The 56,014-nt window shown below is 70.4% G+C and carries 54 protein-coding genes and 1 tRNA gene (2 of these 55 running past the window's edge); 17 read left to right on the top strand and 38 right to left on the bottom strand.

Features of this window, described 5'->3' with window-relative positions; all coding sequences use genetic code 11:
- From BLT25_RS03790 to BLT25_RS03830, 9 genes are all read right to left on the bottom strand, one after another.
- On the bottom strand, positions 1–97 hold the start of the coding sequence (locus BLT25_RS03790) for a transcriptional regulator FtsR (protein ID WP_091042035.1). Its footprint begins 656 nt before the window's first position; the window shows 97 of its 753 coding nt (coding positions 1–97); its start codon is at positions 95–97; its stop codon lies beyond the left edge, outside the window.
- A gap of 3 nt (positions 98–100) precedes the next feature.
- Positions 101–583 carry an FHA domain-containing protein gene (locus BLT25_RS03795; RefSeq protein ID WP_091042036.1) on the bottom strand — a complete coding sequence of 161 codons (483 nt, stop codon included), beginning with the start codon at positions 581–583 and terminating at the stop codon, positions 101–103.
- Positions 584–684: 101 nt separating this feature from the next.
- The gene (gene gcvH, locus BLT25_RS03800; protein WP_091042490.1) at positions 685–1,071 is read right to left on the bottom strand and encodes a glycine cleavage system protein GcvH; all 387 of its coding nucleotides are present in this window, start codon (positions 1,069–1,071) and stop codon (positions 685–687) included.
- 93 nt (positions 1,072–1,164) lie between these two features.
- Complete coding sequence (locus tag BLT25_RS03805) at positions 1,165–2,484, bottom strand: DUF881 domain-containing protein (RefSeq protein ID WP_143033622.1); 1,320 nt, start codon at positions 2,482–2,484, stop codon at positions 1,165–1,167.
- Positions 2,485–2,503: 19 nt separating this feature from the next.
- Positions 2,504–2,836, bottom strand: coding sequence for a small basic family protein (locus tag BLT25_RS03810; RefSeq protein WP_008359542.1), 333 nt, complete (start codon positions 2,834–2,836; stop codon positions 2,504–2,506).
- A complete protein-coding gene (locus tag BLT25_RS03815; RefSeq protein ID WP_143033623.1) occupies positions 2,833–3,762 on the bottom strand; it encodes a DUF881 domain-containing protein in 930 nt (309 codons plus the stop codon). Before BLT25_RS03815 ends, BLT25_RS03810 begins: the two co-directional genes overlap by 4 nt.
- The gene (locus BLT25_RS03820) at positions 3,755–4,447 is read right to left on the bottom strand and encodes a CDP-alcohol phosphatidyltransferase family protein (protein WP_091042044.1); all 693 of its coding nucleotides are present in this window, start codon (positions 4,445–4,447) and stop codon (positions 3,755–3,757) included. Before BLT25_RS03820 ends, BLT25_RS03815 begins: the two co-directional genes overlap by 8 nt.
- Before the next feature lie 42 nt (positions 4,448–4,489).
- Positions 4,490–5,548: a hemolysin family protein gene (locus tag BLT25_RS03825; RefSeq protein ID WP_091042048.1), complete on the bottom strand. Its 1,059-nt coding sequence runs from the start codon at positions 5,546–5,548 to the stop codon at positions 4,490–4,492.
- The gene (locus BLT25_RS03830) at positions 5,548–6,891 is read right to left on the bottom strand and encodes a hemolysin family protein (protein ID WP_091042050.1); all 1,344 of its coding nucleotides are present in this window, start codon (positions 6,889–6,891) and stop codon (positions 5,548–5,550) included. Before BLT25_RS03830 ends, BLT25_RS03825 begins: the two co-directional genes overlap by 1 nt.
- Positions 6,892–7,180: 289 nt before the next feature.
- On the opposite strand from BLT25_RS03830, the gene BLT25_RS03835 reads away from it, so the two are divergent.
- Positions 7,181–8,794: a GMC oxidoreductase gene (locus BLT25_RS03835; protein ID WP_091042053.1), complete on the top strand. Its 1,614-nt coding sequence runs from the start codon at positions 7,181–7,183 to the stop codon at positions 8,792–8,794.
- A gap of 163 nt (positions 8,795–8,957) precedes the next feature.
- Here BLT25_RS03835 and BLT25_RS03840 read toward each other — a convergent pair whose 3' ends face one another.
- From BLT25_RS03840 to BLT25_RS03870, 7 genes are all read right to left on the bottom strand, one after another.
- A complete protein-coding gene (locus BLT25_RS03840; protein WP_091042055.1) occupies positions 8,958–9,290 on the bottom strand; it encodes a DUF1048 domain-containing protein in 333 nt (110 codons plus the stop codon).
- 137 nt (positions 9,291–9,427) lie between these two features.
- Positions 9,428–10,177, bottom strand: coding sequence for a GntR family transcriptional regulator (locus BLT25_RS03845; RefSeq protein ID WP_256328437.1), 750 nt, complete (start codon positions 10,175–10,177; stop codon positions 9,428–9,430).
- Positions 10,158–11,756 (bottom strand): dipeptide ABC transporter ATP-binding protein, encoded by a 1,599-nt coding sequence (locus BLT25_RS03850; RefSeq protein WP_091042058.1) that lies wholly within the window; start codon positions 11,754–11,756, stop codon positions 10,158–10,160. The genes BLT25_RS03845 and BLT25_RS03850 overlap by 20 nt, the downstream gene beginning before the upstream one ends.
- Positions 11,740–13,524: a gamma-glutamyltransferase family protein gene (locus tag BLT25_RS03855; RefSeq protein ID WP_091042061.1), complete on the bottom strand. Its 1,785-nt coding sequence runs from the start codon at positions 13,522–13,524 to the stop codon at positions 11,740–11,742. Before BLT25_RS03855 ends, BLT25_RS03850 begins: the two co-directional genes overlap by 17 nt.
- A complete protein-coding gene (locus tag BLT25_RS03860) occupies positions 13,521–14,402 on the bottom strand; it encodes an ABC transporter permease (RefSeq protein WP_091042063.1) in 882 nt (293 codons plus the stop codon). Before BLT25_RS03860 ends, BLT25_RS03855 begins: the two co-directional genes overlap by 4 nt.
- Positions 14,399–15,352 (bottom strand): ABC transporter permease, encoded by a 954-nt coding sequence (locus BLT25_RS03865; RefSeq protein ID WP_091042066.1) that lies wholly within the window; start codon positions 15,350–15,352, stop codon positions 14,399–14,401. Before BLT25_RS03865 ends, BLT25_RS03860 begins: the two co-directional genes overlap by 4 nt.
- Complete coding sequence (locus BLT25_RS03870) at positions 15,352–16,992, bottom strand: ABC transporter substrate-binding protein (protein ID WP_091042069.1); 1,641 nt, start codon at positions 16,990–16,992, stop codon at positions 15,352–15,354. Before BLT25_RS03870 ends, BLT25_RS03865 begins: the two co-directional genes overlap by 1 nt.
- A gap of 166 nt (positions 16,993–17,158) precedes the next feature.
- Between BLT25_RS03870 and BLT25_RS03875 the strand changes: the two genes are divergently transcribed.
- Positions 17,159–18,280 carry a calcium:cation antiporter gene (locus tag BLT25_RS03875; RefSeq protein WP_176883578.1) on the top strand — a complete coding sequence of 374 codons (1,122 nt, stop codon included), beginning with the start codon at positions 17,159–17,161 and terminating at the stop codon, positions 18,278–18,280.
- A 4-nt stretch (positions 18,281–18,284) separates the two neighbouring features.
- Here BLT25_RS03875 and BLT25_RS03880 read toward each other — a convergent pair whose 3' ends face one another.
- Genes BLT25_RS03880 through BLT25_RS03890 form a run of 3 tightly spaced genes read right to left on the bottom strand, consistent with a single transcriptional unit; the run spans position 18,285 to position 23,933 of the window.
- Complete coding sequence (locus BLT25_RS03880; protein ID WP_256328449.1) at positions 18,285–21,644, bottom strand: ATP-binding protein; 3,360 nt, start codon at positions 21,642–21,644, stop codon at positions 18,285–18,287.
- A 2-nt stretch (positions 21,645–21,646) separates the two neighbouring features.
- Positions 21,647–22,441, bottom strand: coding sequence for a DUF4194 domain-containing protein (locus BLT25_RS03885; RefSeq protein WP_256328438.1), 795 nt, complete (start codon positions 22,439–22,441; stop codon positions 21,647–21,649).
- Entirely contained in the window at positions 22,434–23,933 is a 1,500-nt protein-coding gene (locus BLT25_RS03890; RefSeq protein ID WP_091042075.1) for a DUF3375 domain-containing protein, read from the bottom strand. The genes BLT25_RS03885 and BLT25_RS03890 overlap by 8 nt, the downstream gene beginning before the upstream one ends.
- Positions 23,934–24,032: 99 nt before the next feature.
- Between BLT25_RS03890 and BLT25_RS03895 the strand changes: the two genes are divergently transcribed.
- A complete protein-coding gene (locus tag BLT25_RS03895) occupies positions 24,033–25,211 on the top strand; it encodes a L,D-transpeptidase (protein WP_091042078.1) in 1,179 nt (392 codons plus the stop codon).
- Here the strand turns inward: BLT25_RS03895 and BLT25_RS03900 are convergent.
- A complete protein-coding gene (locus BLT25_RS03900; RefSeq protein ID WP_091042081.1) occupies positions 25,208–25,642 on the bottom strand; it encodes an SRPBCC family protein in 435 nt (144 codons plus the stop codon). The genes BLT25_RS03895 and BLT25_RS03900 overlap by 4 nt on opposite strands.
- 24 nt (positions 25,643–25,666) lie before the next feature.
- Positions 25,667–27,343 carry a phosphoenolpyruvate--protein phosphotransferase gene (gene ptsP, locus BLT25_RS03905; protein ID WP_091042495.1) on the bottom strand — a complete coding sequence of 559 codons (1,677 nt, stop codon included), beginning with the start codon at positions 27,341–27,343 and terminating at the stop codon, positions 25,667–25,669.
- Between the two features lie 106 nt (positions 27,344–27,449).
- On the opposite strand from ptsP, the gene BLT25_RS03910 reads away from it, so the two are divergent.
- From BLT25_RS03910 to BLT25_RS03930, 5 genes are all read left to right on the top strand, one after another.
- On the top strand, positions 27,450–28,232 hold the full coding sequence (locus tag BLT25_RS03910) for a DeoR/GlpR family DNA-binding transcription regulator (protein ID WP_256328439.1): 783 nt from the start codon (positions 27,450–27,452) through the stop codon (positions 28,230–28,232).
- Positions 28,229–29,182, top strand: a complete 954-nt coding sequence (locus BLT25_RS03915; RefSeq protein ID WP_091042087.1) for a 1-phosphofructokinase family hexose kinase — start codon at positions 28,229–28,231, stop codon at positions 29,180–29,182. The genes BLT25_RS03910 and BLT25_RS03915 overlap by 4 nt, the downstream gene beginning before the upstream one ends.
- Positions 29,179–31,233: a PTS fructose transporter subunit IIABC gene (locus BLT25_RS03920; protein ID WP_218131240.1), complete on the top strand. Its 2,055-nt coding sequence runs from the start codon at positions 29,179–29,181 to the stop codon at positions 31,231–31,233. The genes BLT25_RS03915 and BLT25_RS03920 overlap by 4 nt, the downstream gene beginning before the upstream one ends.
- Positions 31,234–31,265: 32 nt before the next feature.
- Complete coding sequence (locus BLT25_RS03925; RefSeq protein ID WP_091042092.1) at positions 31,266–31,523, top strand: HPr family phosphocarrier protein; 258 nt, start codon at positions 31,266–31,268, stop codon at positions 31,521–31,523.
- A 79-nt stretch (positions 31,524–31,602) separates the two neighbouring features.
- A complete protein-coding gene (locus BLT25_RS03930; protein WP_091042094.1) occupies positions 31,603–32,193 on the top strand; it encodes a DUF5134 domain-containing protein in 591 nt (196 codons plus the stop codon).
- A gap of 6 nt (positions 32,194–32,199) precedes the next feature.
- Here BLT25_RS03930 and BLT25_RS03935 read toward each other — a convergent pair whose 3' ends face one another.
- The 9 genes from BLT25_RS03935 to BLT25_RS29700 form a co-directional block, all read right to left on the bottom strand.
- Entirely contained in the window at positions 32,200–33,477 is a 1,278-nt protein-coding gene (locus tag BLT25_RS03935) for a pyridoxal-phosphate dependent enzyme (RefSeq protein WP_091042097.1), read from the bottom strand.
- 2 nt (positions 33,478–33,479) lie between these two features.
- Positions 33,480–34,829, bottom strand: coding sequence for an alanine racemase (locus BLT25_RS03940; protein ID WP_176883580.1), 1,350 nt, complete (start codon positions 34,827–34,829; stop codon positions 33,480–33,482).
- Positions 34,826–36,043, bottom strand: coding sequence for a heavy-metal-associated domain-containing protein (locus BLT25_RS29380; RefSeq protein ID WP_143033625.1), 1,218 nt, complete (start codon positions 36,041–36,043; stop codon positions 34,826–34,828). Before BLT25_RS29380 ends, BLT25_RS03940 begins: the two co-directional genes overlap by 4 nt.
- A gap of 3 nt (positions 36,044–36,046) precedes the next feature.
- Positions 36,047–37,231: an aminotransferase class V-fold PLP-dependent enzyme gene (locus tag BLT25_RS03945; RefSeq protein WP_091042102.1), complete on the bottom strand. Its 1,185-nt coding sequence runs from the start codon at positions 37,229–37,231 to the stop codon at positions 36,047–36,049.
- Between the two features lie 18 nt (positions 37,232–37,249).
- A complete protein-coding gene (locus BLT25_RS03950) occupies positions 37,250–37,474 on the bottom strand; it encodes a heavy-metal-associated domain-containing protein (RefSeq protein ID WP_091042103.1) in 225 nt (74 codons plus the stop codon).
- An 86-nt stretch (positions 37,475–37,560) separates the two neighbouring features.
- Complete coding sequence (locus BLT25_RS03955; RefSeq protein WP_091042105.1) at positions 37,561–38,271, bottom strand: GAP family protein; 711 nt, start codon at positions 38,269–38,271, stop codon at positions 37,561–37,563.
- Between the two features lie 58 nt (positions 38,272–38,329).
- A complete protein-coding gene (locus BLT25_RS03960; protein WP_091042107.1) occupies positions 38,330–39,328 on the bottom strand; it encodes a formylglycine-generating enzyme family protein in 999 nt (332 codons plus the stop codon).
- A gap of 138 nt (positions 39,329–39,466) precedes the next feature.
- Entirely contained in the window at positions 39,467–40,576 is a 1,110-nt protein-coding gene (locus BLT25_RS03965) for a threonine aldolase family protein (protein WP_091042110.1), read from the bottom strand.
- Positions 40,545–40,691, bottom strand: a complete 147-nt coding sequence (locus BLT25_RS29700; protein WP_176883582.1) for a hypothetical protein — start codon at positions 40,689–40,691, stop codon at positions 40,545–40,547. The genes BLT25_RS03965 and BLT25_RS29700 overlap by 32 nt, the downstream gene beginning before the upstream one ends.
- 144 nt (positions 40,692–40,835) lie before the next feature.
- Here BLT25_RS29700 and BLT25_RS03970 point away from each other — a divergent pair, with 144 nt between their 5' ends.
- The 5 genes from BLT25_RS03970 to BLT25_RS03990 all read left to right on the top strand — a co-directional run bounded on the left by BLT25_RS03970 (position 40,836) and on the right by BLT25_RS03990 (position 47,851).
- Positions 40,836–41,927 carry a flavin-containing monooxygenase gene (locus BLT25_RS03970; RefSeq protein WP_091042111.1) on the top strand — a complete coding sequence of 364 codons (1,092 nt, stop codon included), beginning with the start codon at positions 40,836–40,838 and terminating at the stop codon, positions 41,925–41,927.
- Positions 41,928–41,959: 32 nt separating this feature from the next.
- Positions 41,960–43,582: a helix-turn-helix transcriptional regulator gene (locus BLT25_RS03975; protein WP_256328440.1), complete on the top strand. Its 1,623-nt coding sequence runs from the start codon at positions 41,960–41,962 to the stop codon at positions 43,580–43,582.
- Between the two features lie 89 nt (positions 43,583–43,671).
- Positions 43,672–44,379 (top strand): hypothetical protein, encoded by a 708-nt coding sequence (locus tag BLT25_RS03980; protein ID WP_143033626.1) that lies wholly within the window; start codon positions 43,672–43,674, stop codon positions 44,377–44,379.
- Positions 44,376–45,752, top strand: a complete 1,377-nt coding sequence (locus BLT25_RS03985) for a glutamate decarboxylase (RefSeq protein WP_091042116.1) — start codon at positions 44,376–44,378, stop codon at positions 45,750–45,752. Before BLT25_RS03980 ends, BLT25_RS03985 begins: the two co-directional genes overlap by 4 nt.
- Before the next feature lie 98 nt (positions 45,753–45,850).
- The gene (locus BLT25_RS03990; protein ID WP_091042119.1) at positions 45,851–47,851 is read left to right on the top strand and encodes a HelD family protein; all 2,001 of its coding nucleotides are present in this window, start codon (positions 45,851–45,853) and stop codon (positions 47,849–47,851) included.
- Here the strand turns inward: BLT25_RS03990 and BLT25_RS03995 are convergent.
- From BLT25_RS03995 to BLT25_RS04015, 6 genes are all read right to left on the bottom strand, one after another.
- A complete protein-coding gene (locus BLT25_RS03995; protein ID WP_091042121.1) occupies positions 47,834–48,859 on the bottom strand; it encodes an RDD family protein in 1,026 nt (341 codons plus the stop codon). The two genes, BLT25_RS03990 and BLT25_RS03995, sit on opposite strands and share 18 nt — an antisense overlap.
- A gap of 219 nt (positions 48,860–49,078) precedes the next feature.
- Entirely contained in the window at positions 49,079–49,240 is a 162-nt protein-coding gene (locus tag BLT25_RS29705; RefSeq protein ID WP_176883584.1) for a hypothetical protein, read from the bottom strand.
- A 1-nt stretch (position 49,241) separates the two neighbouring features.
- Positions 49,242–49,712, bottom strand: a complete 471-nt coding sequence (locus BLT25_RS04000; protein ID WP_091042124.1) for a DUF6325 family protein — start codon at positions 49,710–49,712, stop codon at positions 49,242–49,244.
- A 117-nt stretch (positions 49,713–49,829) separates the two neighbouring features.
- Positions 49,830–50,639 carry a class II glutamine amidotransferase gene (locus BLT25_RS04005; RefSeq protein WP_218131224.1) on the bottom strand — a complete coding sequence of 270 codons (810 nt, stop codon included), beginning with the start codon at positions 50,637–50,639 and terminating at the stop codon, positions 49,830–49,832.
- A 286-nt stretch (positions 50,640–50,925) separates the two neighbouring features.
- Positions 50,926–50,999: transfer RNA gene (locus BLT25_RS04010), tRNA-Pro, on the bottom strand.
- A 61-nt stretch (positions 51,000–51,060) separates the two neighbouring features.
- Positions 51,061–51,798: a FadR/GntR family transcriptional regulator gene (locus tag BLT25_RS04015; RefSeq protein ID WP_256328441.1), complete on the bottom strand. Its 738-nt coding sequence runs from the start codon at positions 51,796–51,798 to the stop codon at positions 51,061–51,063.
- A 123-nt stretch (positions 51,799–51,921) separates the two neighbouring features.
- Between BLT25_RS04015 and BLT25_RS04020 the strand changes: the two genes are divergently transcribed.
- The 3 genes from BLT25_RS04020 to BLT25_RS04030 all read left to right on the top strand — a co-directional run bounded on the left by BLT25_RS04020 (position 51,922) and on the right by BLT25_RS04030 (position 54,494).
- Positions 51,922–52,425 carry a gluconokinase gene (locus BLT25_RS04020; RefSeq protein WP_091042500.1) on the top strand — a complete coding sequence of 168 codons (504 nt, stop codon included), beginning with the start codon at positions 51,922–51,924 and terminating at the stop codon, positions 52,423–52,425.
- Complete coding sequence (locus tag BLT25_RS04025; protein WP_091042131.1) at positions 52,422–53,819, top strand: GntP family permease; 1,398 nt, start codon at positions 52,422–52,424, stop codon at positions 53,817–53,819. The genes BLT25_RS04020 and BLT25_RS04025 overlap by 4 nt, the downstream gene beginning before the upstream one ends.
- A gap of 81 nt (positions 53,820–53,900) precedes the next feature.
- Positions 53,901–54,494, top strand: a complete 594-nt coding sequence (locus tag BLT25_RS04030) for a hypothetical protein (protein ID WP_143033627.1) — start codon at positions 53,901–53,903, stop codon at positions 54,492–54,494.
- A 47-nt stretch (positions 54,495–54,541) separates the two neighbouring features.
- Here the strand turns inward: BLT25_RS04030 and BLT25_RS04035 are convergent, their stop codons facing one another.
- A complete protein-coding gene (locus BLT25_RS04035; RefSeq protein ID WP_091042136.1) occupies positions 54,542–55,036 on the bottom strand; it encodes a VOC family protein in 495 nt (164 codons plus the stop codon).
- Between the two features lie 25 nt (positions 55,037–55,061).
- Complete coding sequence (locus BLT25_RS04040) at positions 55,062–55,880, bottom strand: maleylpyruvate isomerase family mycothiol-dependent enzyme (protein WP_091042138.1); 819 nt, start codon at positions 55,878–55,880, stop codon at positions 55,062–55,064.
- 115 nt (positions 55,881–55,995) lie between these two features.
- Between BLT25_RS04040 and BLT25_RS04045 the strand changes: the two genes are divergently transcribed.
- Positions 55,996–56,014 carry the beginning of a MarR family winged helix-turn-helix transcriptional regulator gene (locus tag BLT25_RS04045; RefSeq protein WP_091042141.1) on the top strand. 473 nt of this gene lie beyond the right edge of the window, so the window shows 19 of its 492 coding nt (coding positions 1–19); it begins with the start codon at positions 55,996–55,998; its stop codon lies off the right edge, out of view.

A 56,014-nucleotide genomic window follows, 5' to 3' on the forward strand; every position in this document is an offset into this window, starting at 1 on the left:
AGTCCGGACGCAACTGGTCCAGGACCTGCCCGATGTTGAGCCGCTCCCCCGAGTCGCTAGCCGGCCGTTGAGGGTCAGGCATCGCGGCGGCGGCCATCGGTTACGCCCCTTCGTGCCCGGCGTAGAAGACGAGCCGGAACTTCCCGACCTGGACCTCGTCGCCGTCCTTGAGGACGACCTTCTCGATCCGGTCTCGGTTGACGTAGGTGCCGTTGAGGCTGCCTACGTCGGAGACCTCGAAGGTGTCACCGGTGCGCGCGAACTCGGCGTGGCGGCGCGAGACGGTGACGTCGTCGAGGAAGATGTCGCTGTCCGGGTGGCGACCCGCGACGACGGTGTCCTGGTCGAGCAGAAAGCGGCTTCCGGCACCGGGACCACGCTGCACGACGAGCATGCCGTTGCCCCTCGGCAGGGCCTCGACGGTGGCCGCCTCGATCGGGCTGAGCACCCGGTCAGAGGTGTCGGCATCAGCGCCGAGCTGAATCGTCGAGGTCTGGTCGGTCCCGGTCAGGCTTACGCCACACTGCGAGCAGAACCGCGCTTCGTCGGGGTTCTGGCTGCCGCAAGCGGGGCACACGGACATTTTTGAGCTCCAGGTTCATCGAGGGCCGGACACCTACCCTCAAGTGAACGTTGAGGGATGGTAACCGCAACCTATCAGGTCGGCCCAGGTGTTCGGTTGAGTTACGCGTCGAGTGATGCCTCGTACGCCGCGGCGTCGAGGAGGCTCTCCAGCTCAGTGGGGTCGGCCGGGGTGACCTCGAAGAGCCAGCCACCGCCGTAGGGGTCGTCGTTGACCAGCTCGGGGGTGGCGTCGAGCGATCCGTTGACCGCGACGACCTCCCCGGAGATCGGCGCGTAGATGTCGCTGACCGACTTGGTCGACTCGAGCTCGCCGCAGCTCTCGCCCGAGGTGATCGTGTCGCCGACGGCCGGCATCGACACGTAGACGATGTCGCCCAGAGCGTCCTGGGCGTAGTTGGTGATCCCGACCCGTACGGAGCCCTCGGTCTCGCCAGGGTTGCGCAGCCACTCGTGCTCGCTGGTGTACTTCAGGTCCTCGGGGTACACGGCCATCTCCTCATCAGGCGTACTTGTCTGGCTGCGAGAGATCGTCCCGCGAGCCGGTTGTCGAAACCCTACTGCGCCCCACCGACGAAACCGTCAGCGGGACACGGTGTGAATCGACTCGATGTCGATCTTCTCCTCCGGCTCCACCTTGACCTCCGCGCCCTGCTCCTCGAGCTGGTCCTGCGGGCCCTGGTAGAAGTCGATCGCGCCGGCCAGCGTGTCGGGCGGGCCGATCACCTTGAGGCGGTACGGCGGGCTGATCAGCTCGCCGCCGACGTTGAGCCCCTGGCCGGGCTGGCTGACCTCGATCGAGGACGACGCCACCAGGCGTACGGCCTCGCCGTCGGCCCCTTCGATCTCCATCGCCTCGGCGCCGCTCGTACGCAGCTCCTCGATCAGGTCGAGGAGCGCGGTCAGCCGCAGCGGGTCGGCGCCGGGGTCGATCTCGATGGTGATCCCCGGACCGCTGACCGGCACCGTCCCGGCGATCACCCGCAGCGTGTCGACCTGCTCCTCGGCACGCTGGAGAGCGGTCTGCTGCTGGAGGGTCTGGTCCTCGAGCTCGTCGCGGGTCCCCTCGAGCTCCTCGATCTGCTCCTGCGCCTTCTGCGTGGTGCCGGCCAGGCCGGAGAGGATGTCGATCAGCTCCTGCTCACGCAGACCGGCGTACGTCGAGTCCTCGGTGTTCGTCTGGACCTGCACCACCGCGGCGTAGCCGAGTACGCAGAGCAGGACCGCCACGGCCACCTGGCCGCGCCGGAAGTGGGTGAGCGCGTCGAAGAGTCGCGCCCGGCCGACCAGCGGCTCCGGCTCCCCGGGTTCGTCCTCGGGTTCGTCCTCGGGCTCGTCCGACTCGTCAGCGTCTTCGGCCTTCTGGGTCTTCGGAAGCTCCTCGGCCTCGTTGACCTGTTCGGGCCGCTCGTCTCCGGCCGCATCCTCGACCTCGTCGGGCTCTGGGCTGTCCGCGGGCTCATCGGCCTTCTCGGCCTCCGGCTCCTCCGGCTGCTCCGGCTCCTCCGGCTGCTCCGGCTCCTCCGGCTCGACTGCCTCCGCCGCAGCAGGTTCGAGATCGTCCGCCTTGTCGGTGGACTCGACCGGCGCGTCGTCTGATTCCTCGGGCTCCTTGGCGGAGGTGGCCTCGGCCGCCTGCTCCTGCTCCTCGGGCTCGTCGGCAGCCTCATCGGACGCAGCCTCGTCGGGTGCGTCCGCCTCCGACGGCTCCTCGGCCTCGGCGGCGGTCGGCTCGACAGACTCTGCGGGCGCCTGCTCAGCCGTCGGCGTACCTTCCTCGGAGGTCTCGGGTGTGGCGCCGTCGTCGGTCACAGGCTCGGTGACGGCCTCCTCCGCGGGCTCGGCGGGCTTCTTCGCCGGTGCCTTCTTCGCCGGGGTCCGCTTGGCCGCGGTCCGCTTCACCGGGGGCCTCCTCTTCCGGTCAGGCATGGAAGATGTGCCTCCGGATGGCTGCGACGTTGGTGAAGATGCGGATGCCGAGGACGACGATGACACCGGTGGAGAGCTGGCCGCCGACGCCGAGGCGGTCACCGAGATAGACGATGCCGGCGGCGATGACGACGTTGCTGATGAACGAGACGACGAAGACCTTGTCGTCGAAGATGCCGTCCATGAAAGCGCGCAGCGCACCGAAGACCGCGTCCAGCGCGGCGACGACGGCGATCGGCAGGTATGGCGCCAGACCGACAGGGACCTCGGGCTGGAAGAACAGTCCCAGCACGATGCCGATCACTAGGCCGATGACGGCGATCATTCTTCGCGGTCCCCTTCGCTGTTCTCTTCGGAGTCTTCGTCGGTGTTGTCGGTGGGCTTCTCGGAGCCCTGGGTGCCCTTGTCCTTGGACTTGGCCCCGAGGTGGGTCAACTCCAGCAGATCAGGCGGCGCCGCGGGAAGGGTGAGCCGGTCGATGTTCTCGACGTCGTAGGGCATCCCGTAGTCCTGCGTCGTGGTGTGAATCATCGCGCCGGAGACCGTCTCGGCGAAGCGTGCGGCCAGCGTACGCGTGTCGCCGATGGCCGACACCTCATAGGGCGGCGAGAGCGAGACGTCGTTCATCCGGAGGGTGGCGCCGGAGGTGATCACGCCGCTGCGCGGGGTGACCCGCTGGCCGTCGACGGCCACGGCGGTCGCGCCCGCCTGCCACAGTCCGTTGACGATCACGGCGAGATCGTAGTCGCGCACGGTGCCGCCCTCGCTACCGTCGGCGGCGTTGTCGATGGTGATCCTGATCCCCGAGCCGGTCACCGGGGCGAACCCGGTCTCCTCCGCGGTCGCCGCGGCGCTCGAGGATGCCGACTCGGCCCGCAGACCGAGCGCGTTGAGCGCCGATTCACGGCTCTGGTTGTCCTCACGCAGCGCGGAGATCTCCTTGTGCAGGTCGGCGATCCGGTCCTGGCGCTGCTCGATGCGGTCGACCAGGACCTGCCTGCTGGTCTGGCGGATGTCCTCGTTGCGGGAGGTCTGCACCGCGGCGGTCGTGGCCAGCAGCGCGAACAGCCCGACCACCACCATCGCCCACAGGCCCGGCCGGCGACGCCGGGTCGGCTCCTCCCCCGTGGGCTCGCGCCGCTCGGCGGCGGCCATGTAGTCGGAGTCGATCGCCTGGTCGGTGATGCGGTCCAGCAGAGGCTTGGTGACGTAGGCGCGCAGGTCCTCGGAGCCCGGGATCTGGTCAGGCACGGCTCGCACCACCCTTCTCCCGCGGCGGGGTGGTGGCCATCAGGCGACGCGCCTCCTGGGCGTAGAGGACCAGGCTCCACCACAGCAGCAGGATCCCCCACAGCGCGAAGGCCCATCCGAAGGCCTGCGCCACCTGGATCGGCAGGCTCGGCTCCAGGCCGAGATCGAGGGTCTCGGGGATGTCGTGGCTGAGGTAGAGCAGCGGGAAGGAGGCCAACAGGCAGAACGCGGCCACCTTGCCGAGGAGATGGACCGGAAGCGTACGCACCCCACGGCTGCGCAGCGCCGGGATCATCGCCAGCAGGCCGACGAACCGCAGCGGCACCAGCAGCGCGATCGGCCACGGGATCACGTCGATCTGCCAGAGCGCGAGGATGGCGGCCAGGACGAAGACGGTGTTGGCCACCACGTCGAGCAGCTCGCCCGAGCGGCGGCGGCCCAGCTGCTTGCGGTTCAGCCAGCTGTCCAGCAGGTCGGTGATGATCGCGAGACCGAACGCGGAGAGCGCGATCGTGTCGTCCTCGGCGATCATCACCGCCCACAGCATCACCGGCGCGTAGACGAGCCGCAGGATGCTGAGCAGCTTGCCGAGCACGGGCTGGTTGCGGTCGGCCGAGCCATGGGGTCGCCGACGCGCGTCCCGGCCATGTTGCAGGCGGGGATCACCGGATCGACGGTTGGGCATCTGCGGGCTCTCCTCTGTCACCAGACGCGGCACGAGCCAACCCTAGTCGGTGGGCGTGGAGTCGTCGGCGTGGGCGGCGTCGCGGATCTCGCCGACCAGCTCCTCGATGACATCCTCCAGCGTCGCCAGCCCGATCGTGCTGCCGTCCTCACGGACGACCCGGGCCAGGTGGGCGCCGCGGCGCTGCAGGGTCTCGAGCGTCTCGTGGAGCGCGTCGTCGGGAGTGACCGTCGCGAACGGGCGGATCCACTTGTTCTGGACGGGCTGCCTGCGGCGTACGTCATCGGGCTCGAGTACGTCCTTGATGTGCAGGTAGCCGACCAGGTCGCCGCTCTCGCCCGCGACCGGGAACCGGCTGTAGCCGGTCGAGGCGCACACCGCCTCGATGTCGTCACCCGAGGCGCCGCGCGGCACGATCGTCCATTCGGAGATCGGGATGGTGACCTTGGCGACCGTCTTCTCGGTGAAGCCGAGCGCGCCGGCCAGACGGCCGTACTCGTCCTCCTCCAGCAGCCCCTCGCCGCGGGACTCCTCGACCATGGCGGCCACCTCCGCCCGGGTGAACGCGGAGCTCACCTCGTCCTTGGGCTCGATGCCGAGCGCCCGGATGCACACGTTGGCGACGTAGTTGAACGCGACGATGATCGGGCGCAGCACGTAGACGACCGCGTAGATGGCCGGGCCGAGGACCAGGGCGGCCTTGTCGGGGCCGGCCAGTGCGATGTTCTTCGGCACCATCTCGCCGACCACCACGTGCAGATAGGTGACCACGAGCATCGCGATCACGAACGCGACCGGATGGTGGAAGGCCTCGGGCAGACCGATCAGGTCGAAGCCGGGCTCGAGCAGGTGGGCGAGCGCCGGCTCGGTGATCGCCAGCAGCAGCACCGAGCAGACGGTGATGCCCAGCTGGGCGCCGGCCATCATCAGGCTGATGTTCTCCATCGCCCGCAGCGTGATCTTGGCCATCTGCGAGCCTGCCTGGGCGGCCGGCTCGATCTGGCTGCGCCGCGCCGAGACCAGGGCGAACTCCGAGCCGACGAAGAAGCCGTTGGCGAGCAGCAGCACCAGGCCGAGCAGAAGTCCCATCGTGGTGCTCATCAGCCGATCACCTGCATCGAGATCCGGTCGATCCGGCGGCCTTCCATGACCTCCACGGTCAGCTTCACGTACCTCGCGTACACATCGTCGTCATCGGCGTCCGACGGCGGGTTGCCGGGGACGGTCAGCTCGGCGGAGGCGCCACGCTCGGGGATGCGGCCGAGCAGGCTCAGCATCAGACCGGCGACGGTGTCGTAGTCCTCGCTCTCGGGCAGGGCGACACCAGTGATGTCCTCGACCTCGTCGGGACGCAGCAGCCCCGACAGCGACCAGCCGCCGTCGCGGCGCAGCCGGGCTCGGGCGCTGAGCGGGTCGTGCTCGTCTGCGATATCGCCGACGATCTCCTCGATCACGTCCTCGAGGGTGACGATGCCGGCCTGGTCGCCGTACTCGTCGAGCACCACGGCCAGCTGGAACCCCTCGGCGCGCAGCAGCGCCATCAGCGGGTCCAGCCGCAGCGAGTCGGGCACGACCACCGGCGGCACCATGAGGTGCTTGACCTTGGCCGTCGACCGCTCGTGCACCGGCAGCGCCACGGCCGCCTTGACGTGCACCGTGCCGACCACGGCCTCGCGGTCGTCGAGCACCGGGAAGCGGGAGTTGCCCGTACGCCGGGTGAGCTCGATCAGCGCCTCGGCGCGGTCGTTGTGGTCGAGACTGTGGACGCGTACGCGCGGGGTCATGATCTCCCCCGCCGTGCGGGTGCCGAACTCGACCGAGCGTTCCATCAGCTCGGCGGTGTCGGCGTCGAGGGTGCCCTCGTGGGCGCTGCGCTGGATCAGCGAGGAGAGCTCGGCCGAGCTGCGCGCCGAGCGCAGCTCCTCCTGCGGCTCCATGCCCAGGCGGCGCACGATGGCGTTGGCGGTGCCGTTGAGCACCTTGATCGGGCCGCGCATGAGCCGGGTGAAGGCCCGCATCGGACCCTGAGTGACGCGCGCGGTCTCCAGGGGCAGGGCCAGCGCGAGGTTCTTCGGGACGAGCTCGCCGAAGAGCATCGTCACGATCGTGGAGAGGGTCAGCGCGATCGTCACCGCGATCCCCGTCACCGCCCCCTCGGGCAGCCCGGTCGCGAGCAGCGGCGCGTCGATCAGCTCGGCGATCGCCGGCTCCGACATCCAGCCGATGCCGAGGTTGGTCACGGTGATGCCGACCTGCGCGCCGGAGAGGTTGCTGGAGAGCTCCTTCATCGCGCGGAGCACGCCTTGGGCGCGCTTGTCGCCCTGCTCGGCCGCCATCTCCACCTGGGAGTGGTCGACCGTCACCAGGGAGAACTCGGCGGCCACGAACACACCGCAGGCAGCGACCAGCAACAGGGCCAGGAGGATGAACAGGACTTCGGTCATCGCACCAACCTCGGCTGGTACGGCCGCGAGTCACACAGCGGGCATGGATATTGGCCGGGTTGCGGTCCGTCCATCGGGGTTCAGATCGTCCTTAGCTGTTGGAAGTGCGGTCAGCCTACATGGCTGTGGTTGCGCCTCCTGCGTTTGCTGTGCGGGGCCTTGAGGGACGTGTCGCGTTCCGGACACGGTTGTCCAGAACGGGGCTGTGAGCCTTGACACATCTCACCCGTTCGTCAACTCTTACGCGGCAGTAACCGACGAATCACGAGCCGAGGGAGTCCCCTTGACCATGTCCTCAGCCTCACGACGTACGTTCCTCGCCGGCGCAGCCGGTGCCGCCGGCGCCGCCGCGTCCGGGCTGCTCGCCGGGCCCGCAGCGGCCACCTCGCCCCGACGCGTACGGCTGGTGCGGGAGGAGCACCGGGCGGTCGTCATCGGGTCGGGCTTCGGTGGCGGGGTGGCCGCGCTGCGGCTGGCCGAGGCCGGCGTACCGGTCACGGTGCTCGAGCGGGGCCGCCGCTGGCCGACCGGCCCGGACGCGCAGACCTTCCCGACGGTGCGCTCGCTGGACAAGCGCGTGCTGTTCCACACCACCGCACCCGAGGCGCTCAAGCCGCTGCAGAAGCTGCTCGGCACTCCGCTGAACTTCGGCCCGTACGTCGGCCTGCTCGAGCCCGTCCTCGGCCAGAACATGCTCGCCATGTGCGCGGCCGGCGTCGGCGGCGGCTCACTGGTCTACCAGGGCATGACGCTGCAGCCCTCCGCCGAGGTCTTCAACACCTGGTTCCCGAACGAGCTCGACTACGACCTCATGGACCGGGTCCACTACCCACGCGTGGCAAAGATGCTCGGCGCCGCGACCGCACCCGACGAGCTGATCGCCTCGGACAGCTACCGGGTCTCGCGTACGTTCGGCGAGCGCGTCGAGGCCGCCGGCTATGACCTGCGCAAGATCCCGATGCCGATCGACTGGTCCTACGCGCTGGCGGAGCTGCGGGGCGAGATGGCTCCCTCCTACACCAACGGCGACTGCGCTCTCGGCGTCAACAACGGCGGCAAGCACTCCGTCGACGTCACCTACATCGAGCAGGCCGAGGCCACCGGGCTGGTGCAGGTCGCCACCCGGCACAACGTGACGAGCGTGGCCCGAGCCGCCGACGGTCGCTGGGAGGTACACGTCGATCGCACCGACGACGCCGGCGACGTGGTGGAGCAGAAGATCCTGACCACCCGCGCGCTGGTCATGGCGGCCGGCTCGCTCAACACCAGCAAGCTCCTGGTCCGCGCTGCGGCGACCGACACCATCCCGGACCTTCCCGAGAAGCTCGGCCAGGGCTGGGGCACCAACGGTGACCGGATCTACATGTGGCGCCCCTTCGACGAGAACCTCACCGGTACGCAAGGTGGTCCCGTCGTCTACCAGAGCCAGGACTGGGCCGACCCGACCAGGGCCAACACCGTCATCCAGGCATCGTTGCCACCACTCCCCCTCGGCCTCGACCTGGGCGCCACGATGCTGGTCGGCTTCGGCGTCAGTGCCGACCGAGGCAGCTTCCGCTACAGCTCGCTGACGGACTCGGTGAGCCTGCGCTTCCCCTTCGGTGGCGACTCGGCGAGCTATCGCGCCATCCACGAGCGGGTCTCGAAGATCAGCGGCGGCCTCGGTGCCCTGATCGACACCAACGCCATCGTCAACAGCACCTGGCATCCCCTCGGCGGCGCGAACATGGGCACCGTCTGCGATCTCGACGGCCGGGTACAGGGCCAGGACGGCCTCTACGTCCTCGACGGCGCACTCATCCCCGGCACCACCGGAGCGTGCAACCCGTCGATGACCATCGCCGCCGTCGCCGAGCGCGCGATGGACAACATCGTCGCCAAGGACGTCGGTACGGTCATCTGAGGCCGCCTCCAGGAGCCGTTTCGGGCTCACCAAGATCATGCAATGCAAAATTCTGCAGATTTTGCTCAAAGGGGGTGACAAGCCCTTAGGTGATGCGGCAACATTGTTCTTGCCCCGCTGGTGACCCGAGACGCCAGCGGGGCTCTTACGTTTTCGCCCGACGTCACGCCAGCTTCAGCATGACCTCGTCGAGGGTGGCCCGGAGCCTGACGCCGTAGATGTCGTTCTCCGGCAGCCGGGCGTCGCAGAAGGCAGCCAGGTCGGCCCCGGTGACCTCGATGACCGGACGCCCCGCGGCGGCCTCGGTCTCGAACAGGTCGAGGATCTCGCGGAGGATGGCGACGATGTCCATGCCGTCGCCGGCGGTGAAGCGCCACATGTAGCTCTTCATCTCGCCGTAGACGGTGCGGTAGTCGGCGGGCAGCTCGGCGGCGCGGGCCTCCATGCGCTTCCAGTCCTTCTTGTCACCCACGAGGCGGCTGAGGAGGTTGTTCATGGTGATGCTCCTTCTTCGACGGTGTCAGGTCCCGTGCTCGGGCCGATGGAAGAAGCGTGCAGCCCTGACGCAGCGTCAAGGTCAAGCACCGATCCGAAGAAGGTCTCCGAACCCCGGAGCCTCAGGCCGCCGGCGGCTCAGGCAGGCGGACCCCCACCACCCGGGACGGGCGGAAGGGTCCTCAGCTCCTCGACCTTCTCCGGCGGCGCACCGCGCAAGGCGTAGCCGATCCGCGACTCACGTACGTGCCAGCCCATCAGCTCGGCGGCGCGGTCGCAGTCGCCCGCATCGATCGCGGCCAGGATGCGCCGGTGGTCGGGCCAGAGCCGTTTGCCGCGGGAGAAGGTGTCGAGTGCGTAGAGCCACTCGATCTTGTGGGAGAGCTGACGCAGCAACGTGGCCAGCGTCTTGCTGCCGCTGAGCTCGGCGACCAGGATGTGGAAGCGGTCGTTGAGCGCGACCAGGGGCTCCAGATCGTCCCGGGCCACCCACTCGTCGCCCTCGTCGAGGATCTGGGCGAGCTCGCGACGGATCTCGAACCACGCCTGGTTGGGCTCGGGCTGGTCGAAGAGACCTCTGGCCCGTTCAGCCGCGCGGCGAGCGGTCGCGATCTCGAGCGCCTCCCGGACCGCGAAGAGGTCGTCGGCCTCGTCGAACGGGACGTGGCCCACCTTCGACCCGATGTGCGGCGTGGACTCGATGAATCCCTCCGCCTCGAGTGCGCGCAGCGCCTCGCGCACCGGCACCCGGCTGACGCCGTAGCGCTGGGCCAGGAACGCCTCGGTCACCCTGGTCCCGGGGGTCAGCTCCCCAGCGATGATGTCGCGACGTACGGCTGCGGTCAGGGCACCGGCCGGGCGACCCCCCTCAGCCTGCGAGAGCCGCACCGGGGATCGCTTCCAGCAGTTCGGCGGTGTAGGCCGAGGTCGGTGCGGTGAAGATCTGGTCCACGGTGTCGTGCTCGACGACCCTGCCCTTGTGCATGACCACGACTCTATGTGCGATCTGACGTACGACGGCGAGATCGTGGGTGATGAACAGGTAGCTCAGACCGAGATCACGCTGCAGGTCGGCCAGCAGGGTGAGGATCTGGTCCTGGACGAGCACGTCGAGCGCGGAGACCGCCTCGTCACAGATCACCAGCTCCGGGTCCAGGGCCAGCGCCCGGGCGATCGCGACCCGCTGCCGCTGGCCCCCGGAGAGCTCGCTGGGTCGCCTGCCGGCGACGGACTCGGGCAGAGCGACCTGGTCGAGGAGCTCGCGTACGCGGCCCTGCCGGTCCTTCCGGTCGCCGACCCGGTGGATGTGCAGCGGCTCGGCGACCAGCTGGGCGACGGTGAAGGTGGGATCCAGGGAGCTGTAGGGGTCCTGGAAGACGGGCTGCACGCGACGGCGCAGGTCGGCCCGGTCGGTGCGGGATGCCCCGGCGATGCTGCGGCCGTCGATCCGCGCGGTGCCGGAGGTCGGTGTCTCCAGGCCGAGGACCATCTTGGCGATGGTCGACTTCCCCGATCCCGACTCCCCCACGACCGCGGTCGTGGTGCCGCGCGCGACCGAGAAGGAGGCATGGTCGACGGCACGGAAGGTGCCGCTGCGCCGGCCACGGAGCCTGAACTCCTTGACCAGGTCCTCCACCACGAGGATCGGCTCGGCGTCGTCCTGACGCGACGGCGAGCGGCCCTCCCGTTCCAGCGACGGCGATGCCGCGATCAGCCGCCTGGTGTAGTCGTGCTGCGGGTCCCTGAGGATCTGCGCCGCGGGCCCGGTCTCGACGATGCTGCCGTCGTGCATCACGACCACCCGGTCGGCCCGGTCCGCCGCGAGCCCGAGGTCATGGGTGACGAAGAGCAGCGATGTGCCGTGGGCTGCGACGAGGGTCTCGAGGTGGTCGAGGATCCGCCGCTGCACGGTCACGTCCAGCGCACTGGTGGGCTCGTCGGCGATCAGCAGCTTCGGCTCGCGGGCCAGCGCCATCGCGATCAGGACGCGCTGACGCATCCCTCCCGAGAACTCGTGCGGATACTGCCCCGCCCTGCGCTCCGCCTCGGGGATCCCCGCCTCGGTCAGCAGCTCGAGCACCCGCTCCTCGACCACGGCGCCGCGCAGCCCCGCGGCGACGAGCGCGTCCGCGATCTGAGCGCCGACCTTCATCGCGGGGTTGAGGTTGGTCATCGGATCCTGCGGAACCAAGCCGATACGCTCGCCCCGCAGGCGCCGCCAAGCCTTCTCCGTACGTCCTGTCAGCTCGTCGTCGCCGAGCCTGATCGAGCCGCCGGTGACATGCCCGGTTCCGGGCAGCAGGCCCAGGATCGCCGCGACCAGCGTCGACTTGCCCGAGCCCGACTGGCCGACGACAGCGACCCGCTCACCGTGGCCGATGGCCAGGTCGACGCCGTGGAGCACCTCCGTGCGGCCGAAGGCGACCCGGAGGTCGGTGACCGACAGCATCTCAGCGTCCGACGGCATAGCCCTGCGCCCCTCTCGGGTTGGCGGCGGCCGAGAGCGTCCCGGTCGCGGGGTCCCTGGTCACCGCGGAGAGCCGGCCCAGCGACCAGTCGCCGGCCGCCTCGACGGCATGGCCACGCTCGCGCAGGCTCTCGATGAGTGTCTCGCCGAGCCTGTCCTCCACGACGGCGCCCGCCGGCGTCCAGGTGCGCGGCCAGAAGGACCCGGGGAACGAGGTGGAGTGGAGCGCGGGCGCGTCGATCGCCTGCTGAGGCGTGAAGCCACCCACGATCGTGCGCAGCAGGTAGAGCAGCTGCCACTGGTCCTGCTGGTCACCGCCGGGAGAACCCACCGCGGTGACCGCCTCGCCGTCGCGCAGCACCAGCGTCGGGGTGAGCGTCGTGCGCGGTCGGCGCCCGGGCTGCAGGGTGGACGGGAGACCGGGCTCGAGCCAGGTCATCTGCAGTCGGGTGCCGAGGCAGAACCCGAGAGCCGGGATCGTCGGGGAGGACTGCAGCCAACCGCCTGACGGGGTCACCGCGATGATGTTGCCCCACCGGTCGGCGACGTCGATGTGGCAGGTGTCGCCGCGTACGTCCCCGGTCGGCGAGACGGTCGGCTCGCCGACGCCCGCCGCCGCGGCGGCCGGATCGTAGGTCTCCCGCAACGGAGGGAGCTCCTTGGCGTCCAGGCCGGGACGGACCTCCCGGCTCGCCACGTCGCCGATCAGGGCGCGGCGGGAGGTGGCGTACTCCTGGGAGAGCAGGACCGCCATCCGCTGCGCGTCGGCGCCGTCACCGTAGTGTGCGTCGCGGTCGGCGAAGGCCAGCTTGGTCGCCTCCAGGATCGTGTGCGCCCCCTCGGGGTTGCATGGGTCGAGCAGCGCGTCGTCCAGCGGGTCGAGCAGGTTGAGGATCTGGAGCAGGACCGGCCCCTGTGTCCATGCCCCGGCCTTGGCGATCGTGTGGCCCCGGAACGAGGTGCTCACCGGCGTCTCGTACGCAGCGGAGAACCCAGCCATGTCAGCCGCCGTGATCACCCCGGAATGATCGGTTCCGGAGGCATGGCGGTGCGGGGTGCGTACGAACTCCTCGATCGCCTCGGCGACGAACCCGCTCCCCCAGGCCGCGCGGGCCGCGTCGATCCGTGCCTGCCTGGTCGCGGCCCCCTCGCCGGCGGCGACGAGCCGCTCCAGCACCGAGGCGTAGGCCTCGTTGCGGACCATGGTGTCGGGCTCCGGCAGCTCGCCGTCGACGAGCCAGTGGTCGGCCGAGGTGGGCCAGTGGTCGCGGAAGAGGTCGGCCACCGTGGCGATCGTGGCGACGGTGCGGCCCAGGATCGGGTGACCGTTGCGGGCATAGTCGATCGCGTAGGCGAGGATGTCGCCGAGCTCCCAGGTGCCGTGGTCGCGCAGCAGCATCAGCCATGCCTCGACCGCACCTGGAACGGCCGCGGCGAGCGCCCCTGCCCCGGGGACCAGCTCGAGCCCCTCGGCGCGCATGTGCTCGACGGAGGCTCCCGCGGGTGCGGGGCCCTGACCCATCAGGACCGTCGGCTCGCCGCCGGAGGGCGCGAAGATCCCGACGAGGTCACCGCCCGGACCGTTGAGATGGGGTTCGACGACGTGCAGCACGAAACCGCCGGCCACGGCAGCGTCGAAGGCGTTACCGCCCCGCTCGAGCACCGCCTGCGCGGCCCCGCTGGCCAGCCAGTGAGTCGAGGCGACCATCCCGAACCTGCCGAGCAGGTCGGGTCGGGTCTTGAACTCGGAAGCAGGTGTGTAGGTCATGACGTCCTCTCGTCGTTGGCCGGGTCGAGACTGTCACGCAGCCCGTCCCCGAAGAGGTTGAAGCTGAGACAGATGATCGCGATCAGCGCACCGGGGAAGACACCGAGCCACGCGTCCTGGGCCAAGTATTGCTGCGCGTCCGAGAGCATCACCCCGAGGCTCGCCTCCGGTGGTTGGATGCCCAACCCGAGGAAGGAGAGCACCGCCTCCCCCAGCACCGCGGAGGGCATGATGATCGTCGCCTGCACGATGATCGCGGACAGGGCGTTGGGCAGGATGTGCCTGCCCATGACGCGCAGGCTGCTGGCGTTCATGGTCACGGCGGCCGCCACGAAGTCGGTCGTCCGCAATCGCAGCGCCTCGCCGCGTACGACCCGGATCATCTGCGGCACGTGGGCGATCCCGAGCGCCAGGACCGCGTTGGACAGGCTCGCCCCACGGATGGCGGCGAGTCCGACGGCGAGGATCAGGAACGGGAACGCGAGCGCCACGTCGGTGAACCGTGACACCAGCGCGTCGGCCCAGCGCCAAGACCCGGCGATGAGGCCGAGCGGGACCCCGACGACCGTCGCGACCAGCACCGACAGCACCCCGACCTGCAGGGACGCCCGCGCCCCGTAGAGCATCCGCGAGAGCGTGTCGCGGCCCAGGTTGTCGGTGCCGAGCGCGAACCCGATCGTGCCCGGCCGCTGGAAGGGAGCGTCGAAGTGGGTCGTCGTCGGGCCGTAGGGTGCGAGCACCGGCGCCAGGACGGCCGCCAGCACGACGATGCCGAGGATCACGCCGCCCGCCATGGCGGTCCGGTTGGACCGCATCCGTCGCCACCAGGTGCTGGGCGCGGCGTACGCCGTGGTCGTCGTCGTCATGGTCGTCGTCATGCGGCACCTGCCACACGGATCCGCGGGTCGAGGACGGAGTAGAGCACGTCGACGGCCAGGTTGATCAGGACGTATCCGACGGTGATGATCACGACGACGGCTTCGATGACCGGGTAGTCGCGGGTGAACACACTGTTGAGCGTGAGCTTGCCGAACCCGGGCAGGCCGAAGATGCTCTCGGTGACCACCGCCCCCGAGATGAGCCCGCCGAGCTGCAGCCCGACGATGGTGACCACGACCAGGAGCGAGTTCCGCAGGCCGTACGCCAGCAGCACCCGCTGCCCACCCAGCCCCTTGGCCCGGGCGGTGCGGACGAAGTCCGATCCCATCGTCTCGATCATCGAGGCACGGGTCTGCCGCATCACGGCGGCGGCGATCGCGAGCGAGAGGATCAGCGCCGGCAGGGTCAGGTGGTAGATCGCATCCACCGGGTTCTCGAGCATCGGCACGTAGCCGGAGGCCGGGAAGAGCGAGAGCCGGACCGACAGGTAGAGGATCGCCAGCAGCCCGAGCCAGAAGCTCGGCACCGAGAGGCCCACCATCGCGACCCCGTTGGCGAGGAACTCCGGCCACCGGCCGCGGCGCCGCTCGGCGATGACCCCGAGAGCGAGCCCCACGACGACGGCGATGAGCAGCGCGTACGCCGCCAGCCACAGCGTCACCGGGAGCGTGCTGCCGAGCAGCTGGGTGACCGGCGTGCCGGTGCGCAGCGATCGTCCGAAGTCACCGTGCAGATAGTTCTGGACCCAGGTGGCGTACTGCACCCAGAGCGCCTGGTCGAGCCCGAGGTCGGCGCGGACCGCGGCGATCCGCTCCGGGCTCGCCTCCTCCCCGGCCATCGCCAGCGCGGGGTCACCGGGCAGCATGCGTACGCCCGCGAAGATCACCACCGAGGAGAGCACGATCGTGAGCAGCGAGTGCCACGTCCTGGTGAGGAGATAGGCCCCCATCAGTCGGCCAGGTAGGCGGCGCCGCTGATGCGCACGACGCCGTCGGAGAAGACGGAGACGCCGGCGATCTGCTTCGACAGCCCGGTCAGGTTCCGCTGGCGGTAGAGGTAGACGATCGGGTTGTCCTCCTGGACCTGGGCGATCGCCTTGCCGTAGAGATCGGCGCGCTCGGCGGTATCCGTCTCCGAGGAGGCGTCGGTGAGGAGCTTGTCGACCTCGGCGTTGCTGTAGCCCATGGTGTTCTGGCCCGCGCCGGTGGTGAGGAAGTTGAAGGTGTTGCCGTTGGGGTCGACGCGTCCGGACCAGCCCAGCTGCATCGCCTCGAAGGCGCCGCGGTCGTTGTTGTCCAGGAGCGTGGTGTACTCCACGGGCTCGATCCGCAGGTCGAAGCCGGCCGCCTCGACCTGAGCCTGGAGCGCCTGGGCGAACTGCAGGCTGCTCGGGGTGTTGGAGGTCTGCATCGTCACCTTCAGCGGGGTGGTGACACCCGCCTCCTCGAGCAGCTTCTTGGCCCCTGCCGGGTCGTGCTCCGGGCACGCCTGGGAGGCCTCACTGGCGAACTCGCTGTTGTCCGCGATCGGCGAGCAGGTCGGGTCGTAGTAGCCGTGGAAGACGCTCTGCACCAGCTGCTCGCGGTCGACCGCCATCGAGAACGCCTGGCGTACGTCCTTGCTCTTCGCGATCGGGGTGTCGATCTGCGCGACCGGGGTGCCGACGCCGTTCTCGTTGCCGATGTTGATCTGGACGCCCTGGTAGCCGAAGGAACCCACCTGCATCATCGACAGCTCGCTGTCCTTGCGGAGGTCTGCCATGTCCGCCGGCGCGAGCGAGTCGGCGACCTGGACGTCGCCGGACTTGAGGTTGGCCGCGCGGATGGAGGCGTCGGTCATGATCCGGTAGACGATCTTGTCCAGGTGGATGTTCTCGGCGTCGTAGTAGCCGGGGTCCTTCTCGACGGTGATGGAGGTGCCGGGGACCCGGTCGACGAACTTGAACGGACCGACACAGGTCGGGTGGTCGGCGAAGTTGTCGCCCAGCTCCTTCAGCGCGGTGGGCGACATGATCATCCCGGCACGGTCGGCCAGCGAGGCCGTCAGCGGTGAGAACGGCTCCTTGAACCTCAGCCGCACCTCGTACGGCCCGCTCGCCTCGACCTCGCTCAGCGTCCCGAGCTCGCTGGCGCGCGAGGAGTCCGGCTTGGTGAGGTTCCGCTTCAGCGTGGTCACCACGGCTGCCGCGTCGAGCGGCGTCCCGTCGGCGAACTTCACGCCCTCCTTGACCGGGAAGGTGGCGACCAGGCCGCCCTCGGAGAGCTCGGGAAGCGCGGTGGCCAGCATCGGCACGATCCCGCCGTCGGCGTCGATGTCGTAGAGCTTCTGGCAGACGGTCTCCATCACGTAGCGCGTGTAGAGCGAGGACGACGTGGTCGGGTCGAGCGCGTCAGGGTCGGCGGAGAGGCCCATGGTGAGCGTCCCGCCCTCCTTGATCTCCTTCTCGCCGATCCCGATCGTGGTGACGACATCACCCGCGACCTTGTCGGAGGACTCGGTCGAGGTCTTCTGGACCTCGCTGCAGGCACTCGCGCTCAGGGCGAGGGCGAAGACGGCGGCGTACGCAGCAAGGCGGGGTATCCGTGGCATGGCTGCTCCTGGTGGTGGGGGAACGCGGGCAACGAACTGAATGCAATCATCAAGGATTCACCACGGTTGTATACAATGTGTGCCGATTGGGTAAATCGGTCAAGGTCACATGCACCGACAGGTGTCAGGAGACAGGTGCGCCAGTCCTGACCGTTAAGGACGACTCATGAGTGCGCCAGCGGTCCGGGGCCGCCTGCAATGGTCAGTGGTCGTGCCGATCCTCGCCGTGGTGGTGCTGGTGTTCGCGTGGCAGCGCCACGACCACTGGACGATCCTGGCCGTGGTGGCTGCGGTGCTGATCGGCGCGGTACTGAGCGCGGTCCACCACGCCGAGGTCGTCGCCCACAGGGTCGGCGAGCCGTTCGGCTCACTGATCCTGGCGATCGCGGTGACCGTGATCGAGGTCGGACTGATCGTGATGCTGATGACCAGCGGGGGCGACAGCACCAGCACGTACGCCCGCGACACCGTCTTCGCCGCGGTGATGATCACCCTCAACGGCATCGTCGGGCTCTCGCTCATGGTCGGCGCACTCAAGCACGGGCTGGTCAGCTTCAACGCCGCGGGCACCGGCTCGGCGGTCGCCACCGTCATCGCCCTGGCCGGTCTCACCCTGGTGCTGCCGAGGTTCACGACCTCGGCGCAGGGCCCGCAGTACTCGACCTCGCAGCTCGCCTTCGCCGCGGTCGCCTCGCTGGCGCTCTACGTCGCCTTCCTCTTCACCCAGACTGTCCGCCACCGCGACTTCTTCCTCCCCGTCACCAGCGACGAGCACGGCCGGATGACCGGTCTGGTCGACCTCGACGAGGACGGCCACGCCGACCCGCCCTCGGCGGGCGAGGCCGGCCTCAGTCTGGCGCTCCTCCTGGTCTCCCTCATCTCCGTGGTCGGCCTGGCGAAGGTCCTCTCCCCCACCATCGAGAGCACCGTCAAGAGTCTCGGGTTCCCCTACGCCGTGGTCGGCGTCGTGATCGCCCTTCTCGTCCTCGCTCCCGAGTCGATCGCCGCGGTCCGCAACGCCTCCCGGGACCGGGTCCAGACCAGCCTCAACCTCGCCTACGGCTCCGCGATGGCGTCGATCGGTCTCACCATCCCCGCCCTCGCCGTCGCGATGATCTGGCTCACCGGTCCGCTCGAGCTGGGCCTCGAGCCGACCCAGATCGTGCTGCTGGTGATCTCCGTCTTCGTCACCGGGCTCACCGTCGTCCAGGGCCGCGTCTACGCCCTGCAGGGGTTCGTCCACCTGGTCCTGCTGGCCGCGTTCCTGTTCCTCTCGATGCAGCCCTAGCCGGTCACGGGGCCGGAACCTCGTCGAGCCCGACCTCCAGCTTCGGGAACGAGTGGCCCTCGGCATCCTTGAGCACCGTGTACTGCACATCCACGTGCGGCTCGATGGCGCTGTGCTTGTCGTTGGGCGCGCCGATGATGAGCTGGAATCCGAGGCCTCGCCAGGCGCCGATGGCACGGCCGGTGAAGCGGGCGTCGGCCTTGATCAGCGCCTCGTCGAGGAAGACCGGCGCGTAGCGCGGCCGGTCGGCTCCGGCGTCGCCGAGCTGGTAGCGCAGCGCCGCGCCGACGATGAAGGCGACCAGCTCCTGCGACTCGCCGCCGGACTTCTCGCCGATGTGATCGTAGAGGGCGACGTGCTCACCGGTGTCGGCGGTGACCTTCTCGGCGCTGACCCGGACGTGGTTGCGTACGTCGATCAGGTCGGCGAAGTCCGGTGCCGTGCGGCGCATGCGGTCGATGAGGCGGGCCATCCGGGTGTAGGCCTGCTCCCGGGTCTCGTTGGACGAGGCCTTCTCGATCAGGTCGCGCACCGCGCGGAGCTCCTTGCGGAAACGGCCACGCACCGCCGACTGGCCCTCCTGGGTGTCGATCCGGAGCCGGTGGCCGTCGTCGTTGAACGGCAGCTCGGCGAGGATCTGGTTGATCGGGTCGATCCGGTCGCGGATCTCGCGCACCGCCCGCGACAGGGTCGAGTCGAGGTTGGTCAGGTCGTTGCCCGACAGCTTCAGCAGCGAGTCACGCCACTCGACCTCGAGCTCGTGCAGGCCGCTGGTCTGCAGCTCGTCGAGGAGACGGTCGAAGTCGGCGTAGGAGGCATCGGGGTCGGTGTGGAGGTTGGGGTTGGGCCAGCGTTCGAGGAACGCCTCGAAGGTCTGCCGCAGCTGGGCGCGGGCGGCGCCGATCGTCTCCTGCGCGGCGGCGCGGTCGGAGTCGAGGCTCTCGCCCGCCCGGGCGAAGACGGCGTCGAGCTCGGCGAGCGCGTCCTCGCGCCGGCCGGCGTCCTCGCCGCCGGCCGCCTTGAAGAGCTGCTCGAGATAGTCGGCCTGGGCCGGGGCGACATCGGTGCCCGACGCGGCCGCGTCCTCCAGCGCGTCCTTGGCCCGGTCGACCTGCTCGACGACGTCGCTCCAGCGCGCGTCGAGGTCCTTGACGGTGCTCTTGGCGGCGCCGATGCCCTCGCGCAGCGAGTCGACCTTGGCGCGAGCGCTCTTCAGTCGCTCCTGGACCGTGGCGATCTCCGGGTTGTCGGCGGTGACCTCCTCGATCACCGCGGCCCACCGGTCGCGCTCCGCGGTGGCTCCGGCGACGTCGACCTGGTCCCACGTCAGCGCGGAGACCGCCTTGAAGGACGTACGTCGCAGGTCGAGCTCCTTGATGGCGCGCTCGGCCTCGCCGACCGCGACCTTCGCCGCCTCCGCGTCCGTGCGGGCGGTCTCGAGGATCTCGGTGAGCTCGGCGACGCGGCGGGTGTTGGTGAAGCCGAGCACGTTGCCGCCACCGTGGCCGCCGTGGGCGCCGCGGGTCCCCTGGGAGACCTGGCCGGTGACGGTCAGGGCCATCCGGTGCTGGCCGAGCAGCGCGGGCGTCTGCACGCAGACGTAGCCGTGCCGCTCCGTCAGCCGCTTCTTGAGCCAGCCGGTGAACACGCCCCGGCGGTAGTCCAGGCGTCCCGGCAGGGTGCCCTCGTCGAGACCGTGCCCACCGTCCTTCAGACCGGTCGGGACTGCCTCGTAGCGGATCCGCGTGCGCTGTCGCACCGACTCGATCGCCGCCCGGAAGGCGCCGACGTGAGCGGCGTCGACGAGCATCGTGGTCGCGAACCCGCCCAGCGCCAGGTTGAACGCCTCGCGCCAGGCCTCGTGCTCGGTGCGCACCTCGACGAGCTCGCCGACGAACGGCATCTCGGCCGGGCTGAGCCCGGCCGCCTCCGCGAGCACAGCGCGGGCTGCGCGCAGCGGCTCAGGGATGTTGTTCTTCGTATTCTCAGCATCGGCGAGATCGCCCTCGAGCCGGCCGACCTGGCCGATCGCATCAGCCTCGGCCGAGCGAGCCGCCGCGTAGGCGTTGAGGGCGGTCGTGCGAGCATCGTCGTCGACCAGGGCCTCCTGCGCCGTTGCCCGGAGGTCCGAGAACTCGTCAGGGGTCGCGGCCGCCGACCCGAGGACCGCCAGCTCCTTGTCGAGCGCCTCGCGGGCGCGACGTACGTTGTCCACCCGGGTCTCGGCGGACCTGATCTCGCGGGTGGCCTCCTCGAGGCGCCGGCCGCCGGATGCGGCGACCGTGACCGCGAGCCCGTCACGCTCGGACTCGGCGGCGTCGATGAGCGCCTGCTTCTCGGCCACCGCCTTCTCCGCCGCGCTCTTACGGGCGCTGAGGTCCGCCTCCAGCTCGCTGAGCAGGTCGACCCGCTTGCCGGCACGCCAGAGCCCGGCGGGGGTGGCCTCGTCACCGAAGACACCGATCCCGTCGATCACCTCGAGCCTGGCGGCGGCGTCCTCGATCGCCGCCCGGTGCTCGCGGATCGGCGTCAGCGCACGCACCTGCTGCTGGGCAGTGACCATCCGGTCGCGGGTCGCGGAGAGCTCGTCGAAGTGGGCGACGACGCCGTCGGCGGTCTCGAGCGTCTCGGGCTCCTCGAGCACCATCTTCTTGTAGAGGTCGTCGACCGTGGTGATCTGCTGTCCCGCCTGGATCCTTCCCAGCAGGTTGACAGCCTTCTCCCCGTCTCCCGCGGCGCCGATCCCGAGCGCGGAGTGGATCCGCGCGGTGAAGTCGCGGTCGGTGTCGATCGGGGTCAGCCCGACCTCGGAGACCGAGGTGCGGGTGAACCGGTGGGCGGCCGCCGGTTCCAGAGAACGTACGTCGAACCCCGCCTCGGCCACGGCACGGAGCTTGGTCACGTCGTCGAGGTTCTTGGCGGACGCGGGAACGTACCAGGCACGGACCGCGGTGAAGCGTGCGCCGGTCTGGTCCTCCCAGGTCATCGCGATCGCCGACCAGGTGTCGCGACCGTCTCCGCGCAGCACCCGGATCTTGGTGCCGTCGGCGGTCTTGGCCTCATCGATCTTCCCGCGGGCATAGGAGAGGATGTTGCGCTGGTCCTGGCCGCGCGGACGGCCCACGACCCCACCGTTGGAGGCACCGTTGAAGGGCGTCGTGTGGGGCATGATCAACGCGATGTAGGCGTCCATCAGCGTCGACTTGCCCGACCCGGAGCCTCCGGTGAGCAGCGTCGCGGTCGGCGAGAAGCGCACCCGGTGGGCACCGTCGTAGCCGCCCCAGTTGACCAGCTGCAGCTCGCTCGCGACCCACTGCCGGCCGGTCGAGCGGGCGGGGATGAGGCCGAAGAGGCTGTCGATCATGTTCACTGCTGGTTCTCCTCTTCGTCCTCGCTGGTCGAGCCGCCGGGGCCGCTAGGCGGCGGCGTGTCGAGACCAACAGCGTCCCTATCCAGCGCAGAGGGGACCGTGTTGGTCTCGACACGCTCGCTGGCGCTCGCGGCTCGACCAGCGGATTCCCGCAGCCACGCCTTGAGCTCGGCGAGCTTCTCGACGCTCAGCACGATCTCGACGAGCGGCGTGATCCGGAAGCGGTCCTCGGACTCCTCCTCGATCAGCCCCTCGCGGGCGAGCCGTTCGACCGCCCGGCGGATCTCGCGGCGCGCGGCGGCGTCCCCGCTGGCGACGTCGAAGTAGGTGAGCACGGTCTGCTCCAGCTCGTCGGCGTCCACCCGTGCGGAGTTCTCCCCCGCGCCTCGCTCGCGCTGGAAGACGGTGCGCAGGTGGACCAGCACGAGCGTCTCGGCGCGCGAGTAGGCGTCGTCCTTGAGGAGCACCGGCACGTCCAGCTCCTCCGAGCGCACCTGCCGCTTGTAGGCGATGCCGCGGTCGTGGTCGACGACGAGCCGCACGAACAGGTCGTGGAGCCGCGACTCGATCACCGCCTGGTGGTCGAGCAACGTACGCCACTGCCGCGGGCTCTTCTCCGCGGTGATGAACCGGCGGCGCAGCAGCTGGACCAGCACCCGGCGTACGTCGGCGTCGAGGACGCCGCGGTCGCCGACGAAGAGCTCGGTCGGGTCGTCCTCCATCGAGACTGGCTCGATGAAGCCCTCCGGCTCGCTGCCGTAGGCGACCGCCTCGGTCTCGGTCTCACTCAACGTCGTTCCCCTCACCGTCTGCCTTCATCCTCACCCCGCCGAACGCGAACCTGCGGCGCACCCCGTCCGCGCGGACCGCCTCGATCGTGGAGATCTCGCCCGTCTCGTCCATGCCGCGCCGGTGAGCGATCTCGAGCAGCCCGAGCAGGTCGACCGGCCGCCGGATCTCCTCCGGGGCGGCCGCGAAGACCTCGGCGACATCCACCGGCTCTCCCGCGCGCGCAGCGACATATGCATCGAGATGCGCCTCGATCGCCCGGTAGCCCGGACCGCCCCAGGCCTTGGTGTCCTCGACCGCGCTCTCCACGTCGCCCCAGTCGGCCAGCGGCGCCGGCGGCTCGGGCGGTCGCAGCTCGCCGACCGACTGGCGCAGGTGAGCGAGGTCGGCGACGGGCAGCCGGCGCAGCGGCTCGACGGACTCGGCCGGCCGCGAGGACGGCATCCACGCCTGGAAGCCGACCATCACATCGCGCAGCAGGTCGTCGACCTGCCGGTCGCGGGCCGGGTCGTGCGTACGCACCTGGGTGGTGATCACGTGGGAGGCGGTCTGCTGGGCGGCCAGCACCTCGGCGACGCCGGTCTCGATCCGGCGTCCGACCGCGGCCAGCTCAGCCCGCTCGGGCGGCCCCATCGCCTGCGTGAACCGGTGTCGCAGCACGGTGTGCAGGTTGGCGGCCAGGTCGTCGAGACGCCGCGGGTCACCGACCATCCGCAGCGCACCTGCGAACGCCTTGCCCTCCGGGGTGGAGGCCATCACGTCCTTGCCGCGCTGCAGGTACTCGCGCAGGACCTCGCCTGCCGGACGTACGTCCTGGCGCAGATCGGTCACCACGTCACGCTGCATCGCCCGGATCGACTCGACCACCCGCGCGAAGTCGGCCGGGAGCTCACGGGTCAGGTGGAGGATGTTCTCGGCCTGCTCCAGCAGGGTGTCGTCGTCGACGGTGTCGACGATCCCGGTGCGGTCCAGGTGGGCGATCTCGGCGCGGCGCTCGGCGATCTCCTCGGTCAGCCGCGCGACCCGGGTCAGCACGTCGGGGTCGGCGTCGAGGGCGAGCCGCTCGACCGCCTCCAGCAGCGTCCTGACCCGCGACTCCGAGACCCGCGCCCGCGACCCGCTCGCCCGTCCGGCGATCTCCAGGGCACCCACCGCGTGCGCGGAGAGCCGGTAGACCTCGTCCTCGCCCTCGATCTGGCGCAGCAGCCACCCGGCGCGCACCCACTGACGGCACAGCTCGCGCGCCGTGCCGACCGGGAGCATCACCTCGCCGCTCTCACCCTCTGCATGGCCGGTGGCCCGGAGCCGGTCCAGCATGTCGCCGATCTCCGCGTGCGCGTCCACGACGGGCACCGCGGCCCGCTCGGAGGTGAAGGTCACCGAGAGCACCGCCACCACGAACGGCGCGAACCGTCCGTGCAGGAGGTCGAGCATCGGGTTCTTGAAGGCGGCCAGAGCCCCGGCGTACGCCGCCTCGACGCGAGTGTCACTCATCGGCAGATACCGTACGTGGCAGCACCGACAACACCACAACCTTCATCACACGCGCGGACGCGCCGAGAATTCGGTTGCCGCCTACCGCATAGTTGTCCCATGCGGGTTCGTCCTTTTCCTGTCGTGGTGGCCGCGATGGCCCTGATCGCCCTCTCCGGCTGCGCCGGAAACTCAGAGAGCCCGGGGTCCGCGGGGAAGGGCGAGTCGGCCAGCGCCTCGCCGTCGGCGAAGCCACTCGCCGCCGAGATCTCCCCCGCCGACGGCGCCAAGGACGTCCCGGTCGACAAGCAGGTCACCGTGACCGCGACCTCGGGCGAGTTCACGAGCGTGAAGGTCGCCAAGCCCGACGGACGCACCGTTCCCGGCTCGCTCTCGGAGGACAGGACGACGTGGACCGCCAACGACCTGCTCGACCCGGCGCTGCGCTACACGGTCACCGCCACCGGTGAGACCGGCAAGGTCACCAGCAGCTTCACCACCCGCTCGCTCTCACTGGCCCAGCAGACCTTCGCCACGATCGTCCCCGTCGACAAGTCCGAGGTCGGCGTCGGGATGCCGGTCGCGGTCTACTTCGACGTGCCCGTCAAGGACCACGCCTCCTTCGAGAAGCGGATGCACGTCACCTCCACCCCGGCCCAGACCGGGTCGTGGTACTGGGTCTCCGACACCGAGGCTCGCTACCGTCCGCAGGCCTACTGGAAGCCCGGCACCACCATCAAGGTCGACCTCGACATCAACGGCGCCTCCGCCGGCGCCGGTGTCTACGGTCAGCACAGCCGCACCGCCACCTACAAGGTCGGCGACGCCCACGTCTTCAGGGTCAACGCGCAGACCCACCGAATGAAGGTCTTCAGCAACGGAAAGCTGCTGCGTACGATCCCGGCGACCACCGGCAAGCCCGGCTTCACCACGCGCTCGGGGATCAAGGTGATCTCCGAGAAGCACCGGGTCAAGGAGATGCGCTCGGAGACGATCGGCATCTCCGACCAGGGCTCGAGCGACTACTACTCCCTCGACGACGTCGAGTACGCCATGCGCCTGACCAACTCCGGCGAGTTCATCCATGCCGCGCCGTGGTCGACCGGCTCCCAGGGATACGCCAACGTCTCCCACGGCTGCACCGGCATCTCCACCGACAACGCGGCCTGGCTCTACGGCCTGGCCCGCATCGGCGACATCGTCGAGACCACCGGCACCGACCGGAAGATGGAGTGGGACAACGGCTTCGGCGACTGGAACCTGTCCTGGGCCGAGTACCAGAAGGGCTCCGCGCTCTAGGCTCCGGCAACCGCGGCGCTCAGCCCCTGCCGACAGCCGAGCATCATCTGCCGGTGGTTCCAGCTCAACACCGGCCTCAGCAGCATCGAGGCCTGACCGAGCAGGCCGCGTACGACGACCTCCTGCTCGAACACCATCCGGCTCCCGCGCGAAGTGGGGGTCAGGGTCCACCGGGCGAAGCCGTCGAGATCGCCGCCGAGCTCGACCTCCAGGGTCGGCAGGTCACGGCTGACCGCGTGCAGCTCGATCTCCAGCTCATAGGGAAGCGCCGAGCGGCACACCAGCAGGGCGTCGTCCTCCCCCAGCTTCGCCACCGCGCGCACCTGCGGCCACCACTCGGGATAGCACTCCAGGTCGACCAGGACGTCGCGCACCGCCTCGGCCGGCATCGGCAGCTCCCAGGTCTCGGCGAACGCGTAGCGGGCGGGCATGAGCCCAGTGTGCCCGGCGCCCCATCACGCCAGGAGCGTCGCGACCGCCTCACGTCCCTGGGCCGGCGAGAGTGCGCCGAGTGCTGCCTCGGCTGCTGAGTCGCACAGCCCGGCCGTCACGGACCCGAGCCGGGCCCCGACCGCGGCCACCGCGGCGGGTGCCATCGACAGCGAGGTGACGCCCAGACCGACGAGCACGGGCGCGAGCAGCGGGTCGGCGGCGGCCTCACCGCAGATCCCGACGGGCTTGCCGGCCGTACGCCCCGCCTCCGCGGTGATCGCGATGAGCTGCAGCACCGCGGACTGCCAGGGATCGGTGAGGTGGGCGAGGTCGGTGGCGAGCCGGTCCGCGGCCATGGCGTACTGGGTCAGGTCGTTGGTGCCGATGGAGAGGAAGTCGACCACCTCCAGCATCCGGTGGGCCAGCAACGCCGCCGCGGGCACCTCGACCATGACGCCCGGCTTGAGGCCGCGGGCGCGGACCAGGGCGGCGAAGTCGGCGGCCTCCTGGACCGTGGCGACCATCGGCGCCATCACCCAGGTCTCGGCTCCGGTGCGCTCGGCGGCGATCGCGACGGCGTCGAGCTGGCGCTCCAGCAGGCCGGGGTTGTCGGCGGCCAGCCGCAGGCCGCGCACACCCAGCGCCGGGTTCTCCTCGCCCTCGTGGGTCGCGAAGGCGATCGGCTTGTCCGAGCCGGCGTCCAGGGTGCGTACGACGACGTGGCCGCGGCCGACGAAGGGCGCGAGCACCTCGGCGTAGACGTCGGCCTGCTCGGCCACGGTGGGCTCCTCGCGCCGGTCGAGGAAGCAGAGCTCGGTGCGGAAGAGGCCCACGCCCTCGACCTGGCCGGCGGCCGCATCGCGTGCCGAGGAGCCGTCGGCGACGTTGGCGAGGAGGGCGACGGCGTGACCGTCGGCGGTACGTCCGGGCCCGGTCCAGGCGGCGACAGCCTGGCGCCGGGCGAGGTCGGTCTCGGCGCGGGCGGCGGCGTCAGGGCCTGGCTCCAGGTCGACGATCCCGGCCTGGCCGTCGACGAGCACCTGGGTCCCTGCGGCGATGTCGGTCGCCCCGGCCACGCCGACCAGGCACGGGATGCCGAGCTGGCGGGCGATGATCGCGGTGTGGCTGGTGGGGCCGCCCCGCTCGGTGACCAGCGCGACCACGCGGGCCGGGTCGAGCGCGGCGGTGTCGGATGGCGCCAGGTCGGCGGCCACCAGCACGCACTGTCCCTCGGGCACGTCCACGCCGGGCTCGGGCTCGCCGGCGAGATGGGCGAGGACCCGCCGCTCGATGTCGCGCAGGTCGGTGACCCGCTCGGCCATCAGGCCACCCATGCCGCTGAACAGCGTGGCGAACTGCTCCACCGCCGCCTCGACGGAGGCGACCGGTCCCTCGCCCGCACGCAGGTGCTTCTCCACGGCGATCCGCAGCCCCTTGTCACGGGCGAGGCCGGCGCTCGCGCTCAGCACGGACGCGGCCGCACCGGAGGCGGTCTCGGCCCGGCGGGCGTACCCGTCGGCGACGGCGGTGGCGGCCGCTTGGTAGGCCGCGAGGGCGTCCTCGGGCTGGTCGAAGCCGCGTCGTTCGAGGGCGTCGAGCGCGACGGGATCGACCTCGGTCCGCACCACGTGCGCGGGCGCCAGCACGATCCCCGGGACCACCGGAGTGCCGGAGAGGACAGATGAGTGAGACGTGACCATGGCCACAAATATCTGCCCTGAACCCTTGACTAGTCAACACATTCGGGCATAAAACAACATATGTGGGCATTCACAACGCCGAAACCCACCTGAAACCACACCGATCATGAAGGAGGCCGCGATGTACGCCGAGGAGCGACAGATCGCGACGGCCCGTCTCGTCGCCGAGCGCGGGCGGATATCCGTGGCCGACATCGCCGAGCGGTTCGAGGTCACCACCGAGACCGTGCGGCGCGACCTCTCGACGCTGGAGCGACGGGGCCTGGTCCGCCGGGTCCACGGCGGCGCGGTGCCGGTGGAGGCCATGGCGGTGCTCGAGTCCGCGCTCGGCGAGCGGGAGCAGACGTTCACCGCCCAGAAGGACCGCATCGCCCGGGTCGCGCTCGACCTCCTGCCCCCGGCCGGCGGCACCATCGCCATCGACGCCGGCACGACGACCAGCAGGTTCGCCCACGCGCTCCCCCGCGACCACCAGCTCACGGTCGTGACCCACGCCGTCCCGGTGGCCGCACAGCTGGCCGGCAGCGCGCAGATCGAGCTCCATCTGCTGCCCGGTCGCGTCCGGCCGGCCACCCAGGCCGCGGTCGGCGCCGAGACCGTGGACGCGCTGAGCCGCCTGCGGGTCGACGTCACCTTCGTGGCCACCAACGGGCTGACGCTGGCCCACGGCCTGTCCACCCCCGACCACGAGGAGGCCGCGACGAAGCGAGCGCTGGTCAACGCGGCCCGCCGGGTCGTGTGTCTGACCGACTCCAGCAAGATCGGCGTCGAGACCACGCTCCGCTTCGCCGCGCTGGGCAACGTCGACGTGCTCGTCACCGACAGCGACATCGACGACGACGTCGCCGACGAGCTCCGCGAGAGCGGCCTCGAGGTGCTGATCGCATGATCGTCACCCTGACCGCCAACCCGAGCATCGACCACACCGTCATGCTCGCCAGCCCGCTGCTCCGCGGCGAGGTGCTGCGCGCCCGGACCACCACCTCACAGCCCGGCGGCAAGGGCGTGAACATCTCCGGAGCGGCGTACGCCGCGGGTGTTCCCACCCGCGCCGTGCTCCCGTGCCCCGACCTCGACCCGATGGTCACCGAGCTGCGTGCCTCCGGGCTCGACGTGGTCACCGTCGGGCCCGCCGGCCGACCGCGGATCAACACCACCGTGACCGAGCCCGACGGCACCACCACCAAGCTCAACGGTCCGGGAGCCACCGCGACCCCGGCACTGCTCGACGCCCTCGCGGCCCGGCTCGTGAAGGAGGCCGAGCAGGCGAGCTGGGTCGTCCTGGCCGGATCGCTGCCGCCCGAGGCGCCGTCCGGTTGGTACGCCGAGGTGGTGAGCGCACTGCGCTCCACCGGCACCCGCATCGCCGTCGACACCAGCGAGGCACCTCTCGAGGCGCTCGCCACCGGGCTCCCGGGCAGCGCGCCCGACCTGCTCAAGCCCAACGCCGAGGAGCTTGCCTCCATCACCGGTTCCGACTCCCTCGAGGACCCGGCGGCCGCAGCGGCCGCAGCCCGGAGTCTGGTCGACCGCGGCGTCACCGCGGTGCTCGCGACCCTCGGCGGGAACGGCGCCGTCCTCGTCTGCGAGGAAGGCACCTGGCACGCCACCCCGCCGCCCACCGAGGTCGTCAGCACGGTCGGCGCCGGGGACAGCTCGCTGTTCGGCTATCTCCTCGCCGACCTGCGCGGACTCTCCGCCCCTGAACGTCTCGGGCTCGCCGTCGCGTACGGCAGTGCAGCCGCCGGCCTCCCCGGCACCACCCTCCCCACCCCACCCCAGGTCCGTGCCGACCTCGTGTCCGTACGCGACCTCGACCCCATCACCGGAGGACTCTGATGTCCGCACTCATCGCCCCCGAGCTCGTGGCCCTCGACGCCGATCTCGGCCCCGACAAGCACGAAGTCATCCGTGCCCTGGCCCAGCGCGTGGCCGACTCCGGCCGAGCCACCGACCTCGACGCGCTCGTCGCCGACGCGCTGGCCCGCGAGGAGGTCTCCGCCACCGGGCTCCCCGGCGGCCTGGCGATCCCGCACTGCCGTACGTCCGGGGTCGACGAACCCGTGGTGGCCTTCGCCCGGCTCTCACCGCCGGTCGACTTCGGCGGCAAGGACGGCCCGGCCGACCTCGCCTTCCTGATCGGGGCACCGGCGGGCGGCGACGCCACGCACCTGACCATCCTGACCAAGCTGGCCCGTGCCCTGGCCCGTCCTGAGTTCGGCCAGACCCTGCGGGAGACCGACTCGGCCGAGCAGGCCGCTCGGACCATCCTCGACGCGGTCGGCGACGTACCGGCCCCGGCCCGCAGCGCCACGCCGGACCCTGCCCCGGCCGCGGCGGAGAAGCGCTGCCTGGTCGCGGTGACCGCCTGCCCGACCGGCATCGCCCACACCTACATGGCGGCCGAGGCGCTCCAGGCCGCGGCTGCACGGGCCGGGGTCGAGATCGCGGTCGAGACCCAGGGCTCGGCCGGGGCGACGCCGTTGCCCGCCGAGACCATCGCCCGCGCCGACGCCGCCATCTTCGCCGTCGACGTCGGTGTCCGCGACCGGAGCCGCTTCGCCGGCAAGCCGCTGGTCTCCTCCGGCGTGAAGCGTCCGATCGACGACGCCGACGCGATGATCGCCGAGGCGCTCGCCGCCGCCGAGGACCCGCACGCCGCCCGCGTGGAGTCCGGCCGGGGCGACTCGTCACAGTCCACCGAGACCGCCTCGGAGAGCTGGGGCGGGCGGACCCGCCGGGTCCTGATGACCGGCGTCTCCTACATGATCCCGTTCGTCGCCGCCGGCGGCCTGCTGATCGCGCTGAGCTTCCTGCTCGGCGGCTACGACATCACCGACGTCTACGGCGCGGTCATGGTCGACAACACCCTGACCAACCTGCCCGACGTCCAGGCTCTCGGTCTCGAGCACGCCCTGTTCGACAGCGGGCTCGCCGTCTACATCGGGGCACTGTTCTTCGTCATCGGCAAGACCGCGTTCATGCTGTTCATCCCGGCGTTGGCCGGCTATATCGCGTACGCAATCGCGGACCGCCCCGGCATCGCCCCGGGCTTCATCATGGGTGCACTGGCCGCCAACCTGTTCGGCGTGGTCAACGCCGACGGCGTCGCCGCACCCGCGACCGGCTTCCTCGGCGCGATCGCGGGCGGAGTGCTCGCCGGCGTGATCGCCCACTGGGTCAGCGGGTGGCGCGTCCCGAGCTGGGCGCGTGGCCTGATGCCCGTGCTGGTGATCCCGCTGGTGACCTCGATCCTGGCCGGCCTGGTGATGATCGTGGTGCTCGGCAAGCCGATCAACTGGCTGATGGAGCGACTCACCGACGGGCTCGCCGCCCTGGACGGCACCAGTGCCGTCGCGCTCGGCGCCGTACTGGGCCTGATGATGGCCTTCGACATGGGCGGCCCGCTCAACAAGGTCGCCTACAGCTTCGCCGCCACCGGCGTCGGTGCCGCCTCGCTCGCCGCCGACTCCCCCGAGCTGCGGATCATGGCCGCGGTCATGCTCGCCGGCATGGTCCCGCCGATCGCGCTGGCACTGGCCACCGTCCTACGTCCCCAGCTCTTCACCCCCGCAGAGCACGAGAACGGCAAGGCCGGCTGGCTGCTCGGCGCGTCGTTCATCACCGAGGGAGCGATCCCCTTCGCCGCCGGCGACCCGATGCGCGTCATCCCGGCGATCATGGTCGGTAGCGCCGTGACCGGCGGGCTCTCCCAGCTCCTCGACGTCGGCGTCCGCGCACCGCACGGCGGCATCTTCGTCCTCTTCGCCGTCACCAACGTGCTCGGCTACCTGATCGCGCTTGCCGCCGGTGTGATCGTCGGCGCCGGCATGGTGATCGCCCTCAAGTCCGTCGGTCGCGCCCCGGTCCCGGCCGCCGCGACCAGCTGAATCGTCCCGCAACCCACCACCGAAGGAGCATCATGCCCACCCAGACCGTCACCGTCGGCTCCGCCGTCGGCCTGCACGCCCGCCCCGCCGCGATCATCTCCGAGAAGGTCGACGAGCTCGGCGCCGAGATCACCCTCGCCGTCCCCGGCGGCGAGCCGGTCGACGCGGCCTCGTCCCTGCTGATCATGACCCTCGGCGCCGCCAACGGCGACAAGGTCGAGGTCACCGGCCCGGACCAGGCCGCGGTCGACGCCATCGCCGCCCTCGTCGCGCAGGATCTCGACGCCTGAGCGATCCGGCTGTCCGGCCAGCGGCACCACTATCGAAAACGGTCTCGAACAAGCCGGGTGTCGCTGTACCGTTCTGGCTATGGTCGAGCAGCCTTGGGACCTCCTGCTGACCGTGGCCTTCCTGCTCACGGGCACCGCGGGAATCTGGACCCTCGTGGTCTGCCCGCCTTCCGTCGGGAAGACCGTCCTCCACGTCAACCACACGGTGATGAGCGCCGCGATGATCCTGATGATCTGGGTGATCCTCGGCGACATCGCGGTCTGGACGCAGGTCGCTCTCTTCTCGCTCCTGTCGCTGACACTGGTGCCGGCGCTGGTTCGCGCGGGCGGTCGGGCGCGGCGTACGGATCTGGCCGGACATCTCGCGCTCAACGTGGCGATGATCTGGATGCTCGTCGCGATGCCGCTGCTGATGACGGGCGCGCCTTCGGAAGGTTCTGGGGCACATGCGGGTCATACGGGTCATGCCGGCGCCGCGGCCCTGGCTCCGGCCGTACGCGGTCCCGACTGGGCGATCGTGGTCAACTCGCTCTTCGTGGCGGTCTGCGTGGCCGGGGCGCTGTGGTGGCTGCTGCGCGCGGCGGCGGGACGGGAGCACCGGCTGCCCGCGATCGGTCACGGGCTGATGGCGGCCGGCATGGGCACGATGCTCTTCCTGATCCCTGCGTGAGGTGGCTCAGACACCAGCGAGCGGCCGGCCACTGTCGCGCCAGCCGAGGACACCGCCCTCGAGGTTGTACGCCTTCCGCCCGGACGCGGCCGCGCGAGCGGCGAACCGCGCCGACCGGTCCCCCGTCGGGCAGACGAAGACCACCCGAGACCGCTCCGAGAACGGCATCCCCGCCTCCATGACCTGCTCGAGCAGGTCGTCACGGAGGTTGATCGCCCCCGGGATGTGACCGGCCTGGAAGGCCAGCGCCGTGCGTACGTCCACGACGACCACGTGCTCGCCCGCGGCCACCCACGCCTCGAGGTCCCCCGGGGTCGCCGACGGCGCCTCCTCCGCAGGAGCGGGGCTCGCCGCGCCGAACAGGTCGGGGCGGCGGTGGCGGTAGTAGGAGAGGTACGGCTCCATGCGGTCGCACGCGATGACGACCGCCCTGACCGGACCCCCGGGCCCTGCCAGGAGCCGTTCCCGGGCAGCGGCATAGGCGGCCCCGGTGGTGGGGCCGGCGAGCACGCCGTGCCGGGTGGCGAGCTCGAGGCTCGCGGAGATCGCATCGGCCGAGTCGACCGCGGCGATGGCGTCGTAGAAGCCGGGGTCGAAGAGCCCGACCTCCCACATCTCTGCCGCCGAGCGGATGCCGGGGATGAAGTCCCCCTCGGCGGCGACGACGCCGACCACGGCGGTCGCCGGGTTGCGCTCGCGCAGGTAGGTCGCGGCGCCTCGGGTGGAGCCGGTGGTGCCGAGCCCGCCTACGAGCAGGTCGACCGAGCCGGCGTCGCGGTGGATCTCGCGCCCGGTCTGCTCGTAGTGGGCTCGCAGGTTGTCCTCGTTGGTGTACTGCGAGGTGTGGTGGTAGCGGCCGGGCTCGGCCGCCATGAGGTCGCCGATCACCCCGAACACGTCGTTGGGAGCGGTCGGGTCCGGACACTCGGAGAGCCCTGGCATCTCGGTCACCTCGGTGCCCAGCAGCGACAGCATCTCGCGGACCTCGCGCACCCTGACCCGGTTGGTGAAGGCTCGGAACCCGACCCCGTGCATCGAGGCGATGATCTGGAGCGCCTTCGCGGTGTTGCCGCTCGATGCCTCCACGACGACCTGCTCGTTCTCGACGATCTCGTCGATGTGTGCGCGCAGCAGCCCCCAGGCGACTCGGTCCTTGACCGAGCCGAACGGGTTCGCCGACTCCAGCTTCAGAAAGATCTCCGCCTCAGGGACGCCGTGCTTGGCTGGGTCGAGCCGCAGCAGCGGGGTCTCGCCGATCATGTCGAGCACGCTGTCGTAACGCATGGTCAGCTCCCGTGGTGGTCGTCGGCGACGAAGGCGAACCGTCCGCCCTCCAGGACCGCTGCGATCTTCGGCGGCGGCGGATGCCCGCCGGCGAAGGACGCCGAGAGGTCCATCTGATAGGCGGCGGTGTTGACGAAAGCGAGTACGTCGCCGCTGCTCGGTTCGGACTCGAGGAACACCTTGCGGCGGCTCACCAGGTCCGACTCCAGGCACAGCCGCCCGGCGAGGAACACGCCCTCCGCCGGCGGCTCACCGTGCCCGTCGACGAGCACCGGGTCCAGCAGGACCTCCTGGTCGGCGGGGGTGACCTGGTTGCGGGACAGGTCGAGCACGACCAGGTCACGCCCGGCGGCGCGCTTGCGGTAGAGCACCGAGGCCAGGGTGACCCCGGCATGGTCGACCAGTGCCTTGCCGGGCTCGATCCACAGCGTGAGCATGCATTCGCGCAGGACCTCGGCCACCGGTCGCCGCTCGAGCTCGGCGGCCAGGAACCGCTCCAGAACCTCGGTGGTGGGGCGGTGGTTGGCGTACTTGTGGGAGACGCTGGGGTCGTGGCCGGGCCAGACCAGCTCCCCCGGAGCCGCGGCGGCGAGCGCCTGCGAGTAGCTCTGGAACGGCTCGGGATCGTCGACGAAGCGCTGGCGGAACCCGCCGCCGATGTCGACCACCGACGGCCGCAGGCCCTTGCGGTGTGCGGCGGCCACGACCGCCATCGACTCGGTCAGCGCGTCGACCCGGGCCGCCGGGTCGGCCGTGTCGAGGTGGAACGCGACACCGCGCAGGTCGAGCCCGGGGGCGCGGCGTACGGTCTCGAGCGCGGCATCGGCGTCGGCGAGATCGATGCCGAACCGCGACTGCGGCACGGCCGGCGAGGCGAAGCCGGAGAGCCGCAGGAGGACCGGGACGGCGCTACCGGCTGGCGCGGCAGCGGCGAGCCTGTCGAGCTCCCAGAGGTCGTCGGCATTGGCGGTGACCCCCAGCTCGGCGATCCGCTCGATGAACGCCGGGGACTTCGGACCGGTCGCCTCGATCCGGTCCGGCGCGAACCCCGCGGTCAGGGCCCGGTCGAGCTCGGCCGCGGAGGCCACGTCCGCGCCGAGCCCGGCGGCAGAGGTCTCGGCCAGCAGCGCGGCCGAGGCGTTCACCTTGTGCGCGTAGAAGATCTCGTACGGCACGCCGTGACGCCGCAGCACGCCCGCGAGCGCAGCGGCGTTCTCGGCGATGACCTGGGGAAAGACCACGTGGAGCGGGGATCCGAATCGTTCGATCGCCTCGCCCACCGCGGCGGCGTCGTCGAGGAAGCGGGCGGCGAGCGGGTGCCGCGCGGCAGGGAGCGGAAAGCGTTGGCTCACCCCTCGGCCACCGTGTAGCCGCAGTCGCGCAGGTCGGCGAAGATCCGGTCGCGCTGCCCGGCGTCGGTGAACCTGGCCCGGACCCGCTTCCCGTGCAGGTCCACCTCGATCAGCTCGGCCGCCTGGGCGTCGAAGACGGCGGTGATCGTCACCCGACAGTGCCGGCAGGTCATGTCCGGAACCCCGAACTCCTGCTCCCCCGCCGCGAAACGTACGTCGCGGATGGCGGACTCGGGGATCTCGGCGATCCGCACCGACGCGACCGCGGACCGGAACGCGCCGGTGAGCGCCTCGGCGACGGCGGCGAGCGGCGAGACGCGCTGCCCGTCGACCTGATGGGCCCGCTGCCCGAGGCAGACGGGCCGTTCCCCCACCGGCAGCAGGGCGTACTGTCGCGAGATCTGGTCGAGCTCGACGTGGTAGCGCTGGATGGCGGCCCGCACCCCCAGTCCCTGCTCGCGGGCCCGGTCCATCACCTCGTGGGCATCGGTGATCGTGCGGCGCTTCATCTCGGCAAGCAGCGCGACGGTGTCCGCGGTGTAGCGCAGCCGGCCGCCGGAAACCTCCAGGCTCGCGGGGATCATGCCCCTGCGGTAGGTGGAGGCCTGCAGCTCCCAGAACCAGGTCGAGGCGACCGCGCCGTAGAGCCCCGAGGCGGACATCGCCTCGGCGAACTCGACCGGGTCCTCGATCCCGACCTGTCCGGCGAGCATCCCGTGCTGGACGAGCGCGCGGCCGGCGGCCTCTGCTCCGACGCGGAAGATCTCGGCGGGCTCCTGGTCGGTGGTCGTGTCGGCCAGGACGTCGAGCGCATCGTCGTCGAGCGCGTCCGAACGCGCGGTGACGGGATCGGCGGCGGCGATCGCGTCACCCACCGCGATCACGGCCTCTCTGGCCGCGATCGGCAGCACCGGGCCGAGCGGGCCGGGTCCGATGTGGCCGCTGTTCGCGATGCCTCGGGAGTCGCGCCAGGTGATGCGGTGGGTGGCGCTGACGACCTGGTCCGGTCCGCACGGACGCATGAAGGACTCGAGGTAGCGCCGCTGTCCGGTCGTGAGCGATCCTCCGGGTTCCGGGATGAGCTCCTCGACGCGGTAGTCCACCGACACCTCCGCCACTTCCGGGGCCGGGCCGGCCAGGAAGTCGGCGCCGGCGACCTCGGCCAGGATGCGGGCCGCGGCGGCGCGGTCGTACCGGATGCCAACGTTCTGCACGTGTCAGTCCCTTTCGGCAGCGGCGGCGAGGCCCTGCAGGAGTCGGTCGACGTCGTTCTCGTCGTTGTACAGGTGGAAGCTCACCCGGACCGCGTCCTCCCGCGGCCCGTTCAGGCAGTGGTCGCCCGCACGTACGTAGACGCGGCGCTGTTCGAGGGCGAAGGCGACGTCCGCGCCCAGCTGACCGTCGACGGCAAAGGCCGCGATGCCGCTGTGCGGTCGGCCCGCATCGACCGGGGGCCCGAGGAGAGTGACGCCTCCGATCCGGGAGGCGCCGTCGGCGAACCGGGTGGCCAGGGTGGCCAGGTGGCCGCCGACGCGGTCGAGACCGATGGTGTCGAGGAACGCGGTAGCACTCGCGAGCCCCGCGGCGCCGGCCCCGTCGAGGCTGCCCTCCTCGGCGGCATCGGTGAGCGGCGAGACATGTCGCGCCGGCCCGCTCCGCGCGGCCGCCCGGTCGACCGCGATCCGATGATGCTGATCCCGGCGTACGTAGACCATGCCGGTTCCGGGAGGCCCGAACATCTTGTGACCCGAGACGACGCCGAGCTCGGCCCGGGAGTCGGCCAGGCGCAGAGGCAGCCGCCCCGCACTCTGCGAGCAGTCGAGACAGACCGTCGCCGCCGGCGGGATCGCCAGCGCGTCCAGCTCGGTCCGGGTGCCGTGGAGGTTGTGGACGTCGGTGGCGACGACGATCGCGGTGCGCTCGCTCGCGGCGCGGGCGAAGTCACCGGGATCGATGCGCCCCAGACGGTCGCGGCGGTACGCCACCGCACGGACACCTTGGTGGCGCATCCGTTCGGCGAGCCGGAGCCATGGCCGCACCGTGGAGAGGTGGTCGTCGGGGCAGTAGAGGATGTCGCCGCCGTTCGCGAGCGCCGCAGGTCCCCAGCGGTCGGCGAGGAACGCCATCGCGCCGGTGGCGCCGCGGGTGAAGGCGACCTCGTCGGGGAACGAGGCACCGAGGAACGCGGCGACGGCGGCGCGGGCGTCCTCGAAGCGGCGCAGCGCGTCCCGGGCCCACGGGTGTCCGCCCCTGCCAGGGTTGGCGGCGGGCCCGCGCAGCTCGGCGGTGAGCTGGGCGATGACCGGTTCGGGGCAGGGGGTGCCGGACGCGGCGTCGAGGTAGACGAGGTCGGGTTCGGCGGTGAGGGCCGGAAAGTGCTGACGGGAGCCGAGGCCGGGCACGGACGACTCCTCGGCCGGTCAGGTTTCGCGGGCGATCGTGAATCCGGCCTTGGCGAGCGTGGATCTGACGACCCTCGGTTCGAGCGGTCCCGCGGCGGTGACGCGGGCGCTCGACACGGCTCCCGGGTTCAGGTCGACCACGACCCCCTCGACGCCGTCCAGGCCACCGAGAGCGCTTGTCACGGTCTCGACACAGCGGTGACAGGTCATTCCATCGATGCGCACTTCGAACTGAACCGACATGAAACTGCCCTTCAGTAGGACTTCGGTGGTCGCCCAAAAATATCACCGAACGTCGGGCCACGAGGTCGGTTCGCGTCGGTCGGCGCTCAACCCATGATCTGCGTGAGCCCACGACCGACGAACAGCAGGCCGAAGGCGATGAGCACGACGATCCCGATGACGTGGTTGTGAGAGATGAGCCACTTCGTCGCAGACCGGAGCCATCCGCGCCCTCGCTCACCGGCAGCGAGGAACACGAGCATCGGGAGGACGAAGTCGATCATGCTCGCCGCCAGCAGCAGCGCGATACCGCTGATCTGCGCACTGAGTCTCACGTCGGCGGTGACCACGATGGCCAGCCCGGAGGCCAGGATGGCCACGTTGGGGTTCACGACCGCCAGCAGCAGGCCCGCGCCGAGCACCAGGCCGACGGACGGATCACGTAGCCCCGAGACCCAGCCGGGCTCCTCCGGGGTCGCCCGATGTGTCGCACGCGCGGCGAGGGCGCCCGCAGCAGCCTGCCGCAGGCGCGGTCGGAGCCAGGACACGACAGCCAGGACGAGGAAGACGACGCCGACGACGATGCTCATCCAGGCGCGAATCGTCGACGGGTCGTCGCTGGCGGCGTCGGCCGCTCGCCCCGCCGCCAGCGCGGCGAGCGACAACACCCCGTAGACGGCCAGGAAGGGCACCGCCAGCGCGACGACGTTGCGATAGGGGTGCGACGACCCGAGCAGGATCAGGCAGGCGACGACCGCCGCCGGTGTGACCGCCAGCCCGACCATCTCCGGCAGCAGCTGCCCGGCGAGTTCCCACATACGCACAACCTCGCCACCGGCCCCGCTCCCGTCCTCACCCCTTCCGGGGGAACCGGGTTCAATCGCCCGTGCGTACGACGCAGCGGAACCCGACGTGCGACGTCGTGTCCCGCACCCCGTGCCCTTGACGGGCGGCGGGCCGGTAGCGACGGCAGTAGTGCGGCGAGCACAGGTGCGAGCCGCCCTTCGTCACCATCCGGTCGGTCTCCTTGACCTTGTCGGCGCCGTTCTCCGGGCGTTGGCTGCCGCCGCAGCAGGAGGGCGCGGTGACGTCGACCTGCCGCGAGGGCGCACCCGCCCCGGCCTGGCCGTGAGGTGGGGCGATGAGGTCGCGATGGTCGGGCGTCCAGGGAGTGCGGGTCCACTCCCACACGTTGCCGACCATGTCGTACAGGCCGTGCCCGTTCGGCGGGTAGGAGGCGACCGGGCTGGTGCGGTCGTGACCGTGGGTGTCATCGCTGCGCCACGGCCACTGCCCCTGCCAGGTGTTCGCCATCAGACGCCCGCCCGGGGAGAGCTCGTCCCCCCATGCGTAGTCGGCACCGACGAGGCCACCGCGGGCGGCGTGCTCCCACTCGGCCTCGGTGGGCAGGTCCTTGCCGGCCCAGCGGACGTACGCCAGGGCGTCCTCCCAACCGACGTGCACGACCGGGTGGTCCGGGATCTCGGTCCAGTCCGCCACCTGGCGTCCCGGACGGCTCCCCACGTCGGCCGCGGGCCCGTCCGGGTGGCGCCACTGGGCGCCGGGCTGCCAGCGCCACCACCGGGTCCAGTCGTGCAACGGCACCGGACCCGGTGCCTGGGTGAAGACCTGCGAACCAGGGACCAGGAGCGCCGGGTCGGCGCCGGGGAAGTCGGCCGGATCGAGCTCGCGCTCGGCGATGGTGACGTACCCGGAGTCGTCGACGAAAGCCGCGAACTGGGCGTTGGTCACCGGCTTCGGATCCCACCACACGTCGCCGACGGCGACCTCGACCGCGGGGCGTTCCTCGGGATAGAAGCGGTCGCTGCCCAGCAGGTCCAGCCCGCCGGGGACGAAAACCTGATGCGAGCCCATCTCTCAGCATCCTCCGGTAGAAGTGGGGTGACGGTTGCCGCGCGCGGCTCCGTCCTCGTCGCGATTCGCTGAGCGTAGGAACTGGACGCCCTCCGGCGCACCACCCGAGAAGGGTGAGGCAACGGGCAGGGCTCCGCCTCAGTCCAGCAGGGCAGCGAGATGGCCGGCGACGCTCGCGGGATCCAGCTCGAGCGCACCCTGGCCGACCGTCATCTCGGTCACCATCCGACCCGGCTCCTCGGCCGCGGTCCAGGGTCTGCTGAACGCGAGCGACTGTTCCTCGAGCTCAGCGAGGAGACGGGTGTTGACCTCGTCCGGGTCACCAGCTGCGTACAGCAGGAAGGTGTTGGTGTGCGGCACCTGCGGTTGGACCGTGATGTAGGCCGGAAGCGCGGCGGCCAGGGCCCTTCCCCAGATCACGCACTGGCCGATGTGCGGCAGCCGGTCCCGCAGGCCGACCAGCGCGGCGACCGCCTCGGCGGTGGAACGGTAGAGGGTGCCACCCATCCGGTGGCGCCACAGCCGGGCCTGCGCGACGAAGTCGTCCTCGCCCAGCAGCGCCGCGCCGGCGAGCCCGCCGAGGCCCTTGTAGAAGCTGGTGTAGACGGTGTCCGCGATCCCGGCGATGTCCGCCAGCGGCTTGCCGAACCAGTGCTGCGACTCCCAGATCCGGGCGCCGTCGAGATGGAAGGCGATCCCGCGCTCACGGCATCCTTCGGCGAGCTCCGTGAGCTCGTCGAAGGTCGGCAGCAGGCAGCCCGCGTCCCGCAACGGAATCTCGACCAGACACGCCGCCAGCGGCCCCGGGATCGCGTCCAGGTGAGCCTTCGTCGGAGTCGTACGCCCCGTGGTGAGATGTTCGATCCGCAGGTCCTGGAGGATCCTCGGCCCGTCGTCCTCGTGGACGAGCAGGTGCGAGAGGTCGGGCAGCGCGACCCGCCTGTTGCCTGCGTTGTCGGCATGGATCCGCAGCGCCACCTGCTGCGCCATCACCCCCGAGGGGAAGTACGCCGCCGGCTTCCCGAGCAGCTCGCCGACCTCCGCCTCGAGCCGCGCCACCGGTCCCCGCTCGGCATAGACGTCCCACTCCTCGATCCCCAGCTCCCGGCACGCCTCGGCCAACCCGTCGAACACCTCCGCCGGGCTCGCGTACGCCGGGAACACGCTCTGCCGGCAGGCGATCATCGCCGCCCGCAGCCGCTGCTCCAGGGGCTGCTCAGTCGCCGTCCCCACCGCCGTCGACCGCATCCCCGCCACCTTCGGGGCCGTGCGGAATCCGGTCCTCGAGCTGGTAGGCGATCGTCTCCTCCAGCGGCACCGACGGCGGGAGCTTGCTGAAGTCTTCCGGGGGCTGGTTCGTCATCTCTCGAGTATCGCCCCAACTCGGCGCTCCATGCTCGGAATCGAGGCAGCTGCGCCCATGGGTAGATCGACCCACTACCCACCGCAGGCGAATGCGCCGTTCGACCGACGCGGAGCCGCGAGGTGCGGACCTAGCGTCGCCTGCATGGACACCACACACATCGAGACGATCATCATCGGCGCCGGCCAGGCGGGCCTGGCGACCGGCTACCACCTGCGGCGCCGCGGCCGTCCGTTCGTGATCATCGACGCGAACGCACGGGTCGGCGACAACTGGCGGCGGCAGTGGGACTCGCTACGGCTCTACTCCCCTGCCAAGTACGACTCCCTGCCGGGCATGGCGTTCCCGGCGAAGAGGTGGTCGTTCCCCGGGAAGGACGATGTCGCCGACTACCTGGAGACCTACGCCCGCACCTTCGAGCTTCCGATGCGGCTCGAGACCCGGGTCAGCGGGCTCGAGCGAGACGGTGACGGGTTCCGGGTGACGACCGACCGCGGCACCTGGACCTGCGACAACGTCGTGGTGGCGACCGGCTCCTTCGGCCGTACGCCGAACGTCCCGGCGATCTCGGCGCAGCTGGACCCCTCGATCCTGCAGCTCCACTCCAGCGAGTACCGCCGACCCGGGCAGCTGCGCGAGGGCCCGGTGCTCGTCGTCGGCGCCAGCCACTCCGGCTGTGACATCGCCTTCGAGGTCGCCGAGTCCCGCCCGACGATCCTGGCCGGCCGCGACTGCGGCCAGATCCCACCGCGCCTGGAGTCGCCGGTGATGCACGTGATCTTCCCGATCCTGCTCTTCGCCTGGCGCCACGTGATCACCCGGCGTACGCCGCTCGGACGCAAGGAGATGCCCGAGATCCGCCGCCACGGCGGGCCGATGCTGCGGGTGAAGCGCTCCGACCTGACCGCCCGTGGCGTCGAGCGGGTCACGTCCAGGATCGAGGAGGTCCGCGACGGGCTGCCGGTGGTCGATGGCATTACGCGCGAGGTCGCCAACGTCGTGTGGGCCACCGGCTTCCGGCAGGCCTTCGGCTGGATCCACCTGCCGGTGCTCGACGAGGACGGCTGGCCGCGCGAGATGCGCGGCGTCGTGGCGGAGGCCGACGGCCTCTTCTTCTGCGGCCTCAGCTTCCAGTACGCCTTCAGCTCGATGCTGCTGGCCGGCGCCGGGCGCGACGCGGCCCTGGTCGCCGACCGGGTCGTCTCCCGGATGCGACAGCCCGCTCTCACCGCCTGATCCGAGTACGCTCTCGGGTGGAGGTGCCTGCCGTGGCCGACGTCCAGCTGGAAAGCGCTCGGGCAGCCTTCGCGCGCGGTGACTGGGGCGCGGCGTACGCCTCCTGGGCGGGTGTCGACCCCGACTCGCTCTCGGCCGAGGAGCTCGAGGACTTCGCCGTCGCCGCCGAGCTGACCGGACATCACGACGACACCGTCACCGCCCTGCACGCGGCCTTCCGCCTGAGCCAGGAGGCCGCCGACCTAGGCCGATCGGTCCGCTGTGCCTTCCGGATCACGATGACCGCGTACGTCCACGGCGAGGCCGCGCTCGCCCGCGGCTGGACCTCACGGGCGGAGAGCCTGGTCGCCGACGTCGAGGACGGCGTCGAGCACGGCTGGGTCGACTTCCTGCGGCTGTTCCGCGCGCTCGACGCCGGCGACTTCGACATGGCCGGCCGCTGCGCCGACGCGGTGGCCGAGCGCGGCCGGCGCTACGGCGAGGCCGACCTCGCCGCCCTGGGACTCTGCTCCCAGGGCCGGATGGCGCTCTACTCCGGGCGGGTCGCCGAGGGCCTCGCCCTGCTCGACGAGGCGATGGTCCGAGTGATCGCGGGCGAGGCCTCTCCGGTCGTGGCCGGGCACGTCTACTGCACCGCGATCGAAGGCTGCCAGGAGATCAGCGACTTCGGCCGGGTGGCGGAGTGGACCGCGGCCCTCGAACGCTGGTGCGCCGCCCAGCCGGGGCTGTTGACGTTCACCGGCCAGTGCGCCGTCCACCGTGGCCAGCTGCTGCGGCTGCACGGCGAGTGGCAGCAGGCCCTGGAGGAGTTCGAGCACGCGACCCGCCGCTACCAGGAGGTGCACGCACCGGACGCGGCCGGGCTGGCGGCGTACGAGGCGGGCGAGGTGTTCCGGCTGCGCGGCGAGTACGCCGAGGCCGACGCCGCCTATGAACGCGCGGCCGACCGGGGCTTCGACCCGCAACCCGGCCTCGCGCTGCTCTGGTCGGCCCGTGGCCAGGGCGCGGCGGCGCTCGCCGCCGTACAGCGGCTGCTGGTGGAGACCGACGGTCCCGTGCAGCGATGCCGGCTCCTGCCTGCCGCCGTCGAGGTGCTGCTCCGTGCCGGCGAGGGCGACCGGGCCCGGCAGATCACCGCCGAGCTGGACGGGTTGGCCGGACACTTCGGCTGTGTCTGGCTCGAGGCCGCGGCGGCGCACGCGCACGGCGCTGTCGAGGTGGCCACCGGCGACGCCGCCGGTGCTCTCCCTTACCTGCGCAAGGCCCAGCAGCTGTGGGCGCGGACCGAGGCGACCTACGAGCGCAGCCAGGCGCGGCTGCTGACCGGGCGCGCCCTGGCCGGCGTCGGCGACACCGAGTCGTCGCGGCGCGAGCTCGAGGCGGCGCGTACCGTCTTTCGCCACATCGGCGCCCGGCCCGCCGCCGACGAGGCCGACAGCCTCCTCGCTCCCGCTTCCCTGCCCGCCGGCCTCACCGCCCGGGAGGCCGAGGTCCTCCGCCTGGTCGCCTCCGGCCGCAGCAACGCCCAGATCGCCGCCGATCTGGTCCTCAGCGAGAAGACCGTCGCCCGTCATCTCTCCAACATCTTCACCAAGCTCGACGTACGTTCCCGCACCGCCGCGACGGCCTTCGCCTTCGAGCACGGCGTGGTCTGACCACAAGGGTCTCGGCGGCCGGCGCAGATGACTCTCATCTCACCCGGGACGGATGAGGACGCCGCGGCCCTGCTCGTTCGAGGATGACGGTGCGTAGGAAGAGGGAGGAAGTGGCCGCCGCCGTGGTGCAGGTACTGACGCGTCGCTCGACCCGGCTCAACCTCGGCGCCGCCGTCGCCTTCGTTCTCGGTGGCTCGTTGTTCGCGCTCGGGGCGGCGTTCGCCCAGCTCGAGGTGGTCAGCCTGCCGGTCGTCAACCTCACCTACCTGGTCGGGGGCTGCTTCTTCACGTTCGGTGGCTACCTCTCGATCCTGCTCGCCGACGACACCGACACCGACAAGCACAGGCGCCGGCGGGGCTTCCGGCAGCGCCCGCGCAGCTGGCTCAGCGCGTTCGTGCTGTTCGTGGGGACATTGTTCTTCGCCGTCAGCCTGCTCGCCGCCTTCGCCGCAGGCCTCACGCCGCGTCAGTCCGACGGGTGGATCTGGTTGCCGGACATGACCGGCTGTGTCTGCTTCCTGGCCTCCGGCCACCTGGCGCAGCTCGACGTGGGCGAGGGGCGCGTCCGGATCCTGCCCCGTCTGATCGGCTGGTGGGTGGTCGCGGTCAACCAGCTCGGGTCGGTCCTCTTCTTCCTCGCCGGCCTCGCCGCCTTCATCCGGCCGGCGACATCGAGCGCGATCAATGTCGGGCTCGTCAACTGGGGGACGTTCGCCGGAGCCGTGTGCTTCGCGGTCGGCGGGGTCATCCAAGCAATCGACACACCCACTACGACAAGGACGGTGGTTCAGCCATGACACGACTCAGCGACACAGAGGCCGAAGCGCTCTACGGCAACCGGTTCCTCACCGAGGCGGCACCATCGACCGCCTTCCCCGAGAGCGGAATGCGGCCGGTCGACGCGATGCGCCTGATCGGCGAGGACCTGGTCATGGAGGGTGACCCGCAACGCAACCTCGCGACGTTCGTGACCACGTGGATGGAGCCGGAGGCGCAGCGGATCATCGCCGAGAACCTGCACCGCAACTTCATCGACCACGCGGAGTACCCGATCTCCGCCGAGATCGAGCAGCGCTGCGTACGGATGCTCGCCGACCTCTATCACGCCCCCGGCGAGACGACCGGTTGTCGCACTCAGGGCTCGTCCGAGGCGATCATGCTGGGCGCCCTGTCCCTGAAGTGGAAGTGGAAGCAGCGCCGGGAGGCCGCGAACGCCTCGGTGGACCGACCCAACCTGGTGTTCGGCGGCGACGTCCACGTGGTGTGGGAGAAGTTCTGCCGCTACTTCGACGTCGAGCCGCGGATCGTTCCGCTCGAGGAGAAGAAGTACACCATCGGCCCTGAGGTCGTGGCGCCGTACCTCGATGAGAACACCATCGGGGTCGTCGGTGTGCTGGGCACGACGTTCACGGGCCACATGGACGACATCGTCGGGATCAACCAGCTGCTGCTCGACGTCAAGAAGGACAAGGGCATCGACATCCCGCTACACGTGGATGCGGCCAGCGGTGGCTTCGTGTGGCCGTTCCTCTACCCCGACTCCCCGTGGGACTTCCGCCTCGAGCAGGTCCGCTCGATCAACGTCTCCGGACACAAGTACGGACTGGTCTACCCGGGGATCGGCTGGCTGGTGTTCCGCGAGAAGTCCGACCTCGCCGAGGAGCTGGTGTTCTACGAGAACTACCTCGGCAAGACCGACGCGACGTTCACCCTGAACTTCTCCACGGGTGCGGCGATGGTGCTGGCGCAGTACTACAACTTCGTCCGGCTGGGTCGCGACGGCTACACGTACGTCATGAAGCAGATGCAGCAGAACGCCAAGGCCCTGGCCAAGAACCTCCGCGACAGCGGCCGGTTCGAGGTGATCGGCGACGACCTCGAGCAGCTTCCGCTCGTGGCCTTCCGGCTCACCGGCGACCGCACGACCTACGACGAGTCCGACATCGCCTGGCAGCTCTCGGCCGAGCGCGGCTGGATGGTGCCGGCGTACACGCTGCCGCCCAACGCGGAGAACGTGAAGATCATGCGCGCCCTGGTCAAGGAGACGATGAGTCGCGAGCAGGTCGAGCGGCTCACCCGTGACCTCGCCGACGCCTGCGCGACCCTGGACGAGAAGGGTGGCGCCCATCCCTCCGAGCGGGCGCAGGTCAAGCGAGGAACGGGGTACTGAAGACTCAGGCAGAGGCCACGGATCCGGCAAAAGATCAACGTTGTCTTTACCCAGGCGGCCGCTCATAGTTGACCCCCGGAAACGGAAGGCGGGGGTACGTGGGCGAGCAGGGTAGAGCCAGTCAGATCGAGGAGGAGCAGCGGTCGGTCGATGCGATGTACGCGCTTCTCCACGCCGAGGTGAGCACGAGACAGGCAGCGCAGGAGCGCGCGATCGCAGCTCCGGTGGACGGGCCGAGCGAGCGATATGCCAGGGATCTCGAGGTCGCGCAGCTCTCTGAGAGCATTCGACAGCTGCAGGCGGCCGAGCACTCGCTGTGCTTCGGACGGATCGACCGCTCCGATCTGGGCGCGTCCTTGCACATCGGTCGGATCGGGTTGCGCACCGAGGCCGGTGACCCGCTGCTGATCGACTGGCGGGCCGATGCCGCTCGACCGTTCTACGCGGCGACGATGGCCGCACCGATGGGCGTACGCAGGCGCCGGCACCTACGCCTCGACGGCCGTGAGGTCGTCGACGTCAACGACGAGATCCTCGACGGTACCTCGCCGACGGCCACGGACCTTGTCGGGGACGGTCCCCTCGTCTCGGCTCTGAGCACGGCGCGGACCGGGCGGATGCACGAGGCCGCCGCGACCCTCCAGACCGAGCAGGACGAGATCGTACGGTCTCCGCATCGCGGGGTCATGGTCGTCGACGGCGGTCCCGGCACCGGCAAGACCATCGTCGCCCTGCACCGCGCTGCCTACGTGCTGTACGCCTTCGCGTCGATCGCCGACCAGGGGGTGCTCGTCTTCGGACCCAACCGACGGTTCCTCACCTATATCTCCGAGGTGCTGCCCTCGCTCGGCGAGAACGACGTGCGGCTGGCGACGATGCCCGATCTGGTGGGTGTGGAGGCGATGCGGACCGAGCCCGACCACATCGCGCGGATCAAGGGGCGGGCCACGCTCGCCGACGGCCTCGCCCGGTTGGTGCGGCGGCACCAGCCCCATGGCGTACCGCTGGAGCTGAAGACGACCCATGACACGGTGAGGCTCGACCCGGCCGTGGTCGACGCCGCTCGGCGCCAGGCGCTGCAGGGCGACATCGGGCACAACCGCGCTCGCGAGCTCTTCACCGAGTACGTCGTCGACGACCTGGTCATCGAGCTGGAACGGCGCACGGCGAAGGAGATGACCGACTTCGAGGCCGAGCTCGAAGCGCACCTGGGCATCGATCTCGACCGCTTCACGGGCAACGATCCCTCCACGGACGATCTGGAGATCGACTGGGACACCATCCGCGAGGATCTCCTCGATGACCCGTCCATCGATCGAGCGATCACCCGGGTCTGGCCCCGACTCGTCGCCGACGATCTCGTCCGCGAACTCCTGAACGACCTCGGCGTCGGCCACGGCGATGGGTGGAGCGACGCAGATCTCGCTCTCCTGGACGAGGCCCGCGCGCTGGTCGACGGAGCCCCGGAGACCAGCTACGGCCACATCGTGGTCGACGAGGCCCAGCAGCTCTCCGAGATGCAGTGGCGCGCGCTGATGCGCCGCTGCCCGAACCGGTCGATGACGGTCGTCGGCGATCTCGCCCAGGCCGGCCCCTCGACCACCCTTCGGACCTGGGACGACGCCCTAGAGCCCTTCGTCGGCGAGCGGTTCGCCCACCACCGACTGACGGTCAACTACCGCACGACGACCGAGATCCTGCTCGCGACCGAACCGCTGCTGGCCGAGATCGCCCCGGATCAGCAGCTCTCCAGATCCATCCGGCACGGAGAGCAGCCACGCATCCTCAGCGTGACCGAGGAGGGCCTCTCCTCCACTCTGAGCACGCTGATCGCGGAGGTCGCCCGCGAACACCCGGATGAGCTGATCGGAGTCATCGCGACGACCGAGCGCTCGCTGGCTCTGGAGGCCGAGGTGCACGGGGCCGGCGCCACGGTCGTCGCCGCACCCGAGGCTCGCGGCCTGGAGTTCGACACCGTGATCATCCTCGACCCGGCGGGCGTACGAACCGCCGGTGACGCCGGTCCGCGCGACCTCTACGTCGCCCAGACGCGCGCCACCAAACGCCTCCTCAGCCTGGAGCTACGATCTCGACCGTGAGGCTTCCGAAGGGTGCGCTTCAGGTTGGGCACGGTTGAGGAAGTCCGAGAGTGGTCCCGGCATCTCGGCGCTCCGGTCCCCCCAGTCATAGACAACGCAGGTCTTGGCGATCAAGTCGTGGAAAGAGCGATGTTCACGCTGCACCACGATCAGGAGCAGGCCGATTCCGAAGAACACCACGCTGAGGGGAAACATCAGCGTCCTGACGAACATCGTGCGCACCTCTGGTGCAGTGCCGTCGGCGCGTACGACGCGCAGTCCGGTCAGTCCCTTGCCCATCGTCCGGCCGGTGATGGCGAGGCTGATGAAGACGTAGGAGAAGGCCCAGATCGCGAAGGCGGCGATCCCGAGCAGGCTCGAGCGGTCGTCGGTGAGGGACTTGGACGTGAACAGGTCGAGCAGGAAGCTGAACCCGGCGACGCCCAGCGTGTAGAGGCCGCCGATGAGAAGGCCGTCGATAGCAGCGGCAGCTGCCCTGCTGATCGCTCCCGCATAGTGTCCGGACACCGAGCGGCGCATCCGGCGGACCCTCGCGCTGCCGTTGCTGGGGTCGGGCGTTCCTCGTCGGTCCGCAACCAGGCTGGGCGGCCCCTCCCGTAGCTCGTCCTCGCTCCGTCGCATCAGCCGGTCCACGACCCGGTCGACGACGACGTCGAGCCCCACCAGCTGTCGCCGGGCGAGGTCGAGGGCGGATCCGGCCATCGAGTAGGTGCTCTCCGCCACGATGTCGGGGATGCCCGAGCGGCGTACGAGCGCCTCGACGTCGACGTCTTTCAGCAGGGCGTCCATGTCGACGTCGGCGAGGAGCGTGTTGAGGTCGACCCGCGCGAGCAACGCATCGATATCGACCCGCGCCAGGACCGCGTCGAGGTCCACCCGGCTGAGCAGCGCGTTGAGATCGACGTGTTCCAGGACGATATCGGGGTCGACCGTGACGACGACCTTTTCCGTCACCGCGCCGGCGACCCGACCGAGGAGCCTCTTGCTGTTCTGCCGACCCTCGGTCATGACATCGCCGGCTCGGACACGCGGAGCGTCACGGCGATCAGCCGGTCCGGAACCGACGCACGGCTGGGGCGTCGTCTCGTCGTGCGCGCAAGATTCCCATCGCAGGTGCCGCCTCCTCCAGTCGTGGATCGCTGGAAGCCTAGAGCCGTCTGATCTGTTCTCCCATCACCCGGGCCGGGTGATTCAGCGGTCTGAAACCGGCCGGTCCCTGACGCGCTTTCAACGTCGTCGGTCGCGCCGGTCCTCGCGGCGGTCCTCGCGGCGGTCACCCCGCCGGCGTACGCCGTGAGTGACGACGGCGGCGGTACCTACGACGGCGGCTGTCCTGGCTACCGGTGCGGGGCCGATCACTCCGCGTCGTGCCCTGCGTCCCAATGGCATGTCAGTCCTCCTCTTCAAGATCTGCTTCGATGGCTGCGAGAATCGCCTGCATCGGAATCCGGCCGCTCGCGACGAGCTGTCCCCCGGCGTGGCGCACCGCGGATCCGAACGGGGCGGCCCAGGTGTTCTCCCAGACCAACAGCGCGGCGGTGCTGCCCGGCGCGACGGCCGCAGAGACGGACTCCACGTCCTCCTGGCTCAGCAGGTTGGCCATCTCGGTCTCGTAGGCCCGGATGCCCCCGATCTCGCTGTCGTCGAGGTCGCTGATCTCGAACGCATCGAAGGATCCGTCCTCCTCCTTGCGGATCATCAGCAGATCGAGGATCCGGATGATCCCGCGGTCGACCAGGTCCATCAGTGTCGGCGCGATCGTGCCGTCGAACCGGCTGCCGGGGAACTCCACCACGATCCAGTCAACAGGACCGAGCTCGTCCAGGGATTCGCTCTCGTGCACGGTCTCCTGGTCGGTCATCCCGCCACCTCCCGCTCTGCTGGTTGCGGGCGCCTCTGCGGCACCTCGTCCCTGTCATCATCGGCGGCGGAGCCCTGTCCATGCGTCACCCCATGTGGATGACCCGGGCCAGCTGCGTCAGTCCGATGCACGGGCAGGCGAAGGTGAGAACTCCTGCAGTTCCTCGCGGCCACCGCTGACGATGAGGCAGGAGGACTCCGGCACCTCCCGCCACGCCCCGCGCAAGTCCCCCAACGGTTCGGACACCACGAGGCGTGTGTCATCGGAGAGCTGATGCAGTACTGGGTTGTCGGGGTATTGGAGACGGAGTGTGGCGACGTCGGTGTTGTGGAACAGCGATCGGGACCGACCCTCGCTGGAGTACCGGAATGCCCACGTGGTTTCCCCGTCGGTGGTCGCCACCGACATCTGGATCGGGTACTCGACTCCGTGGCGTCGCCCCGTCTCCTCGATGAGGCCAACTGCCTGCGCCACCGCTTCCGGCGGGTTCTCTTGGAGTCCGAAGGTCAGGGCGAGGAAGAAGAACAGCTCCGAGTCCGTCGATCCCTCGATGTCGGGGAACAGCCCGGGCTCGACGGCCAGGGTCAGGTCGCGCTTCAGCAACGGGAAGTCGGCGATGGCCCCGTTGTGCATCCACAGCCAGCGGCCGTGGCGGAAAGGATGGCAGTTGGTCTGCTGGACCGCCGTGCCGGTCGTCGCTCGGATGTGCGCGAAGACCCGACCGGCGGAAGCGTGGGCCGAGAGCTCTCGGAGGTTGCGGTCGTTCCAGGCGGGCTCGATGCTGTGGTAGATCCCTGGGGTGTCCTGGGCGCCGTACCAGCCGACACCGAAGCCGTCACCGTTGACCGTCTCCACGCCCAGCCGTGAGTGCTTGCTCTGCACCACGAGCGAGTTCTCCGGCTTGAACAGAAGGTCCTCCAGGAGCACCGGCGAACCTGAGTATGCGAGCCAACGACACATGTCGATCTCCCCTCTCCGCCCCCGACACACATCGGAGCGCGACTACTCCAGTACAACGGCGAAGGCGGGCCCAGCGGATCACCCGTTGCGGATAACGGCGGGCCCGAACCGGCCAGTGGCGTGGTGCGGTCGGACAGACAAGGCCCTGACGGGTGAGGGCCCGGGACACCGGTCGCGGTTGGACGACGTCGTGAACCTCGCAGACGGACGCAAAAACGCCCCTGACCTGCGTGAGCAGGTCAGGGGCGATCTGTCGGGCTGACAGGATTTGAACCTGCGGCCCCTTGACCCCCAGTCAAGTGCGCTACCAAGCTGCGCCACAGCCCGAAACTGCGAGTGGATTTCTCCGCTCGAAGCGCTTCGAACATTACCGCACGGCTTCACCCGCTCACCAATCGGTATCCCCCTCCGGCGGGTCGTCGGCGGAGGCGAGGGCTTCGGCGGCTTCGTCGATGATGGCGCGCATCGCTTCCTCCGCGGCTGCCGGGTGGCCGTTGCGTACCGCGAGAGCCACCTTCTCGTGCAGCTCGATGGCGGTCGGGTTCGGCGTATCGGGCATCAGGTGGTGGTGCGTACGTCCGGCGAGGAGCTCGGCGACGAGATCGCCGAACGCGGCGAGCATGTCGTTGCCGCAGGCGTTGAGCAGGACTCGGTGGAAGGTCGTGTCGGCCTCGAGATAGGCGTCCAGGTCGCCGGCGGCGGCGTGGACGACCATGTCGGCCACGGATCGGGCCAGCTCGCCGTGGTGCCGAGGCTCGGCCCGCTCAGCGGCGAGCCGGGCCGCGATCGGCTCGAACCCGAGCCGCAGCTCGGAGAGCGACAGCAGCTGCTCGCGCCGGCCCTCGCCGTCGAGCCGCCAGCGGATGACCAGCGGGTCGAAGACGTTCCACTCCTGGCGCGGGAGGACGGTGATGCCGACACGCCGCCGGGTGGTGACCATGCCCATCGCCTGGAGGACGCGTACCGACTCCCGTGCGACCGGCCGCGAGACGTCGTACGTCGCCTGGATCCCCTCCAGCGTGAGAACCGCCCCCGGTGGCAGCTCGGCAGAGACGATCCTGCGTCCGAGCGCGTCTCGGACGCTCTGGTGCAGTCGATGTACGGCATCACCACTCGAAGTCGTCACTGCGGCATCGTCGCACAATCCGGAACCAGCGTAATCAGAATCCGTTATGACACTCCGTCTTGCCAAACGGATGCCTTTTGATGCACCCTGTGACGCGTGACACAGAACCCTCTCCTCGTCGTCATGGGAGTCTCCGGCTCCGGCAAGTCGACCGTCGGCGCTGCGATCGCCCAGCGCCTCCGGGTCCCCTTCGCCGACGCCGACGACTTCCACCCGCCGGAGAACATCGCCAAGATGGCCTCGGGCCGCGCGCTGGACGATCACGACCGGCAACCGTGGCTGGAGACGCTCGGCGGCTGGCTGGCAGAGCACGAGCAGACCGGTGCCGTACTGAGCTGCTCGGCGCTCAAGCGCAGCTACCGAGATCTGCTCTACAGCCGCGCTCGCGGACTCCGGCTGCTCCACCTCAGCGGCACCCCGGAGGTGGTCGAGGCACGCCTCGCCGCCCGCGCGGGGCACTTCATGCCGCCGTCGCTGCTGCGCTCGCAGTTCGCAACCCTCGAGCCCCTCGCTCCCGACGAGCAGGGCACGACCGTCGACATCGACCAGGACATCGACGCGATCGTCCACCGCTATCTCACCACCGTGGACCTGTCCCCCACCCTGACCTCCAAGGAATCCGCATGATCCTCCTCGCCGCGCCAGAGCCGGTCGCACCGGTCGCCTCCGGCGGCGTACTCCTCGCCGCCGCACTGGCCTCGATCGCCCTGATCGTCGTCCTCATCACCTACGTCAAGCTGCACCCGTTCCTCGCGCTCCTGCTCGGCGGCGTCGCGGTCGGCGTGCTGGCGGGGCGCAACGTGATGGACGTGATCACCTCCTTCGGCGAAGGCTTCGGCGCGACCGCGACCAGTGTCGGCCTGCTCATCGCGCTGGGCGCGATGTTCGCCAAGCTCCTCGCCGACTCCGGCGGTGCCGACCAGATCGTCGACACGATCGTGGGCAGATCCTCGGTTCGTACGCTGCCGTGGGCGATGGCGCTCGTCGGCGCGATCATCGGCCTGCCGATGTTCTTCGAGATCGGCCTCGTGCTGCTGATGCCGGTGATCTACCTGGTCGCCCGTCGTGCGCAGGTCTCGCTGATCACCGTCGGCATCCCGACCCTCGCCGGCCTCTCGGCGATGCACGGCCTGGTGCCGCCGCACCCGGGTCCGCTGGCCGCGATCGGCGCGCTCAACGCCGACCTCGGCACGACGCTCGCGCTCGGCGTACTGGTCGCGATCCCGGTCATCGTGGTCAGCGGTCCGCTCTTCGGCCGGCTCGCCGGCCGCTGGGTCGTCGTCGAGGCTCCGAGCACCTACGACGCCACTCCGGTGGGCGGCCCGGGTGCCGCCATCGCGACCGACATCCGCCGCCCCACCTTCGGCGTCACCCTGTTCAGCGTCCTGCTGCCGCTCGTGCTGATGCTCGCCAAGGCGATCGTCGACATCGTCGTCAACGACCCCGAGAACCAGCTCCAGCAGGTCTTCGACGTGATCGGCTCCCCGCTCGTCGCGCTGACCATCGCGGTCATCGTCGCCATGTTCACGCTCGGCCGCGGGTCGGGGATGGACCGCCGCCAGATCGCCAAGACCGTCGAGCAGTCGCTGCCGCCGATCGCGGGCATCCTGCTCATCGTGGCCGCCGGCGGCGGGTTCAAGCAGTCGCTGATCGACACCGGCATCGGCACCCAGCTCGCCGGATGGGCCGAGGGCTCGGGCGTGTCCGCGATCCTGCTCGCGTGGGTGCTCGCGGTCCTCATCCGCCTGGCCACCGGCTCCGCGACCGTAGCCACGATCACCGCATCGTCGCTGGTGGTCGACCTCGTCGCCAACATGCCCACCGCCGAGGTCTCGCTCGTCGTGCTCGCGGTCGGCGCCGGCTCGGTGTTCTTCTCCCACGTCAACGACGCCGGGTTCTGGCTGGTCAAGGAGTACTTCGGCCTCGACGTCGTCCAGACGATCAAGTCCTGGTCGCTGATGGAGACGGTGCTCTCGGTCTCCGGTCTCGTGTTCGTGCTGGCGCTGAGCATGGTGATCTGACACCCGCCCTGACGAAACTGTCGGTGCTGTCCGACAGAATCACTCCTGACACTTGGATCACACCCACCACAGGAGCTCACCGTGTCGGACTTCCCCCTTGAATCCAACACAGCCCCATCCGAGACAGCACCGACCCAGACCGCACCAGCCGGCAGGCTCGACCCGATCTCGCGCAAGGGCACGCCCGCCCATCGCACGAAGTCCAAGCGGGAGGGCGCCGGGCGGCGCCAGGGGATGCCGGTGCAGGCGATCAGCCTCTCCGTGCCGGCATCCCTGGCCGCGCAGTGGAAGACCTACAGCCAGGAGGTCCCGCGCTCGCTGGTCGACGTCATGCTCGACGCCGTCGCGGCGACCCGCCCCCGGCTGCCGGTCCTCCTCCGTGCCCACCAGGCGGCGCTGCGCGAGAAGACCAGGCCCGTCTCCGACGGCACCTTCATGCGCACCGTCCCACAGCCGAAACGGCTCGAGGACCCGTACGTCACGATGCCCCTGCGCCTGCTGGCGACGAACGTCGACGTGCTGGACGCCATGGTCCACGAGATGGCCGCGGAGTCCCGCTCGCAGCTGGTGGTCGTAGCGCTGACGGCGTGGCTGGCCGACCGGCGGGCCGAGGAGCAGGTCTACGCCGAGCAGCTCGAGCTCGAGGTCCCCGAGGACCCGTTCGACCGTCCCTGAACTCGGCCGGGACGGGCAGAGGACCCGTCCCGGTCGAGCCTTGGATCTCAGAGCACCTTGGTGCCGTACATCTCCCCCAGCGGGTCGGCGAGGAGCTCGAGCCGCTCGCCGTCAGGCCCCTTGAAGTAGATCGACGTCTTCGACTCGATCATGTAGTCGACCTCCGCGTCGTCGAGCTTGGCGCGCAGGTAGTCCCACTTCTCGGAGGTCACCGAGATCGCGATGTGGTGCAGCCCGCCGAGCACCTCGGCGTACGGGCCCAGGTCGAGCCCGGGAAGCGTGAAGAAGGCCAGCAGGTTGCCCGCCCCGACGTCGAAGAAGAAGTGGTCGGAGCCGGCGTAGTCGCGGTTCTCGAAGATCTCGGTCAGCGGGAACTCCAGGAGCCCCTGGTAGAAGTCGATCGACCTGCGTACGTCCGAGGAGAGCAGCGCGGCGTGGTGGATGCCGCGGGCCGTGCTGGCCGGGCGGGCGCCCTCCTCGCGGAGGTACTCCTTCTTGATTCGCTCACGGTCCTTCGTGATGAAGTCCATGTCGATGCTCATCGTGCTCTCCTCATGCCATGACTCTTCAGATCCTGTAGAAGCTCGACAGGAACTCGGCGGCGACCGCTGTGTCGCCGTTGACGGTGCCGGCGTTGATCCGGCCGTAGGCGGTCAGCACGAAGCTGGCCGGGTCGAAGTCGATGACGGTCTCCACGCCCTCGAGCGAGCCGGGCTCCTGCTGGAGGCCCTCGGCGCCGAGCGTCATCCTGGTGCCTCCGGCGTGGGCGCCGGAGGTGATGTTGATGCCGACCTCGATCGGCTTCTCCGCGGGCGTACGCGCGACGGTGTTGGCCCACAAGATGTTGCACAGCGGGATCAGCATGTCCGCGGAGTCGGCGGCCAGCGCGTGCGGCCTGCCGAGTCCCTCGCGGATGTCCCAGCTGTGGAGCGTGTAGTCGACCAGCGCGAAGACCGGGTAGAACGCCGCCGGAAGCGGGCCCATGTACTTGTGCGGGACCGCGAGGCCCGTCCACTCCTCGGCGCTGAGACCCTCGAAGATCTCCAGCTCCCGGGCCAGCGCCGTCCGCAGCCGCTCGATCAGCTCGACACGCGGAAGCGCCTCGAACTGGCGGGCACCCGCGTCGACATGGACGGCCATGTCGGTGAGCGGCGCCGAGGCGGGCCCATCGCCCTTGCCGGCGGCGGCGTCGAAGCCGACGAAGTAGGTCTCGGTGGTGTCGACCAGGTGGCCGACGACGTTCGCGGCCGTCCACTCCCCCGCGGCGGTCGGGCCGCCCCAGGCCTCGTCGGTGGCGACGAGCGCGAACATGCCTTCCGCCTCGCGGCGGACGAGGGCCAGCAGGGTCTCCTTGCTGGATGCATCCATGAAGTTCCACGTGCTCATCAGTGGGATCCTCTCTGGCCGCGGCTCTGCGACCAGTCTAGTTTCTGCGTCAACAGTTGTCTTTCGCGGGCGGTGGTGCTGAAAGCACCGAATCCGACTCGGTAAGGTGTACCTCATGGATGAGGTCAAGTGGC

It is taken from the genome of Nocardioides sp. YR527 (assembly GCF_900101045.1).
In the GTDB taxonomy this organism is placed as follows: domain Bacteria; phylum Actinomycetota; class Actinomycetes; order Propionibacteriales; family Nocardioidaceae; genus Nocardioides.

Bases quoted from the DNA above. Each gene is read 5' to 3' on its own strand.
- BLT25_RS04000 (WP_091042124.1), bottom strand. From the start codon at position 49,712: ATGACCGACCAGGAGACCGTGCACGAGAGCGAATCCCTGGACGAGCTC.
- BLT25_RS29700 (WP_176883582.1), bottom strand. From the start codon at position 40,691: ATGACGAACCAGCCCCCGGAAGACTTCAGCAAGCTCCCGCCGTCGGTG.
- BLT25_RS03950 (WP_091042103.1), bottom strand. From the start codon at position 37,474: ATGTCGGTTCAGTTCGAAGTGCGCATCGATGGAATGACCTGTCACCGC.
- BLT25_RS29705 (WP_176883584.1), bottom strand. From the start codon at position 49,240: ATGCCATTGGGACGCAGGGCACGACGCGGAGTGATCGGCCCCGCACCG.
- BLT25_RS03900 (WP_091042081.1), bottom strand. From the start codon at position 25,642: ATGCCCGCCCGCTACGCGTTCGCCGAGACCTGGGAGCTGCCGATGCCG.
- BLT25_RS03930 (WP_091042094.1), top strand. From the start codon at position 31,603: ATGGTCGAGCAGCCTTGGGACCTCCTGCTGACCGTGGCCTTCCTGCTC.
- BLT25_RS03955 (WP_091042105.1), bottom strand. From the start codon at position 38,271: ATGTGGGAACTCGCCGGGCAGCTGCTGCCGGAGATGGTCGGGCTGGCG.
- BLT25_RS04040 (WP_091042138.1), bottom strand. From the start codon at position 55,880: ATGAGCACGTGGAACTTCATGGATGCATCCAGCAAGGAGACCCTGCTG.
- ptsP (WP_091042495.1), bottom strand. From the start codon at position 27,343: ATGGTCACGTCTCACTCATCTGTCCTCTCCGGCACTCCGGTGGTCCCG.
- BLT25_RS03935 (WP_091042097.1), bottom strand. From the start codon at position 33,477: ATGCGTTACGACAGCGTGCTCGACATGATCGGCGAGACCCCGCTGCTG.
- BLT25_RS03890 (WP_091042075.1), bottom strand. From the start codon at position 23,933: ATGAGTGACACTCGCGTCGAGGCGGCGTACGCCGGGGCTCTGGCCGCC.
- BLT25_RS03810 (WP_008359542.1), bottom strand. From the start codon at position 2,836: ATGATCGCCGTCATCGGCCTAGTGATCGGCATCGTGCTGGGACTGTTC.
- BLT25_RS03925 (WP_091042092.1), top strand. From the start codon at position 31,266: ATGCCCACCCAGACCGTCACCGTCGGCTCCGCCGTCGGCCTGCACGCC.
- BLT25_RS03910 (WP_256328439.1), top strand. From the start codon at position 27,450: ATGAAGGAGGCCGCGATGTACGCCGAGGAGCGACAGATCGCGACGGCC.
- BLT25_RS03965 (WP_091042110.1), bottom strand. From the start codon at position 40,576: ATGCGGTCGACGGCGGTGGGGACGGCGACTGAGCAGCCCCTGGAGCAG.
- BLT25_RS03960 (WP_091042107.1), bottom strand. From the start codon at position 39,328: ATGGGCTCGCATCAGGTTTTCGTCCCCGGCGGGCTGGACCTGCTGGGC.
- BLT25_RS03835 (WP_091042053.1), top strand. From the start codon at position 7,181: ATGTCCTCAGCCTCACGACGTACGTTCCTCGCCGGCGCAGCCGGTGCC.
- BLT25_RS03995 (WP_091042121.1), bottom strand. From the start codon at position 48,859: ATGACCGAGGGTCGGCAGAACAGCAAGAGGCTCCTCGGTCGGGTCGCC.
- BLT25_RS03915 (WP_091042087.1), top strand. From the start codon at position 28,229: ATGATCGTCACCCTGACCGCCAACCCGAGCATCGACCACACCGTCATG.
- BLT25_RS03970 (WP_091042111.1), top strand. From the start codon at position 40,836: ATGGACACCACACACATCGAGACGATCATCATCGGCGCCGGCCAGGCG.
- BLT25_RS03865 (WP_091042066.1), bottom strand. From the start codon at position 15,352: ATGGGGGCCTATCTCCTCACCAGGACGTGGCACTCGCTGCTCACGATC.
- BLT25_RS03880 (WP_256328449.1), bottom strand. From the start codon at position 21,644: ATGATCGACAGCCTCTTCGGCCTCATCCCCGCCCGCTCGACCGGCCGG.
- BLT25_RS03830 (WP_091042050.1), bottom strand. From the start codon at position 6,891: ATGACCGAAGTCCTGTTCATCCTCCTGGCCCTGTTGCTGGTCGCTGCC.
- BLT25_RS03875 (WP_176883578.1), top strand. From the start codon at position 17,159: ATGAGTGCGCCAGCGGTCCGGGGCCGCCTGCAATGGTCAGTGGTCGTG.
- BLT25_RS03860 (WP_091042063.1), bottom strand. From the start codon at position 14,402: ATGACGACGACCATGACGACGACGACCACGGCGTACGCCGCGCCCAGC.
- BLT25_RS04035 (WP_091042136.1), bottom strand. From the start codon at position 55,036: ATGAGCATCGACATGGACTTCATCACGAAGGACCGTGAGCGAATCAAG.
- BLT25_RS03795 (WP_091042036.1), bottom strand. From the start codon at position 583: ATGTCCGTGTGCCCCGCTTGCGGCAGCCAGAACCCCGACGAAGCGCGG.
- BLT25_RS03985 (WP_091042116.1), top strand. From the start codon at position 44,376: ATGACACGACTCAGCGACACAGAGGCCGAAGCGCTCTACGGCAACCGG.
- BLT25_RS03820 (WP_091042044.1), bottom strand. From the start codon at position 4,447: ATGCCCAACCGTCGATCCGGTGATCCCCGCCTGCAACATGGCCGGGAC.
- BLT25_RS04025 (WP_091042131.1), top strand. From the start codon at position 52,422: ATGATCCTCCTCGCCGCGCCAGAGCCGGTCGCACCGGTCGCCTCCGGC.
- BLT25_RS04020 (WP_091042500.1), top strand. From the start codon at position 51,922: ATGGGAGTCTCCGGCTCCGGCAAGTCGACCGTCGGCGCTGCGATCGCC.
- BLT25_RS03840 (WP_091042055.1), bottom strand. From the start codon at position 9,290: ATGAACAACCTCCTCAGCCGCCTCGTGGGTGACAAGAAGGACTGGAAG.
- BLT25_RS03855 (WP_091042061.1), bottom strand. From the start codon at position 13,524: ATGACCTACACACCTGCTTCCGAGTTCAAGACCCGACCCGACCTGCTC.
- BLT25_RS03870 (WP_091042069.1), bottom strand. From the start codon at position 16,992: ATGCCACGGATACCCCGCCTTGCTGCGTACGCCGCCGTCTTCGCCCTC.
- BLT25_RS03825 (WP_091042048.1), bottom strand. From the start codon at position 5,548: ATGAGCACCACGATGGGACTTCTGCTCGGCCTGGTGCTGCTGCTCGCC.
- BLT25_RS03850 (WP_091042058.1), bottom strand. From the start codon at position 11,756: ATGCCGTCGGACGCTGAGATGCTGTCGGTCACCGACCTCCGGGTCGCC.
- BLT25_RS03895 (WP_091042078.1), top strand. From the start codon at position 24,033: ATGCGGGTTCGTCCTTTTCCTGTCGTGGTGGCCGCGATGGCCCTGATC.